This window comes from Halorubrum rarum, from assembly GCF_048380895.1.
In the GTDB taxonomy this organism is placed as follows: domain Archaea; phylum Halobacteriota; class Halobacteria; order Halobacteriales; family Haloferacaceae; genus Halorubrum.
This window is the reverse complement of record NZ_JBLWMN010000009.1, coordinates 57,672-112,520: the sequence shown is the minus strand read 5'-3', so window position 1 is coordinate 112,520 and position 54,849 is coordinate 57,672. Positions and strand designations below refer to the sequence as shown.

At 62.5% G+C, this 54,849-nt stretch carries 56 protein-coding genes and 2 pseudogenes (1 of these 58 cut by a window edge); 19 read left to right on the top strand and 39 right to left on the bottom strand.

What is annotated here, in order from left to right:
• A protein-coding gene (locus ACNSN7_RS09220; protein ID WP_418281985.1) for a DUF7289 family protein crosses the window boundary here: on the top strand, window positions 1–1,383 show its 3' portion. It extends 330 nt beyond the left edge of the window; the window shows 1,383 of its 1,713 coding nt (coding positions 331–1,713); its start codon lies beyond the left edge, outside the window; the stop codon is at window positions 1,381–1,383.
• Window positions 1,384–1,497: 114 nt separating this feature from the next.
• On the top strand, window positions 1,498–3,345 hold the full coding sequence (locus ACNSN7_RS09215) for a DUF7289 family protein (RefSeq protein WP_418281984.1): 1,848 nt from the start codon (window positions 1,498–1,500) through the stop codon (window positions 3,343–3,345).
• A gap of 45 nt (window positions 3,346–3,390) precedes the next feature.
• Here the strand turns inward: ACNSN7_RS09215 and ACNSN7_RS09210 are convergent, their stop codons facing one another.
• The 5 genes from ACNSN7_RS09210 to ACNSN7_RS09190 all read right to left on the bottom strand — a co-directional run bounded on the left by ACNSN7_RS09210 (window position 3,391) and on the right by ACNSN7_RS09190 (window position 7,150).
• Window positions 3,391–4,269, bottom strand: coding sequence for an inositol monophosphatase family protein (locus tag ACNSN7_RS09210; RefSeq protein ID WP_418281983.1), 879 nt, complete (start codon window positions 4,267–4,269; stop codon window positions 3,391–3,393).
• 9 nt (window positions 4,270–4,278) lie between these two features.
• Window positions 4,279–5,457, bottom strand: coding sequence for an NAD(P)/FAD-dependent oxidoreductase (locus ACNSN7_RS09205; protein ID WP_418281982.1), 1,179 nt, complete (start codon window positions 5,455–5,457; stop codon window positions 4,279–4,281).
• A 169-nt stretch (window positions 5,458–5,626) separates the two neighbouring features.
• Complete coding sequence (locus tag ACNSN7_RS09200; RefSeq protein ID WP_418281981.1) at window positions 5,627–6,445, bottom strand: nucleoside phosphorylase; 819 nt, start codon at window positions 6,443–6,445, stop codon at window positions 5,627–5,629.
• A gap of 196 nt (window positions 6,446–6,641) precedes the next feature.
• The gene (cutA, locus tag ACNSN7_RS09195) at window positions 6,642–6,959 is read right to left on the bottom strand and encodes a divalent-cation tolerance protein CutA (protein ID WP_418282004.1); all 318 of its coding nucleotides are present in this window, start codon (window positions 6,957–6,959) and stop codon (window positions 6,642–6,644) included.
• Window positions 6,960–6,982: 23 nt separating this feature from the next.
• Window positions 6,983–7,150: an HEWD family protein gene (locus tag ACNSN7_RS09190; RefSeq protein WP_418281980.1), complete on the bottom strand. Its 168-nt coding sequence runs from the start codon at window positions 7,148–7,150 to the stop codon at window positions 6,983–6,985.
• Window positions 7,151–7,321: 171 nt separating this feature from the next.
• Here ACNSN7_RS09190 and ACNSN7_RS09185 point away from each other — a divergent pair, with 171 nt between their 5' ends.
• A complete protein-coding gene (locus ACNSN7_RS09185) occupies window positions 7,322–7,477 on the top strand; it encodes a rubrerythrin-like domain-containing protein (RefSeq protein ID WP_418281979.1) in 156 nt (51 codons plus the stop codon).
• A 39-nt stretch (window positions 7,478–7,516) separates the two neighbouring features.
• Here ACNSN7_RS09185 and ACNSN7_RS09180 read toward each other — a convergent pair whose 3' ends face one another.
• From ACNSN7_RS09180 to ACNSN7_RS09170, 3 genes and pseudogenes are all read right to left on the bottom strand, one after another.
• Window positions 7,517–8,461: a DUF368 domain-containing protein gene (locus ACNSN7_RS09180; RefSeq protein WP_418281978.1), complete on the bottom strand. Its 945-nt coding sequence runs from the start codon at window positions 8,459–8,461 to the stop codon at window positions 7,517–7,519.
• A gap of 4 nt (window positions 8,462–8,465) precedes the next feature.
• Complete coding sequence (locus ACNSN7_RS09175; RefSeq protein ID WP_418281977.1) at window positions 8,466–11,651, bottom strand: oligosaccharyl transferase, archaeosortase A system-associated; 3,186 nt, start codon at window positions 11,649–11,651, stop codon at window positions 8,466–8,468.
• Window positions 11,652–11,836: 185 nt separating this feature from the next.
• Window positions 11,837–12,322, bottom strand: a pseudogene (locus tag ACNSN7_RS09170) (Cdc6/Cdc18 family protein); the annotation flags it as partial.
• A 201-nt stretch (window positions 12,323–12,523) separates the two neighbouring features.
• Between ACNSN7_RS09170 and aglG the strand changes: the two are divergent.
• Window positions 12,524–13,495 carry a glucosyl-dolichyl phosphate glucuronosyltransferase gene (gene aglG, locus ACNSN7_RS09165; protein WP_418281976.1) on the top strand — a complete coding sequence of 324 codons (972 nt, stop codon included), beginning with the start codon at window positions 12,524–12,526 and terminating at the stop codon, window positions 13,493–13,495.
• A 674-nt stretch (window positions 13,496–14,169) separates the two neighbouring features.
• On the opposite strand, the gene ACNSN7_RS09160 is transcribed toward aglG, so the two are convergent.
• Window positions 14,170–15,618, bottom strand: a complete 1,449-nt coding sequence (locus tag ACNSN7_RS09160) for a flippase (protein ID WP_418281975.1) — start codon at window positions 15,616–15,618, stop codon at window positions 14,170–14,172.
• 95 nt (window positions 15,619–15,713) lie between these two features.
• On the bottom strand, window positions 15,714–16,481 hold the full coding sequence (locus tag ACNSN7_RS09155; RefSeq protein ID WP_418281974.1) for a class I SAM-dependent methyltransferase: 768 nt from the start codon (window positions 16,479–16,481) through the stop codon (window positions 15,714–15,716).
• Window positions 16,482–16,608: 127 nt separating this feature from the next.
• Here ACNSN7_RS09155 and ACNSN7_RS09150 point away from each other — a divergent pair, with 127 nt between their 5' ends.
• The 3 genes from ACNSN7_RS09150 (at window position 16,609) to ACNSN7_RS09140 (ending at window position 18,809) form a co-directional block, all read left to right on the top strand.
• The gene (locus ACNSN7_RS09150; protein WP_418281973.1) at window positions 16,609–17,295 is read left to right on the top strand and encodes a class I SAM-dependent methyltransferase; all 687 of its coding nucleotides are present in this window, start codon (window positions 16,609–16,611) and stop codon (window positions 17,293–17,295) included.
• Between the two features lie 258 nt (window positions 17,296–17,553).
• Window positions 17,554–18,072 carry a hypothetical protein gene (locus tag ACNSN7_RS09145; RefSeq protein ID WP_418281972.1) on the top strand — a complete coding sequence of 173 codons (519 nt, stop codon included), beginning with the start codon at window positions 17,554–17,556 and terminating at the stop codon, window positions 18,070–18,072.
• Window positions 18,073–18,344: 272 nt separating this feature from the next.
• Window positions 18,345–18,809, top strand: coding sequence for a hypothetical protein (locus ACNSN7_RS09140; protein WP_418281971.1), 465 nt, complete (start codon window positions 18,345–18,347; stop codon window positions 18,807–18,809).
• Window positions 18,810–18,942: 133 nt separating this feature from the next.
• Here ACNSN7_RS09140 and ACNSN7_RS09135 read toward each other — a convergent pair whose 3' ends face one another.
• On the bottom strand, window positions 18,943–19,689 hold the full coding sequence (locus ACNSN7_RS09135) for a class I SAM-dependent methyltransferase (protein ID WP_418281970.1): 747 nt from the start codon (window positions 19,687–19,689) through the stop codon (window positions 18,943–18,945).
• A 252-nt stretch (window positions 19,690–19,941) separates the two neighbouring features.
• On the opposite strand from ACNSN7_RS09135, the gene ACNSN7_RS09130 reads away from it, so the two are divergent.
• On the top strand, window positions 19,942–21,072 hold the full coding sequence (locus tag ACNSN7_RS09130) for a glycoside hydrolase family protein (RefSeq protein WP_418281969.1): 1,131 nt from the start codon (window positions 19,942–19,944) through the stop codon (window positions 21,070–21,072).
• Window positions 21,073–21,801: 729 nt separating this feature from the next.
• On the opposite strand, the gene ACNSN7_RS09125 is transcribed toward ACNSN7_RS09130, so the two are convergent.
• The 4 genes from ACNSN7_RS09125 to ACNSN7_RS09110 all read right to left on the bottom strand — a co-directional run bounded on the left by ACNSN7_RS09125 (window position 21,802) and on the right by ACNSN7_RS09110 (window position 26,249).
• The gene (locus tag ACNSN7_RS09125) at window positions 21,802–22,629 is read right to left on the bottom strand and encodes an IS5 family transposase (RefSeq protein WP_418281968.1); all 828 of its coding nucleotides are present in this window, start codon (window positions 22,627–22,629) and stop codon (window positions 21,802–21,804) included.
• An 89-nt stretch (window positions 22,630–22,718) separates the two neighbouring features.
• Window positions 22,719–23,636 carry a nitroreductase family protein gene (locus tag ACNSN7_RS09120; protein ID WP_418281967.1) on the bottom strand — a complete coding sequence of 306 codons (918 nt, stop codon included), beginning with the start codon at window positions 23,634–23,636 and terminating at the stop codon, window positions 22,719–22,721.
• The gene (locus tag ACNSN7_RS09115) at window positions 23,633–24,733 is read right to left on the bottom strand and encodes a polysaccharide pyruvyl transferase family protein (protein WP_418281966.1); all 1,101 of its coding nucleotides are present in this window, start codon (window positions 24,731–24,733) and stop codon (window positions 23,633–23,635) included. The genes ACNSN7_RS09120 and ACNSN7_RS09115 overlap by 4 nt, the downstream gene beginning before the upstream one ends.
• 352 nt (window positions 24,734–25,085) lie before the next feature.
• On the bottom strand, window positions 25,086–26,249 hold the full coding sequence (locus tag ACNSN7_RS09110) for a glycosyltransferase (RefSeq protein ID WP_418281965.1): 1,164 nt from the start codon (window positions 26,247–26,249) through the stop codon (window positions 25,086–25,088).
• A 155-nt stretch (window positions 26,250–26,404) separates the two neighbouring features.
• Here ACNSN7_RS09110 and ACNSN7_RS09105 point away from each other — a divergent pair, with 155 nt between their 5' ends.
• The 3 genes from ACNSN7_RS09105 to ACNSN7_RS09095 all read left to right on the top strand — a co-directional run bounded on the left by ACNSN7_RS09105 (window position 26,405) and on the right by ACNSN7_RS09095 (window position 28,562).
• A complete protein-coding gene (locus ACNSN7_RS09105; protein WP_418281964.1) occupies window positions 26,405–27,307 on the top strand; it encodes a glycosyltransferase family 2 protein in 903 nt (300 codons plus the stop codon).
• Between the two features lie 205 nt (window positions 27,308–27,512).
• Window positions 27,513–28,307, top strand: coding sequence for a UTP--glucose-1-phosphate uridylyltransferase AglF (gene aglF, locus ACNSN7_RS09100; protein WP_418281963.1), 795 nt, complete (start codon window positions 27,513–27,515; stop codon window positions 28,305–28,307).
• A gap of 69 nt (window positions 28,308–28,376) precedes the next feature.
• Entirely contained in the window at window positions 28,377–28,562 is a 186-nt protein-coding gene (locus tag ACNSN7_RS09095; protein WP_418281962.1) for a hypothetical protein, read from the top strand.
• 143 nt (window positions 28,563–28,705) lie between these two features.
• On the opposite strand, the pseudogene ACNSN7_RS09090 reads toward ACNSN7_RS09095, so the two are convergent.
• The 3 genes and pseudogenes from ACNSN7_RS09090 to ACNSN7_RS09080 form a co-directional block, all read right to left on the bottom strand.
• Window positions 28,706–28,819 (bottom strand): annotated as a pseudogene (locus tag ACNSN7_RS09090) (VapC toxin family PIN domain ribonuclease); the annotation flags it as partial.
• 76 nt (window positions 28,820–28,895) lie between these two features.
• The gene (locus ACNSN7_RS09085; protein ID WP_418281961.1) at window positions 28,896–29,165 is read right to left on the bottom strand and encodes an AbrB/MazE/SpoVT family DNA-binding domain-containing protein; all 270 of its coding nucleotides are present in this window, start codon (window positions 29,163–29,165) and stop codon (window positions 28,896–28,898) included.
• 37 nt (window positions 29,166–29,202) lie between these two features.
• Entirely contained in the window at window positions 29,203–30,174 is a 972-nt protein-coding gene (locus ACNSN7_RS09080; RefSeq protein ID WP_418281960.1) for a phosphoadenosine phosphosulfate reductase family protein, read from the bottom strand.
• Window positions 30,175–30,299: 125 nt separating this feature from the next.
• Between ACNSN7_RS09080 and ACNSN7_RS09075 the strand changes: the two genes are divergently transcribed.
• Window positions 30,300–31,649 (top strand): alkaline phosphatase family protein, encoded by a 1,350-nt coding sequence (locus tag ACNSN7_RS09075; RefSeq protein ID WP_418281959.1) that lies wholly within the window; start codon window positions 30,300–30,302, stop codon window positions 31,647–31,649.
• A gap of 121 nt (window positions 31,650–31,770) precedes the next feature.
• A complete protein-coding gene (locus tag ACNSN7_RS09070) occupies window positions 31,771–33,036 on the top strand; it encodes an MFS transporter (protein WP_418281958.1) in 1,266 nt (421 codons plus the stop codon).
• Between the two features lie 4 nt (window positions 33,037–33,040).
• Here the strand turns inward: ACNSN7_RS09070 and ACNSN7_RS09065 are convergent, their stop codons facing one another.
• Genes ACNSN7_RS09065 through ribH form a run of 3 tightly spaced genes read right to left on the bottom strand, consistent with a single transcriptional unit; the run spans window position 33,041 to window position 35,346 of the window.
• Window positions 33,041–33,754: a helix-turn-helix domain-containing protein gene (locus tag ACNSN7_RS09065; protein ID WP_418281957.1), complete on the bottom strand. Its 714-nt coding sequence runs from the start codon at window positions 33,752–33,754 to the stop codon at window positions 33,041–33,043.
• A 24-nt stretch (window positions 33,755–33,778) separates the two neighbouring features.
• A complete protein-coding gene (locus ACNSN7_RS09060; RefSeq protein ID WP_418281956.1) occupies window positions 33,779–34,945 on the bottom strand; it encodes a pyridoxal phosphate-dependent aminotransferase in 1,167 nt (388 codons plus the stop codon).
• Window positions 34,942–35,346 (bottom strand): 6,7-dimethyl-8-ribityllumazine synthase, encoded by a 405-nt coding sequence (gene ribH, locus ACNSN7_RS09055; RefSeq protein WP_418281955.1) that lies wholly within the window; start codon window positions 35,344–35,346, stop codon window positions 34,942–34,944. Before ribH ends, ACNSN7_RS09060 begins: the two co-directional genes overlap by 4 nt.
• Before the next feature lie 116 nt (window positions 35,347–35,462).
• On the opposite strand from ribH, the gene msrA reads away from it, so the two are divergent.
• Window positions 35,463–35,999 (top strand): peptide-methionine (S)-S-oxide reductase MsrA, encoded by a 537-nt coding sequence (msrA, locus tag ACNSN7_RS09050; RefSeq protein WP_418281954.1) that lies wholly within the window; start codon window positions 35,463–35,465, stop codon window positions 35,997–35,999.
• Between the two features lie 522 nt (window positions 36,000–36,521).
• Here msrA and ACNSN7_RS09045 read toward each other — a convergent pair.
• The 5 genes from ACNSN7_RS09045 to ACNSN7_RS09025 form a co-directional block, all read right to left on the bottom strand.
• Complete coding sequence (locus ACNSN7_RS09045) at window positions 36,522–37,328, bottom strand: nitrilase-related carbon-nitrogen hydrolase (protein ID WP_418281953.1); 807 nt, start codon at window positions 37,326–37,328, stop codon at window positions 36,522–36,524.
• Window positions 37,325–37,753: an SRPBCC family protein gene (locus ACNSN7_RS09040; RefSeq protein ID WP_418281952.1), complete on the bottom strand. Its 429-nt coding sequence runs from the start codon at window positions 37,751–37,753 to the stop codon at window positions 37,325–37,327. Before ACNSN7_RS09040 ends, ACNSN7_RS09045 begins: the two co-directional genes overlap by 4 nt.
• A 122-nt stretch (window positions 37,754–37,875) precedes the next feature.
• Window positions 37,876–38,100, bottom strand: coding sequence for a DUF7123 family protein (locus tag ACNSN7_RS09035; RefSeq protein ID WP_418281951.1), 225 nt, complete (start codon window positions 38,098–38,100; stop codon window positions 37,876–37,878).
• A 40-nt stretch (window positions 38,101–38,140) separates the two neighbouring features.
• Window positions 38,141–38,323 (bottom strand): DUF7525 family protein, encoded by a 183-nt coding sequence (locus tag ACNSN7_RS09030; RefSeq protein ID WP_418281950.1) that lies wholly within the window; start codon window positions 38,321–38,323, stop codon window positions 38,141–38,143.
• 97 nt (window positions 38,324–38,420) lie between these two features.
• Window positions 38,421–39,452: a PhoU domain-containing protein gene (locus ACNSN7_RS09025; RefSeq protein WP_418281949.1), complete on the bottom strand. Its 1,032-nt coding sequence runs from the start codon at window positions 39,450–39,452 to the stop codon at window positions 38,421–38,423.
• A gap of 269 nt (window positions 39,453–39,721) precedes the next feature.
• On the opposite strand from ACNSN7_RS09025, the gene ACNSN7_RS09020 reads away from it, so the two are divergent.
• Window positions 39,722–40,723, top strand: coding sequence for an acetamidase/formamidase family protein (locus tag ACNSN7_RS09020; protein ID WP_418281948.1), 1,002 nt, complete (start codon window positions 39,722–39,724; stop codon window positions 40,721–40,723).
• A gap of 105 nt (window positions 40,724–40,828) precedes the next feature.
• Here ACNSN7_RS09020 and ACNSN7_RS09015 read toward each other — a convergent pair whose 3' ends face one another.
• The 5 genes from ACNSN7_RS09015 to ACNSN7_RS08995 form a co-directional block, all read right to left on the bottom strand.
• A complete protein-coding gene (locus ACNSN7_RS09015; protein ID WP_418281947.1) occupies window positions 40,829–42,049 on the bottom strand; it encodes an iron-containing alcohol dehydrogenase family protein in 1,221 nt (406 codons plus the stop codon).
• 104 nt (window positions 42,050–42,153) lie between these two features.
• Window positions 42,154–42,591 carry a hypothetical protein gene (locus ACNSN7_RS09010; RefSeq protein ID WP_418281946.1) on the bottom strand — a complete coding sequence of 146 codons (438 nt, stop codon included), beginning with the start codon at window positions 42,589–42,591 and terminating at the stop codon, window positions 42,154–42,156.
• Window positions 42,592–42,694: 103 nt separating this feature from the next.
• On the bottom strand, window positions 42,695–43,669 hold the full coding sequence (locus tag ACNSN7_RS09005; protein ID WP_418281945.1) for an aldo/keto reductase: 975 nt from the start codon (window positions 43,667–43,669) through the stop codon (window positions 42,695–42,697).
• 69 nt (window positions 43,670–43,738) lie between these two features.
• Window positions 43,739–43,936 carry a hypothetical protein gene (locus ACNSN7_RS09000; RefSeq protein ID WP_418281944.1) on the bottom strand — a complete coding sequence of 66 codons (198 nt, stop codon included), beginning with the start codon at window positions 43,934–43,936 and terminating at the stop codon, window positions 43,739–43,741.
• Window positions 43,937–43,978: 42 nt separating this feature from the next.
• The gene (locus tag ACNSN7_RS08995) at window positions 43,979–44,224 is read right to left on the bottom strand and encodes a DUF8151 family protein (protein WP_418281943.1); all 246 of its coding nucleotides are present in this window, start codon (window positions 44,222–44,224) and stop codon (window positions 43,979–43,981) included.
• 191 nt (window positions 44,225–44,415) lie between these two features.
• On the opposite strand from ACNSN7_RS08995, the gene ACNSN7_RS08990 reads away from it, so the two are divergent.
• Window positions 44,416–45,102: a uracil-DNA glycosylase family protein gene (locus ACNSN7_RS08990; protein ID WP_418281942.1), complete on the top strand. Its 687-nt coding sequence runs from the start codon at window positions 44,416–44,418 to the stop codon at window positions 45,100–45,102.
• A 28-nt stretch (window positions 45,103–45,130) separates the two neighbouring features.
• On the opposite strand, the gene ACNSN7_RS08985 is transcribed toward ACNSN7_RS08990, so the two are convergent.
• Window positions 45,131–45,310 carry a DUF7470 family protein gene (locus ACNSN7_RS08985; protein WP_418281941.1) on the bottom strand — a complete coding sequence of 60 codons (180 nt, stop codon included), beginning with the start codon at window positions 45,308–45,310 and terminating at the stop codon, window positions 45,131–45,133.
• A 121-nt stretch (window positions 45,311–45,431) separates the two neighbouring features.
• On the opposite strand from ACNSN7_RS08985, the gene eif1A reads away from it, so the two are divergent.
• The gene (eif1A, locus tag ACNSN7_RS08980) at window positions 45,432–45,722 is read left to right on the top strand and encodes a translation initiation factor eIF-1A (protein ID WP_418281940.1); all 291 of its coding nucleotides are present in this window, start codon (window positions 45,432–45,434) and stop codon (window positions 45,720–45,722) included.
• Between the two features lie 24 nt (window positions 45,723–45,746).
• Here eif1A and ACNSN7_RS08975 read toward each other — a convergent pair whose 3' ends face one another.
• The 7 genes from ACNSN7_RS08975 to ACNSN7_RS08945 all read right to left on the bottom strand — a co-directional run bounded on the left by ACNSN7_RS08975 (window position 45,747) and on the right by ACNSN7_RS08945 (window position 51,253).
• On the bottom strand, window positions 45,747–46,388 hold the full coding sequence (locus ACNSN7_RS08975) for a helical membrane plugin domain-containing protein (protein ID WP_418281939.1): 642 nt from the start codon (window positions 46,386–46,388) through the stop codon (window positions 45,747–45,749).
• 2 nt (window positions 46,389–46,390) lie between these two features.
• The gene (locus ACNSN7_RS08970) at window positions 46,391–47,536 is read right to left on the bottom strand and encodes an NAD(P)/FAD-dependent oxidoreductase (protein ID WP_418281938.1); all 1,146 of its coding nucleotides are present in this window, start codon (window positions 47,534–47,536) and stop codon (window positions 46,391–46,393) included.
• Entirely contained in the window at window positions 47,533–47,775 is a 243-nt protein-coding gene (locus ACNSN7_RS08965) for a sulfurtransferase TusA family protein (RefSeq protein ID WP_418281937.1), read from the bottom strand. Before ACNSN7_RS08965 ends, ACNSN7_RS08970 begins: the two co-directional genes overlap by 4 nt.
• Window positions 47,776–48,051: 276 nt before the next feature.
• Window positions 48,052–48,747, bottom strand: a complete 696-nt coding sequence (locus ACNSN7_RS08960) for a TOBE domain-containing protein (RefSeq protein ID WP_418281936.1) — start codon at window positions 48,745–48,747, stop codon at window positions 48,052–48,054.
• Between the two features lie 50 nt (window positions 48,748–48,797).
• Window positions 48,798–49,601: an amino acid ABC transporter ATP-binding protein gene (locus ACNSN7_RS08955; protein WP_418282003.1), complete on the bottom strand. Its 804-nt coding sequence runs from the start codon at window positions 49,599–49,601 to the stop codon at window positions 48,798–48,800.
• On the bottom strand, window positions 49,601–50,329 hold the full coding sequence (locus ACNSN7_RS08950) for an ABC transporter permease (RefSeq protein WP_418281935.1): 729 nt from the start codon (window positions 50,327–50,329) through the stop codon (window positions 49,601–49,603). The genes ACNSN7_RS08955 and ACNSN7_RS08950 overlap by 1 nt, the downstream gene beginning before the upstream one ends.
• A gap of 9 nt (window positions 50,330–50,338) precedes the next feature.
• On the bottom strand, window positions 50,339–51,253 hold the full coding sequence (locus ACNSN7_RS08945) for an ABC transporter substrate-binding protein (protein ID WP_418281934.1): 915 nt from the start codon (window positions 51,251–51,253) through the stop codon (window positions 50,339–50,341).
• A gap of 279 nt (window positions 51,254–51,532) precedes the next feature.
• Here ACNSN7_RS08945 and ACNSN7_RS08940 point away from each other — a divergent pair, with 279 nt between their 5' ends.
• Complete coding sequence (locus ACNSN7_RS08940; RefSeq protein WP_418281933.1) at window positions 51,533–52,558, top strand: AI-2E family transporter; 1,026 nt, start codon at window positions 51,533–51,535, stop codon at window positions 52,556–52,558.
• Between the two features lie 794 nt (window positions 52,559–53,352).
• Complete coding sequence (locus ACNSN7_RS08935; protein ID WP_418281932.1) at window positions 53,353–54,729, top strand: ATP-binding protein; 1,377 nt, start codon at window positions 53,353–53,355, stop codon at window positions 54,727–54,729.
• Window positions 54,730–54,849 lie beyond the last annotated feature (120 nt).

Sequence of the window (54,849 nt, the reverse complement as noted above, 5' to 3'; positions counted from 1 at the left end):
GAGACGCTGATCGACCGCCCGCTCGGCGGCGTCACCTACCGACTCGGTGACTCCGCGGTCGCCTACGAGGGCGGGGGCGTCTGGCGGGCCGACGGCGACCGGAGTTGGATGGTCTCTCCGCCGCCGGTCCACTACCGCGGCACGACGTTCACGATGCCGGTTCCGCTGGTCGAGGGCGGATCGGCGACCGGCGGGAACGCCGTCGTCACTCGCGGCGGTCCGTCGGAGCTCGTGTACCCCGATCCGACCGACCCCGACCGACGGAACCCCCTGTCGGCCGCCACCGTCCACGTCACCGTCGAGAGCGACTACTACGAGGCGTGGGGGCGCTTCTTCGAGAGCCGAACGGGGGGAACGGTGCGCTACGACCACACCGCCGACCGCGTCACGCTCCTGCTCGCGACGGACGACCCGGACCGTCGGCTCGGCGACGCCGCGATCGGAACCGCGACGGGACGGTTCGAGATCAGCGGGGCCGGCGGATCCGCGTTCACGGACAGCTACAACTCTTCCGTGGGACCGTACTCGGACCCGGACGCCCGGAGCGATCGCGGCCGCGTGGTCGCGGCCGGTGACCTCCGCCTCCGCGGCGGCGCAGCGGTGTACGGCGACGCGGTGGCGGGGGGATCGATCGATATGGCCGGCTCGACCGTTCACGGGAACGCCTCCTACGGCGACTCGATCGATCTCGGCGGTAACGCGGAGGTGACGGGATGGAGCGCGCCGAACGCGAGCGTGGCGTCCGTCTCCCCGATCGATCCGCTCGTCCGAACCGAACTGTCGTCGCTCGCGGCCGCCAACGACAACGAAGCGGCCGACGCCATCGACGGGACGACGTTCGCGAGCACCGCCGAGCACCCCGACGCGATCACGCTGTCCGCCGGCGAGTACTACCTCGACGACGTCGACCTCGACGGGCGGACGCTCCGACTCGACGTGTCGGACGGCGACGTCCGACTCGGCGTGGACGGGACCCTCGACCTCTCCGGCGAGACGGTGGAGGTGGTCGGCGAGGGCGGACGCGTTCGGGCGTTCGTCGCGCGCGACGTCGCGATCGGTAGCGGCGAGGTGACCGTCGAGGGCGACGTCGCCTCCCGAATGTGGGTGTACGGGACCCGCGACGCCGACATCGCCGTCAACGGCGGGTCGTTCACGGGCGTCCTGTACGCGCCGTCGGGGACGACCGGCTCGGGGACCGTCGACGTCCGGTCCGGCGGCGCGGTGTACGGGGCAGTCGTCGGTGGGCAGACGACGCTCCAGTCCGGGGGGACGATCCACTTCGACACCGCACTGGGTGGGATGGACCCGGTGTTCGGCGCGGACGTCCCGCGGGTGACGTACCTCCACGTCACGGGTACGCCGGTCGTCGTCGACGGGAACTAACGCCTGGCTGCCGTCGACTACACCCTCGGTTTCGTCGTTCGCGAGCGCGCACGCGATATCGGTCGTGAGAATCGAGTCTCAACGACTAAGCGGGTCCGGATCGAACCCCCCAGCATGTTCGGAGCGTCGCGCGGCCAAAGCGAAGTGATCGGGGTCGTGCTCCTGTTGGGGATGACGGTCCTTGTCGTCGGCTCCACGGTCGCGATCGGGTCGGTCGCGCTCGAGGACTCGCAGTCGGCGGCGGAGCTTCGGAAGGCCGAGGCCGCGATGACGCAGGTCGACTCGAAGGCGAGCCTCGTCGCACACGGTGACTCGACGAGCCAGCAGGTGCGGCTCGGGACCGACGGCGGCGTCTCCGTCACCGACGACGGGACCATGCGGATCGAGATCGAGTTCGACGACGCCGACGATCCCGAGCCCATCGAGGCGAACCTGAACACGGTCGTGTACGAACACGACGGCACGACCGTCGCGTACCAGGGCGGCGGGGTGTGGCGCAGTGACGGCGAGCGGTCCGAGATGGTGTCGCCACCCGAGTTCCACTACCGCGGCGAGACGCTGACGCTCCCGCTCGTCACCGTGGCCGGCGACGGGCACGTCGGCGAGAACCTCCTGTTGACGGCCGCGGGCGAGCCGGAACGTTCGTTCCCGACCGCCGAATCGGGGAACCCGCTCGTCGGCGGCAACGTCACGATCACGGTCGAAAGCGAGTACCACGAGGCGTGGGGGCGGTTCTTCGAGGACCGAACCGACGCCGACGTCGAACGACTCGACGGCGACAGGGTGGAGGTCTCGCTCCCGACGCGGATCGACGGCTCGGAGGTGAGCGACTCGGTGGTCGGGATGAACACCCGGAGCACGTTCGTGATCGGCGAGGTGAACCGACTGTTCGCGGAGTCGTACGACTCCAGTGTGGGTCCACCTGCCGAAAGCGCACACGAGGGGATCCAGGTGCACACGGTGGAAGACATCGACGGGACGCAAACCGGACAGCTCGAGGAGATCGTCATCCGCGGCGATCTCCTGACGAGCGGGTGGCTGACGCCGAACCGGAACGCGATAGACAGCGCGGGCGACATCAACGTGACCGGCGAGATCATCGAGGAGGCGACGATCACCCCCATCCGTGACCTGAGCGCGGAGATCGCCGACCGAAACGCCGCGTTCGACGAGGACAGCCCCTCGAACCCGGACGCGTACGACGTCTCCCTGACGGGCGACGACACGAAGACGATCACCGGGGACGCGTTCGTCGACGGCGACGCCACCGTCGACGGCGGGACGCTCCGTCTGGTCGCCAACGAGGAGACGTACGTCGAGATCGACGGCGACCTCCTGATCAACGGGACGGACGGTCCCGCAGAGCTGGTTCTCGACACCAACGACGGGCCCGACGAACTGCATCTCATGGTTCGCGGCGACGTCGACGTGACGGGCGGCGACGCGCCCGCGAACGTCACGGTCGAAGGAGACGGGAAGCTGTTCGTGTACGGCGACGGTGACGTTCGCTTCGACGCGACGGACGCGCCGGCGCGGATGACGGTGACCGACGGTGACGCACACGTTCAGTGGTTCCACGACGGGAGCGCGATAACGTTCGACTCCGGCGTGACGGACGGCAGTGCGGCCGAAGTCGTCGTCGAGAACGACAGGGCGGCCGGGCGGTTCTGGCTGGTGACTGCGGCGGACGACGTCCGCTTGGCGGGCGGCGGCGAGCCAGCGTCCTTCAACGGCGTGTTGTACGCCGCCAACGGCGGCGACGGAACCGTGACCGTCGACGGGGAGGCGACGATAGACGGGGCGCTCGTCGCGGACGACTCCGATCTCACGAACGCGGACCTCACGCTTCGCCACGACCAGGCGATAGCCGAGACGAACGACCCGTTCGAGGGTCGACAGATATCGACGATCAACCACCTCCACGTGTCGACACAGGAGGTCACAGTCGAGGAGAACGGCTGAGGACCGGGGAGGATCGGGACCGGGGACGATCAGGAGCGGGGACGATCAGGACCGCCGCTCGGCGGCGAGATCGTGGAGTCGCTCGGCGACGTCGGCGTCCGCGGCGGCGACGTAGACGCCCTCGGACTCCCGGACGGCCGCCCCGGCCTCCTCGGCCAGTAGCGATCCCGCGTACTGTTCGTACGGGTCCGGTCGGAAACACACCACGGCTTCGGTCCCGCCGCGCGCGAGGAGTCCCCAGTCGACGCAGGGCGACCACGACTGGAGCACGCGCTTGCAGGTCGAGCCGATCGCGTCCGCGATGCGGTCCGACCGGGCCCGCAGCTCCGGGTCCCGGATCGCCGGGAGCCCGACGACGTACGAGACCGTTCCGTGTTCGAGCGGGGTGTCGCTGTCGGCGGCGAGCGCGCGGCCCGCCGGGTCGGCGTCAGCGAGGCCGACGGCGAGCGTCTCTCTATGGGTCGTGTCGGGACGGACGGACGCAACGAGCTCGTCGAGCTCGTCGCCCTCGACGACGTGTGTGCCCGCGTCGCGGGCGGCGACGTATAGCGATCCGGGGAGCGGCTCGTACACCGCGGTCGCGACCGGTTCGTCGTCGTGGAGACAACACGTCGCCGTCGCGAACGACGGGAAGCCGGCGACGAAGTTGTTGGTGCCGTCGAGCGGGTCGATAACCCACGTGTACGCGCCGTCGCCGCGTGTTCCGGTCTCCTCGCCGTGGGTGGCGTGCGAAGGAACGCGGTCGTCGAGCACGTCGAGCACCAGTCGCTCCGCGCGGTCGTCGACGTCCGTCTTCACGTCGTTCGGGCCGTACTCGCCGGTGACGTGGCCGGTTCGGAACTCGTCGATGAGCAGCTCGCCAGCCGGAATCGTCGCCGTCGCTGCGACGTCGGCGAGCGACGGAGGGGATCGCTCGTCGGTCATCCGCCCGCGTTACATGTCGCCGAACGCGCTGAGACCGCGTCCGGTCGAGGAGACCTTCGCGATCCACCGCGTGGCGATGGCCTTCTTGAGCAGCTTCGCGGGGGTCCCCCCGAACGTGGCGATCGGCATCCCCATCACGTCGTGGGCGACGGCCTCCTCGCCGACGGAGATCACCGTCCCCTTGTTCTCGTAACGCCAGGACTGCAGCGGTGCGCCGCGGGCGGCACGCGCGAGGTTCTCGCCGGCGATCTCCGCGGCCTGCCAGGCGGCCTGCGCGGTCGGCGGTGCGACGTCGTCGTCGCCCTGGTCGATCAGGGAGGCGTCACCGATGGCGAACACGCGATCGTCGCTGGTCGTGAAGTCCGACTCCGCGTACACTCGGTTCGAGCGCTCGTCCTTCTCGACGTCGACGTCGGCGACCTCCGGCTGGCCCGTGATACCGCCGGTCCAGATCAACACGTCGTAAGGGAGCCTCTCGGCCTCCGCTTCGCCCCCGCCAAGGTACACCGCCTCCTCGTCGGCTTCGGAGATGAAATCGCCGGTGAGGATCTCGACGTCCGCCTCCTCGAGACGCTTGCGGAGCGCGCCCTGTACCTCCGGGTCCTTTCCGGGGAAGATCTCGTCCATCCCCTCGACGAGCGAGATATCGATCGGCGCGCGGTGTTTGTCGCGGTACTCGGCGATCTCGCCGGCCGTCTGGATGCCGGAGAGGCCGGCACCGCCGATGAGCACGCGTACGGGGTCCGACTGCGTCGCTTCGCCGGCCGCCGCTCGAACGTCGTCGTGGATCGCCTTGGCGTCGTCGAGCCCCTTCAGCTGGTGGGCGTTCTCCTCCAGCCCGTCGATCCCGAAGAACGCGGTCGTGGAGCCGACGCCCAAGAGGAGGTAGTCGTACTCGACGGTCGTCCCGTCGTCGGTCTCGACGACGCGGTCGTCCGTGTCGACGCCGACGACCCGGCCCTGCAGGAAGTCGGTGTCGTCCGATTTGATCTCCTCGACGGGGATCGTGATCTTCGATTCGACCGCCGGGTTGCGGATCGCACGGTGGACCTCGTGTAACACGAGATGGTAGTCGTGCTCGGCGATCCAGGTGAGCTCGGCTTCGCCCTCACCGATCTCGTTTTCGAACGCCTTCACCGTCCCGGCACCGGCGTATCCGGAGCCGACGACGACGACCTGTGTAGTCATGACTCTCGGTCAGGAGTCCGCAAATAAAGACGCTTTGAAAGCGTACTCGCTCAGGAAACAGTATTCGTCCAGTCCCGGGACGCATCTCGAGTTCGTGATGCATTTACGGCCGTTTCAGGGCCTCTCCCCACCGATCCCGGATGGACGTCCGTGATGAACTACGGCGGTCTCACAGCGAGAGGCCGGCGTGCCAGCGGTCCGCGCCCGCCTCACGTTTGACCTCGTCCATGCGCGCGAGCAGTTTCACCGCGAGGCTCGCGGTCTCGGAGGCGCGCGACTCGCCCTCGGTCCGGAACTCGCCGGTCACGCGGTTGGCGTAGACGGAACACACCGCGCCCGCACGGAGCCCGTACACGTTGGCGACGGTGAGGATCGCCGACGCCTCCATCTCGATGTTCTTCACGTTCGCCGCCTGCAGCTCCGCGACGAGCTCGTCGGAGCCGGCGGCCTCGAACCCGTTGAACCCGGGCCGTCCCTGTCCCGCATAAAAGGAGTCGGCGCTCATCGTGATCCCGGTGTGGTAGTCGTATCCGAGCCGCTCGGCGGCGGCGACGAGCGCCGAGACGACCTCGCCGTCCGCGGACGCGGGGTAGTCCTCGCGGACGTACTCCGCGCTCGTTCCCTCCTGCCGGACCGCGCCGGTCGTGATCACCAGATCGCCCACGGACATCTCCGGCTGGATCGCGCCACAGGAGCCGACCCGGATGAACGTGTCGACGCCGACGCGGGCGAGCTCCTCGACGGCGATCGCCGCCGACGGCGAGCCGATCCCGGTCGAGGTGACCGAGATCGGCTCGCCGTCGTACGTTCCCGTCGCGGTCCGGTACTCACGGTGGGAGGCGATCGCCTCGTGGTCGTCCCACAGCGCGGTCACCGTGTCGACGCGCTCGGGGTTGCCGGGGAGGAGCACGGCGTCGGCGACGTCGCCGGGACCGACCTCGACGTGATACTGGACCTCGGCGTTCGGGTCCTCGCTGTCTCCGGTCATGTCATCGCGGTTCGGAGCGGCCGCTCAAAGTCGTTCCGTCTCGCCGAGGTGACCGGCGACATCGCTACGGCGACCATCGGTGCACCGTTCGCGGAGGACGGGGACGACGGGGACGACGTGGACGACGCGGATCCGAACGGACACGGGACGCACGTCGCGGGGACGGTCGCGGACGGGAACGCTCCAGTGAGCGCCGCTACGACTCCCGGTCGGGGTCGACGCTCTCGGATCGCCACGCCGCGAACGGCTCGGCGACGTCGCGCTCGTCGAACCGTTCGATACATGGGACGTCGTAGGGGTGAAGCTCGTCCACCGTGCTCGCGAGGGCGTCGTAGGCGTCGGCGGTCGTCTTGGCGATGAGGATCGCCTCCGCGTCGGAGACGACCGCTCCCTCCCACCGGTAGACGGACTCACAGTCGACGACGTTGACGCAGGCGGCGAGCCGGCGCTCGACGAGCGCCTCGGCGATCCCCTCGGCCGCCTCGCGCGGCGCGGTGACGTATGCGGTCGGCATCGCTTGGATGCGGTGACCGTCGATCACTCCTCGAACGGGAGGAACGTGCCGTTCACGTCCCACTCGTGGATGCAGTACGTGTCGCCGGCGGTGTCGTCGATCTGCCACGCTTCGAGGTCCTCGTCCCAGCGCTCCTCGCGGCCGCACAGTTCACACGTTCGCTCGGTCGGCGGGGTGATCGTGACGTTCATGCGCGAACACACGGCGAGCATCCACAAAAAGGGTGAGGCCTGCGAGGGATCGAGACGAAACGTTCGATCAGTAATATATCTAACAGACCACATTTGTAAATATAATCTCCTATATATGTCGTGTAGTGGTTTAGGGTACTGCTTAAAAGGGATCGTATGCTCCGATATACCGTGACACACAATCTGAGTTCGATCGACCCGTACAGTCCGTCGACCGGGTACTTCGAGTGCCTCGACTGCCCCTACCGCGAATCGTCCGGAGCGCGGATCACGGCCTGCCCGAACTGCGGGGGCGACGTCCGGAACATCGCCGTGTCGCGGGAGTGACGTCGGCACCGGTGACGACTGTTCGTCGGGGCTCTCCCGTCAGTACTCGATCGCGCTCGCGTATCGGTCGAGCACGAGCACCGCGAGCGCCCCGCCGACCGCCGCGACCGCGAACTCCGGGGCGGCGTGCCCCCACGTCTCGCCGCGCTCCGCGAGCCTGGCCGACACCTCGACTATCGGCGCTCGCAGCGCGCCGACGATGAGGCTCACCAGGAACGCGAGCGTCGCGGCGCGATAGGCGGCGAGCGCGCGCCGAACCGCGTGGGCGACCGTGAACAGTCCGACGACCGCGCCCGCGATGAAGACGACGACCGGCGGCCCCGCCTCGACGAGCGCGCCGACGCCCCCTCCCGACAGCGTCGTGATGACCGCGTCGACGAACGTCCGCAGCGCACCGGACATGTAGTCGTACTGTCCGAGGATGACCAGCAATAGCGATCCCGAGATCCCCGGGAGGATCATGGCGCTGACGGCGATCGCGCCCGCGACGAACAGCACCGGGAGCTCGTTGCCCAGCGCCGTCGACGCGTACCCCGAGGTGAGAAACGCGGCGAGAAACCCGGCAACTGCGGCCGCCTTCCGGCCGGGTGTCGACAGGTCGACCACGCCGAACAGCACGACCGCCGACGCGGCGATCAGCCCGAAGAAGAACCCGAACGTCGCGATCGGCACCCTTGTCAGCAGGACGTCGACCGCGCTCAACACGACGACGATGGCCGTCGCGATTCCGGCCCCGAGAACGAGCAGGAACGGGCCGTCCGCCTCGAGGAACGCCGCGCGCGCGTCCGGTACGTTCGCCGGGCGAACCCCGGAGCACACCCGACGGATCCGGCCCGGATCGATCGCGGTCAGCGCGGCGATCAGTCGCTCGTAGATCCCGACGATCAACGCGATCGTCCCGCCCGAGACGCCGGGCACCGCGTCCGCGGTCCCCATCGCGATCCCCTTCAGATACACCGCGATCCACGCTCGGGCGTCGACCATCGGGTTACGCCGCCGGCTCCGCGAGCGCGCTCGCAGCCGTGGTCAGCGATGCCTCATCGTCGCTCTCCTCCCCGTCCGCGTCGGTCTCCGCTCCGTCCGTGTCGCTCTCCTCCCCGTCCGCGTCATCATCCGTCGACCCGTCGTCCGCGTCGTCGTTCGCGTCGCCGATCGGACAGGCGGGGTCGCCGCTCGGACAGTCGATGACCTCCTCGTCGAGCTCGACCGTCGGCGTCGTCTCGTCCTCGCCGATCACCTGTCCCTCGGTCACGTCGACCGCGCCGACGCGGGCCGTGGTGTACAGGTCGTCGTCGGTCGTCGGCTCGGTCGTGATCTCGTAGGCACCCGTCGCGCGAACGCTCGTGTTCGTGTACCCCTCCTCGGGACCGTACTCGTCGTAGCCGGTCGTCGAGTACGGGAGGTGGAACTCGAAGGTCCCGTCCGCGTCCGCCTCGGCGTACTGCGTGTACTCGAACGTCTCGCCCGACGGCTTCGCCATCTCCACCGTCGCTTCGACCTCCTCGCCCGGCTCCGCGCCGGAGCCCTCGACGGTCGTTCCGGGCACGCGCTCGAACGTCTTCACCCAGTCGTCGCTGAACCCTTCGAGCAGGCCGGTACCGACCGTCTCGGCCGGGTCGATACCGAGCGACTGGAGCACCTGGTAGTGTCGGGCCGCCGGTGCCTGTCCCTGCGACTCCGTCGCGTGGACGAGCCGATAGTGCTCGAGGGCGTCGACGCGCTCCTCGGGGAGCCCCGCGACCCCGCCGATCCGCGCGGTGCCCTCCTCCTCGACGTACGCCTCGGCGCTCTCCATGTCGTCGAAGCGCTGGACGAACGCCGTCGGGTCCGCCGGCAGGGTCCGGATCTCGAACTCCTCGCCGGTCTGCGGGTTCGTCCCGCGCTCGACGTCGTAGTCGAGGACGACCGGCTCGGGCTCCATGGCGCTGCCGTACCCCTCGTAGAGCCGGACCATCTGGCTCTCGTAGTAGCGCTGGGTCTGCGTCCGCATCACGGGCTGGAGCGCGCCCTCCTCGGTCTGCTGGTACACCACCTCGTTGAAGTCGTCCTGTGTGACGTCGTCGTCGTCGTAGAACGTCACCGGCGCGCCGAACTTCGAGGTCGGCGACACCATCTGCCAGTCGACCATCACGTAGCGGGTGTCCCCGCCCTCGTCGCTCTGGGCGTCCAGGACCGCCGCCGCGCGCTCCTCGCTCGGCGCGAGCAGGTAGTTGGCGGCCTCCGTCGCGCCCTGCTGGAACGGGTTGGCGTTCGGGATCCGCTCGGCCCTGGTGGTGATCCAGTGACCGTAGTCCCACCACGACTGCACGCCGTAGGCTCCCTCCGGGTAGTCGAAGTCGCCGTCAGCGGGGCGCTCGTAGGTGCCGTAATACTCCATGGGGTTGTCCGCGCCCCCCAGTTCGCCGGGGTGCGGCGTCTCCTCGTTCATCCACTGGAGCCCCTCGTCCCACTCGGTCACCGCGCCGGGGCCGTTTCCTGCGCCCGCGGCCCAGACGGGGGTCGCGACCGCCACGAGCGGGATGAGGAGGACGGCTATCACCGCTGCGACCGTCATCACCTGCCATCCCTCGACGTCGCGGACGTCGTCGAGCGAGGGGAGCGAGAGCGCGTCGATCGCGAGCTGGAGGAAGTACGCCGCGCCGATCGCGACGATGACGGCGAGGTAGTAGTTGAACCGAGTCTGTGTGAACGCCGCGCTCCCGATGAACGCCGCCCACACGACGAAGTAGAGCTCCTCGGTGTCGTACTGTGCGAGGAACGTCGCACCGACGAGGAAGGCGGTGGCGAGGAGGAGACCGACGACCTGCCAGTTCACGCCGACGAATCCACCGAGGAACTCGTAGAGGTTCGGGGCCGCGTAGACGGAGCCGACGACGGCGAGCGCGGCGACGGGATAGAGGGTGTGGTTCGTCTCCTCGGACCGCCAGAGCGGGCGCACGAGAATGTAGAGGACAGCGAGCAGCGCGAGGAAGAAGGCGAGCCCGTACTGTGAGAGGACGAAGTCCGCGAACGCGGTGTTCTGGAGCGGCGGCTGCGCCTCGCCGATGGTGCGGGTCCCGGCACCGGAACTGAACCCGACCGTCCCGAGGAGGCTTCCGGTGAGCGTCGACCACAGCGAGGGGATCGCGAGCCAGACCACGCCCGCGGACGCGAGGACCATCCCACCCACCGCGGCGGGATACGTGTCGGCGTCGAGGTCACGCCCCTCCCACTGGCGGGCGAGCCACGCGAGGAAGACGGCTCCGACGGCGACCCCGAGCGGGAGGACGACCTGCGTGAGCGAGTAGTCCGTGACGCCGAAGCTGAACTGGTCGAGCGGAACGATCTGCATCAGGCCTGCGACGGCCATCGACACCGCGCCCGCGAACGCGATCGGTTCGGGGCTCGTGCCGTGGTACACGTCGCTCGTGATCTTGACGGCGAGGAAGATGCCGGTGAAGCCGACCATGAGGACGCCGGGTTGCCACGTCCACATGTAGAGGCCGAGCGCGACGCCCGCCGCCGCCGCGTAGGCGGTGGGCCGCTTGAGGGCCGCCCAGTCCCGGTCGACGAGGAGCTCCCAGACCGGTTTTTCGCGCTCCGCGACGGCGAAGGCGACGAGGAACCCGAGGACCGCGATCGTCTGGAAGAGGATCTCACCGGCGTGGTGGTCGAAGAACCCGACCAGCGTGTAGCTGAAGAAGGTGCCGGGGAGGAGCGCGAGGACGCCGACCGCGGCGACCGCGGCGAAGCGGTCGACGAAGCGGCGGGCGATGAGGTACGTCGGGATCGCGACGAGCGTCCCGAGCAGCGGCGCGATCACGAGCATCGTGCGCATCGCACCGTCCTCGCCGCCCATGATCGGACTCGCGAGGAGGACGCCGACCGCGGCGATGTAGTCGAACAGGGTGCCGAACTGGCCGACGTGTCGGCCGACGGGGAACCCCGTCCACGCCTCGAACGGCATCGTGCTCGGGAAATTCTCGAGCAGATACGTCGTCTCGCGGTAGTGATACCACGCGTCGTTCCCGCGGAAGTACACGTCGTCGTCGACGATGAAGTTGCCGTACGACTGGACTCGCGTCCACAGCATGAAAACCACGATCCCGAGGAGGGCCGGGATATGGTACCATCGTTCGAGGAGATCGAGCGCCGAGTCGCCCGATCCGTCGCTCGAATCGCGTTGCTGGCTCATTGTACGATGTGACTGCCAAAACGTCTATAAGCCTTGTTATATACTCGGCGACGGCCGGTAGCGTGCGAGCGGAGAGAGTCGGACGTCGGTCGGTTTCCGTGATTCGATCAGTAGAGTTCGTGTCCGTTCACTACGTGGGACGTACTCCACACACCCCACCGGTTCCGCTGTTAGTGGGCGATGATTCAGGCCGGTGATTCGAGAAGGTCGGTTAGTCCGCGCCGGACGCTCTCCGTCGATTGTGCAAGCTCGTGGAGCTTATACTTCCCACCGCTTTTTCCGCGGTTCTTTTCGGTCGAGGTGACGATTCCGAGCGTTTCCAGCTCGGATAGGTACTCGCGGACCGCCCGATTCGATATCGGATCCGTTCCTTCCTGTGAACACACGGATTCGTATGCGGGGCGGATCTCACGTGTCCGGGCCGGTGCCCTCTTGCGTTCCGCGAGTACGGTCAGCGCCAGTAGAACCAGCTTTCCGTGAGTCGGGTAGTTCGCAATGCCCTGTACGACCTGGTCCGTCTGTAGTCTCGCACGTGCCGCTTGGACGTGTTTTTCAGTGACCCGGTCGGCGTTTCGCTCCCTCGCGATGTCACCGCTTTCGAGCAGCAAGTCGAGTGCCTGTCTCGCGTCACCGGAGTCCTTCGCGCCGTACGCGGCGCACGCGTGAATGACCCGTACCGGCTTAACAGCGGAACCAGTGGGGTAGGTGACCCCACGAGCGAGGAACCGCCACCAACGGATATCGTCCCGCTAACAGCGGAACCGGTGGGGTGTGCGTCCCACGTCGGCGAGGCGACCTCGGACGTCGATCCGGCATCCGGCGCGGATCGGTGAAACACAATCCTTATTCGCGGTTTGCGTCAACGCTCGGGCATGCAGGTCTCCGTCGTCGTCTGCACGTACACGATGGACCGGTACGACGTGTTCACGGAGGCCGTCGAGAGCGCGCTCGCACAGACGTACGACCCGATCGAGGTCGTGTTGGTGATCGACGGGAATCCCGAGGTGTACGAGCACGCAGTCGACGACTTCGGCGACCGCGAGAACGTCGTGGTGCACGACAACGACGAGAACCGCGGGATCTCCTACAGCCGGACGAAGGGCGCGGAGCTGGCCGCCGGCGAGATCGTCGCGTTCATCGACGACGACGGGGTCGCGGAGCCGGACTGGATCGAGCGGCACGTCGAGACGTACGCGGAGACGGACGCGGTCGCGGTCGCCGGGTACGTCGCGCCGAACTGGCGGACCGAGAAACCCGACTTCTTCCCCGAGGAGTTCTACTGGCTCGTCGGCTGTACGGAGCTCGGCTTCGCCGAGGACGGCGAGGAGATCCGGAACGGGTACGGCTCGAACGTGTCGTACAGGCGGGACGTGTTCCTCGACGTCGGCGGGTACGACGTGAACACGGGCCGCAAGGGCGATCGACACATCCAGGCGCACGAGGCTCCCGTGGGGATCCGGATCCGTGAGGCGTACGGGCAGGGCGTCGTGTACGTCGAGGACGCGGTGGTGTCTCACACGCTGTTCGACTATCGCGGGGAGTTTCGCTGGCTCGTGTTCCGATCGTTCTGGCAGGGCTTCTCGAAGCGCGTGATGGAGCTGCTGTATCCGGGTGCGCAGGGGAACGAGAGCGCCTTTTTGAAGGATCTGGTGGGTAACCGGGTTCCGAGCCGCGTGAAGCGGGCGGTGCTCGGACCGTCGCTTGCGGAGGTGAAGCGGATCGTCGCGATCATCGTGTTCACGGCTGCGGTCGGGGTCGGGTACGCCTACGGGCTCACGAAGCGGGACGTGTTACGGGAGGAGGTCGAGGACACGGGTGCGGACGTCGACGAGGCGGAGGACTGAGGGCGGTCACGATACGTTTCCGTGAGAAGGACTGGGAGGGGTCGGACGGGGGCTGGCATCGAGGTGTTTCGACGCGATCGGATCCTGTCGGCGTTGTCGGTCACTGAACGGTACTTGATAATCGATCTCGGGAGTGGGTGTACCAGATTGGTGGTGTGGTTGTTTATACGTGGGACTGGGGTGTTGCTGTCGACTATTTATAAGCGATCGACAACTCTGCGATAAACGCCTGCAAAGCCCCAGCCACGACGGCTCGCGCGCCTTGCTGCGCGCCTCGCTCAGTCGCTCCTGCTCCCTCGCTGCGGTGCTTACTGCGGCGGGCTTCGCCCTCGCGGCTGCCCCTTTGAGCCCCACCCGACCGCACCGCAACCGCGCCTCACGCCTCCCCAACCTCGTCAGGGGCGGTCGCCGGAACCGCTCGGCGACCGCCCCTGACTCCCTCGCACGCGCTCCTCGCGCCCGTTGGGCGCTCGGAGGCGCGCGCCGCCGCATGCGTTCTTTATAAGTATCCATCGACGTCGCTCACGGTCGTTTAAATACTGTATCGCCACCGACGAACTGCAACACCCACTCCCCAGATCACTCACTCGCGGGCCGTCTTTGCGGGCCCGGATCGGTCTTTTGCCTCCAACGGCTCGGGGATCGATCGGAGAATCATTCTCTCGACCACGGCGTCAGCTCTCGACCAACGGCACATCGAACGGGAGGTTGTTCGCAATGGTCGTGCGGAACTCTCTCGAGATACCGAACAGCAGCGTGAAGTACACCGCAGTGCCGAGGCCGACGAGGCCGACGACGAAGACGGCGTTGTAGTCGGGGATCCACGCCCAGTGTGCCTCCCCGAACGCGCGTGTAGCGTAGATGACGAGGCCCATGCCGATCGCGGCGGTCCACTGGCGAGCGATCTCACCGTACGACACGGTCAAAGGAACGTGAGATTTGGTGTAGTGGTAGGCAAACACGAGACCAACTACGGCGGAGAGGGTAGTCGCGATTGCTGCACCGATCCAACCAATTGCATAGACGAATATTAGGTTGAATATCAAATTTGAGCCAATAAATATGGCGTTGGATCGGAACGCCAAGTCAGGACGATCGATTGCATTGAGTGTGTTCAGGAGCTGTTGGTTGTACGTATACACGAGAAGTGCCGAGATCAGAATTACGAGAACTGTCTCGCCCGCCACGAATCCATCTCCATATATCTGCAACAGACGATCACCGACAACGAACCCACCTACGAGACCGGGTATCAGGATGAGTCCCGCGTATCGCAATGCATCTTCTGTGAGCCCAGATACCGCCGATGGATCGTTCTTTGTCGCAATTTCGCTCATTTCAGGAAACAGAGTGGTGCTGATACCTCGACCGAAGATCTCGAGGAAGCGGCCGATACTCCAAGCAACTGAGTAAATTCCGATCAGGCCAGTGGGAACAAAAAATCCCAATACAATAATGTCGACCCAGTCGAACGTTTTGCCTTTCATACCACCGAGCCACGAGTACTTGGCATAATCGACCAAGCGGACGAAATGTCGGTTCTTGGGAATTTTTGGCCGGATTTTGAGGATCAAAATGGCAACAATTGCGGTGAGAAACCCACCAACTGCGTATCCGACGAGCATTCCGACGAGTCCCCAGCCAACGAATACGAGTACGATTTGTGCCGCGCTAAGAAGCCCCTGTTTGGTGGTTGATAAGACTGCGTAAACGTGTACTAGGTGAGACCCTTGCAGTAACGAAAAGACGAATCCGAGAACTAACTGTACAAACACGATCAGGATAACGAGTTCCGCAACAGGAACGCCAATATACTCGTTTACAGACCCACGAAACAGCATGATTACGAGTGCGACGATGGCAGCTAGAATGCCGATCAGCAAGCCACCAGCTGTAGCGTAAGCCCCTTGTTCCTCACCTTCGCTGATCCGTTTCTTGATCGCACCGCTGATCCCGATCTCCCCGGCTATTGTGAGCCAAGAAACTAAAGCGATGGCGACTGCATAGAATCCGAGGACTTCCTCACCTAGCAATCGGGCGAAGTAGATAGTTGCAACGAATCCGAGAACGGAACCGATAAGTCTCGAAACGAAGAAAATAATAGAGGTTTGTCCTAAGCGCATATTTGATACCTAATAATCAGATTGTATGCCCGGTATCGATGATAGAGAGGTAAACTAGGATCACGCATCAATCTATATCAATCCTCGTACAATACCTAGTATCGGTCGCTACTGGTCGATGCGATACCGGTCGTGATGACTCGCGTGTTCGGCAAGGAGTGTTCAGAGACGAAGTCAGTCCACGCAAAATTGTGCAGTACGTCGTGGCTGGCGACATACGAGTCCTGGTCCAAATACTTGTGTGCCTGAGAGAACTCCCATCGCATCCACTCATCCGAATGATTCGAGTCGTGAAGAAACAGATCCACGTCGTTTGTCTGGAGTAACTGAGGAAGTGATGTCTTGGCGTCTTCGAGATGGAGATTCCATCGGTGTCGCAAGTATTCTGGGACAGCATATCCACATTCGTAGTCTCCTCTCTCTTTCGGAAGATCGATGCTGTGTAGCTCACCGTGTCCGTTTTTTTCCAGTGCGTTGGCGATGTGAGCATCGAAGCCACCGTACCCGGCTCCGGAAACCACGACCGTTTCCGGTTCGACCGCCCGGCAGAGCGCATACAGAACTCTAGCCTCGGCTGGTGGTGTCGATCCGCGACCAGTTTCGTTTAGTTCGTCCCAGCGGCTGTGGAACACTTCGATAAATTCGTCGTCTGACTCAATCTCATCGAAGTAGCCGTCGATGTCCGATCTCGTTTTCGAGCATAGCGATGCCAGACGAGCCGGTGCTTGTTCGAGTTCTGTTTCAACCCGGAGACTCTTGAGATATTGGACGACATGAGTTGGCCGTTTGATAGCCATTACTGCATATTTCAGCTTTAGAACGCCTGAGAGGCGCGAAAGCTTACTTCGAGTTGGAACCAACATGGTCTCGAAGAGACATAGATGACTTATCACACTTGCTAAATCCCTCCCCGCGCCCACGGAGACGATAGCCTCGAAGGTCGCACCATCACAAGATAAATTACTCCTGACCGAATCTACTGATATAATTATGTCCCTCAGTGTGATGTTGCGACGGTGTGGTGAATTATATCGTGAGGGGGGGATACGAGAACTCTCTCGTGGTGTTCGGGATTATATCGAGCATGATCTCGGCTCGGACTACCAGGAACGTCGGAGTGATAACCAGGATCGATGGGAGTTCATCAGCTCACACATCGATGAGGACGCCCGATCGCTCATCGATATCGGCTGTGCCGAGGGAGAGTTTGCTGCGAGAGCGGCGGAGATGGAGCTCGACGTCACGGGATTTGATCGAAACGTCACACGGCTTCACACCGCACGGACCGAACACGCGGAGTATTCGAACCTACGGTTCGAGAGGGCGGAGTTGACTCCGGAGACGATCGACGAACTCCCGGAAGCGGACGTGATTCTGTTTCTGACCGTTCATCACCACTGGGTAAAGGCGTACGGCTGGGACGAAGCCGCGAACATGTTTCGGACGCTCCTCGAGAAGGGAGAGACGGTCATTTACGAACCACCGGGTCACATTGGAATAAAGGAGTCAACCGAGACGGGAAGTCTCAAGCCGGAAAACAGCATCAGCTATTACACCCAGATACTGGAATCGGATTTCGGAGAGTCCGCTCGTATCGTCGATGTGATGCTGGCAGAATATAAATCCGATTCCGACCGTGCGGATCCGATCTTCGTGCTTGATTCGGGAGCCAACTGAATTCGATATCGATTGTATCACGTGCTCTGGAGCTACTCGTCGAGGAATGAGGCACGTGAAGAACACTCAGTCGAATTCCGATTTCTAGTTCAATACGTCCTTCAGATCCGGATGGTCGAGATGATGCTGGATATCCGTTGGTAGTTCTGACTGGGGTGTGTTCGCGACGAGCTTTCGGATACGCTGCCATTCGGTGTGTCTCGTAGAGATTCGGACCGGAATTCCGCTGAGTCCGAGAATCCGCGCTATTGCGAGTCGATGACGGCCATCGACAAAGAGGAACTGCCCGTCACGACCGATGTCGACGACGATCTCGTCATATCTTTTGAACCCATCGCCAGTAACGTATTTATCAGGCGAGAGCTCGTTCCGCTCGACGAGTTCGCGTTGACGCAGATAGCCCTGATCCCGGATGTTCTCATACAGTTCGTCGACGCGTTCGCAGGCCTCCCACACGTCCGACTCCGTGTTACAGCCGCGCCAGATCACGTTCCCCCGCTCGACCTCCTCGAGTACGTGCTGGATGAACTCGATGTCTTCCCACTCGTCTCCGTCCTCGAATCGTCGTCGGAGGGCGTTGACCACCGGCAGATCCTCGACACGGTCGTCGCTTCGATCCCAGGTTCCACCTTGGACCCGTCCGATGTCCTGCCACTGAAACCGCCCGGGATTTGGTCCACGTTTCGTGACGTGAGCTATCTCCGTCGGATCGACGTCGATCACGGTAAACGGGTCGACGGTGTCCGCGTATGGACGAGCGTTCCACCAGACGAGTAGGCGTTGGTAGCGATCGACTCCGTAGAAACCTTTGACGCCAAGGGCATGTCGTATATACCGAGGTACGAACCGTATTGATTTCTCTATCGTCGGGACGAGCCCCTCATCGTGGTACACCTGTGTGGCCCGATGGAGGAGCGTTCGCATTGATCGCTGGATGATTCCAAGCAGGTCCGCCTATACGTTACGGAATTATATCGTGGAGTCCGATTGAACCATGACTCACTCTCTGCGAGATCAAAGCACTCGGCTACCAGACGGTGCATAACTCGGTGTACGACGAGACGGAAATGGTGTACAGCCTGTTCTGCGCTCGGGATCGGTTCCTCGAGGACGACGGCCTCTGTATGTCCTACGGGGACATCGTGTACGATCGGTCGGTCGTCGAGGCGCTTCGGAACTGTGATGCGCCGCTCTGTTTCGTGATCGATTCGGAGTGGCGACGCCTCTGGAAGCTGCGGTTCGACGATCCGCTATCCGATGCGGAAACGCTGCGCATCGAGGGCGATCACGTCGTTGAGATAGGAGCCGAGCCGAGCAAATACGACGAGATCGACGGCCAGTACATCGGACTGATCAAGGTTCGACGTGATTATGTGGATGAATTCGTTGACGCGTACGACTCCCTAGACCAATCCTCGATCCACATGACCCGGTTCATTCAGCATCTCATCGATACTGGGTGGCAGGTCGAGCCGGTCGAGATCGATGGGGTTGGCTGGAAGTCGATACGTTAGCAGATATCGAGGTGTATCGGAGTTCCAGCGGGACTAGTAGACACTCGAAGCATCTCTCCGTGTTATAAGTCCGTTCTACACAATGAATTCTATCGTTGAGTGCACACAATTAGTCGTGATAAGTAATGTTTTCTTAATCTTTTATCGCAAACCCAGTATTTTGCTCAATCGGTCCCCAGACTGATGCTCGTTCTTCACCGAACATACGGAACGCATCATTTTGGTTGATATCATCAGAAATAAGCACCCCACCAGTCCGGAGCCAAGTCCAAGCCAGTTCATATTCAAACATCATACAGGGTGCAGAATGATCCGAGTCGTGAATAAATACGTCAATCTCGTCAATCTCAAGGAAGAGTTCAGGTAGTAATTCCTGACTGTATCCTTTTCTAAAGTCCCAGCGATGACGAAACTCATCGGGCACGAGATTCCCTAGGCTATCTCCAATTATCTGATCTTGTTCTATGGTAGTTTCCTCAAAAGGGAGATCAACAGAATAGAGCGTACCATTTTCATTTCTTTCCAGAGCAGCTAAAACCGCTGCCGAGGAGTTTCCGTTCGCAACTCCTGTCTCAACAACATAATCGGGTTCTAACTCCCGGACAACACTATAGTACAGAGCCCCTTCTCTGAACGATATTCCTCCCGGAATATCACTGAACCAAAGGTCAATATCATCCGCATCTGTCTGTGATGCCACGAAATCTTCGAACTCCTTACGATACTCTTGATATTTGTGCTCAGAGTCAAAGAGGGCTTTTCGTCTTTCTTGGAGTTTCTCATCGGAAACTTGATCTGGATGAGTTAGATTGTATACTCTTCGTGCAAAGGGCCGTAGGGAGTGAGGAAGTCCCCGATAGATTCTATCTGTTAATGCCATGTAATATAAAAATCCTTAAAATATAGAATCATTTCGGTTTCACAATCACAACTGGGAACCACTCCTAGTTAACGGACAATACCGGCTGTTCATCGCTACGAAGTGTGCCGGCGAGGAGATCTTGGTACTGGTCGTCGTTCGTCACCGGGAGTACGTTGAGGATAGGTGACTCGACTGAGATTGCGAACGGGACTGGATCGCGATCACTCCCGGACAACTTATATCGGCTTCGGGGTGAGTGTCGTATAACGGATGTCGGAGCCCACATCGGAGACTGAGGGAGAGATAATCACGACCTACGAGCTGCTGGAGCGGAGCGCGCGGGCAGCGCTCGATCTCCAGCGCGGGGACGGATCGTTTCCGCCGGGGCGGAATGGTATCTACGACGAGCCGGAGACGCCCGTGCGGACGACCTCCCACTGGCTGACGACGCTCTCGAAGGTCTACGAGATCACCGGCGACGAGGAGTTCGCCGAGGCGGCCAACGATGCAGCCGATTATTTGCTTAGCGAGGAGGCACGACCACACGGGTATACGTTCCACTCGAGGAACGTGGAGGGGAAAGACAAGTGTGATGGACTCGTCGGGCAAGCAGCACCAATACGCGGATTAGCATGGGCAAGCTCTGCACTCAATCGATCAGAGTTGGGTTCTGTCGCCAAAGACGTTTTTTCAATACATCCGTTTGATGAACGTCTTGGCCTCTGGGAGCGAATCGAAATAGAAGGGAGTAACCACTCCTTCGATCGAACTCTAAACCATCAGATCCTTTTTGCTGGTGCGGCGGCACACCTTGCGCATCGGTTCCCTTCGGTTGAAAAAACCGTGTTACGGTTCGTTGATCGGTTAGCATCCAACGTTGCTCTTCGATCAGACGGGATCATCCAACACTACATTCGTCCTCCTCTCGGGCCTACGATTCAAGCCGTACGTGAGAATCCTCGTCGTTGGAAATTGTTACTGAATCTCATTCTTTCTCGTATCTACACCGTCTCATCCCAGCGAAAACGCAAAGAGATAGGATATCATCCGATCAATCTGCTCGGACTAGCACACATACAAGCAAATCTGGATACACCCTTACTCCAGCAAAATGACGAACATGACCTCATTGAACGAATCACCTCGCCCGATACGCTATCATACATCTCTGGAGGTAACTTTCGCTACGGTGGAATGACCCCCGGGATCGATGTGGGATTTGCGTTACAGGAATTTCAAGGAGCCGGACCTGATGAGATTCGTCAGTGGATCGAAATGGATCTCAAACACAAGTATGATCCTGACTCGGGTAAGTTATCTAATGGTGCAGATGATCCGATACTTCAAGCTGCTACCGTCTCGTATTTAGTTGATTTGGAGAAACAAGAATTTAACATATGAGTTATTATGGGCGTCAATCTTAGCGTGAAGGGCACGGTCGAGCAGGGTGAGTTAGTGCATCAGCAATGCTTGAGAACACCGGTGAGAAAGCCCGCCAGCAGGAAGTATTCTTCCGAGAGGCACGCTGACCGACCGGCGTGTCCTCACGGCGTTTCTGTATCATGCTGGACTCTGGTATCGACGGATCGAACCGTTCGTCGAGTGGCCGTATGAGACGATTAGACAATGGTTTTACCGGCTGAAGTACCTCTTCGATCCGGACTGCCGCGATCGCCAGAAAATGGCCGTCGATCAGACGAAAATGGAGATCGACGGCTAGGAGTACTACGTCTCGGTAGTAGCCGATTGTGAGACGCTCGAAGTGCTTGCTATCGAGGTGTCTTCCGGCCGATTATGCCTTGACTCATTCTGTTTTTCAAGAAGGTGCTTGAACGGTGCCGCGGTCACCTGTTGGTGCGGGTTGACTGCGACCCGTAGTACGACTGACCACTTGAACGCTGGGACTGCGAATACGAGTAGGAAAATCGATTGCTCATCAAAGCGTGGTTCGGAATCTTCAAATATCAAACCAGACACCTCTACCACCGATTTCCCTACCAGGGCACCACCACTTCAAATAGATCATGGCTTACAGCCTTTGCCGCTCTCCACAATGCTGTGCTCTAACCTTGACAGACTTCAATACCTTAAAACAAAGGGCTCTGGTGAATCGCCAGACTGTGTTTGATTTCACTGTTTCACGGCTCGCTTGATGTTGTAGACCGCACACATCAGAACGATCTCACGAAATTCGCGGTACCACGCTCGGGCACGCACCGCGTGGCCGAGCGTCCGCTTGATCGTCGAAAAAACGGTCTCAGATAGTGCTCGTTGGCCGTATAGAGATCCATCGATTCGCGCGTTATGCGCGCAATCGATGGGTCGGAACTCGCGGTGCTTGATCAGCGGTCTCACGCCTTCTTCGCGCAATTTCTCGCGTAATCTCTTCCAATCGTAGCCTTTGTCGGCGGCGAGGCTGGCAATCTCGCCCGCGTTGCAGAGGGCGAGTTGCCAACCGATCTGGGTGTCGTGACGTTTCTCGGTCGTACAGTGAACGTCGAGTACGGCTTGCGTTTTTGTATCGACGAGCGCGGTCGTTTTCAGCGTTTGAACGCGATAGTTCGTCCGGCGACAGTAGTGCTTGCTAGCGGTTTCACGGTCGAAGAACGTCGCGTCCATCGCAGCGTGATCGGCGGTGTCGTGCAGCTGCGCTGAGAGGCGCAGCAGCACTCGCCAGATCTTCATCTCAAACCTATCAAACGCCTTCACAAGCGTGGAGTGGTGTGGGAGATCGCCCTCTTCGAGGCCGATTTCGGCCAATATTTGTGGCATCTCGCTCAGCAGATCTAGGGTTCCACGGTACGGTTTCGCCAAGTAAATCCGGAGACAGTGGAGCGAAACGACGGCGTAGTCGGCGAAGCCCCCACCCCCTTCGGGGGCGGCGGCTTCGCCTCGGCCACCAACAGCATTTTTAGCTAACGACACCGCTTTGCTCGTGAAGCAGGAGATTTTCGACATAGGCATCGACGATTTCCCGCTTCACTTCCTTTGATTAGATGACCCACCCCGCCGCATTACAGCGATTCACCAGAGCCAAACAAAGGAATTCACATCTTAAACGCTTCCGTATCGGGACGGGATGGGATTGGTGGAATATACTCCGCTTTCCCGACCGCAACGATTGCAATCGGTGCAATATAATCTGCAATCGACATGGCTTGGGCGAATTCATCGTACGCTTCTTTATTTGCGTCTCTAGAGTTAATCAGATCATCTGCAAAATGATTCCAGCAAATACCTAGGCCCGTGCTGTGTCCCACAAGCACCATCTGCATGATTGCAGCACCAGCATCGATATATAACGACCGCTCGTTCCGACCGAGAGCACCGTATACGCGGGAGTCCATTCCGATAAAAACCAGAAGAGGTGCCTTGATCGTATGTTCCTCTTTGATTGGTCGAAGCAATTGCTTAGTCTCGTCGTCAGTAATGATTTTGAACCGCCAGGCTTGTCTATTCCCTGAATTGGGTGCCCAAGTAGCTGCTTCGACCATCTTATTCGCCATGGATTCTAGTGCTTCTTTTGAGGGTTGATCGTCAGCCCAGACGCGCACACTCCTCCGTGACTTGACTAACTGCAGGGTATCTTCCGCAGCACCCCAATCAAGTTGATCGGGCTCCCGCCGTTTCTTTTTAATAAATTCCTCATCAAGATTGTCGTATTTTTTGAGAATTTCTGTTGCCCAGGATATTACTTCCTTCTGATTGTGTTCACGGGACTCAAGAAGCTCAAGGACCTTTTCGGATCTTTTTTTCTTTTCCGCATAATATTCGCTCTTTTCCTCCTTTATTTCATTATATATGGATTTTTCTATTCGGTGGCACTCGTGTTTAAGAATACTTAGAAGCTCATCAGTGCTCAGTTGTTGAAGTCGATACTCAGTAATAGGATATTCCGTCTTGAGTAATATTCGGCCGTATAAGGGTGTGTACTCAACTATCCGTCGTAACTTATTTCGAATCATAATCGTTGCTTGACATCCTCTGCTAAAGGCTGAAAATAGCGCTCATTCCAATCGATCGTTCTTCGTTCAACTTGTCTTAATGTTTCTACGAGCTCCACTACCTCTTCAAGATCGGATGCAAGCCGGACTTGTGGCAGATCGGAGAACCACTTGATAGACTCGGGAATTTTGTGATCGACGGTTTTCAGTGCCACACAAGGTCGTCCAGTCACGACAGAAAAGATAATCCCATGGAATCGATCAGTCACAACTACTTCGCTCTCTGAGAAAAACTTCAGATTTTCTTTTAACGTCTCTTCCCGCTCGTCTTTGAGAATTGGATCAGATAGAGTTGTATCGTAGTTAAGATAGTCTACCTCATTTTCTTCGAATTGCTTCTCGATCTGTCCTTGATCCCGTTCCGAAAGTATTGATTCCTCATCCCGACGGAGACAGAGGAGAACATCCCTTTCACGATCAACATCTAAGTCGTATATAAGAGATAAGACGAAATCCGGTGCCACAAGTACATTACACTCGTGAAAATGTTCTTGAGCGAATTCATAGCTATACTCGTCACGAGCTACGATCGTTAGGTCAGGGTGAGAATTATAGATAGATTTTGATTTCTGTAACTGCTTCTGCCCCTCATTAGTGTCACTGAAATATATTGTTTGAGGAAGTGATACGATAGTGTTATTTTGAAACTTTTCGATATACTTACGCCGGGCCTGTTCGGACCACATTCCTCGGTCACCCATGTTCCCGCCACTATGGAGGAAAATCGGATCGTCAGGCGAGGTGACTGATTTCAATCCGTCTATGTATCGGTAGGAGTGATCTTTATCCATTTCATGGACCGAGTACTCTTCGAAGTGTTCGGAAATCCAGTTGTGAATAGCTACTGCTTGTGCGTGATCGCCAATGTTTCGAAGTCTTGCAGGAGGAGTAATTCCGTAAATTATCTTCTCCTTGTTCCGCAGATCACTATGATTTCTCGCATATCGTTTATTAACCGGATAATGTGTTGCGATCCGATATGCGTCCACTAATGCCTGTGCAGGTTTTTCGGCAGGTGTTCCAGCGATGATTTCACGGGCTTTGTTAAATGAAGACATGGTGAGAGACTCAGCAACGCTTGGTCACCGATACGACGATACAGATAAAAAAGCCTGTCATTATCTTTTCTACGACAGTGTAGGAGACGAATTATTTAGTCGGTATTTATCAGATCACGTCTCGCTCTTTGATTGCAAGAATGGACCAACGTTCGAAAGATAAAGTTCACATTCAGAAAATATCAAAACCAATTACCACACTATCCAGAACACGTGTTGAGAACTACTGTACTAATCAACAAATCACCGATATTAGTTAACAGACTATTTAATATGCTCCATTAATGGATCATTTTTACTAGGCTACTTTACGGTGTATTGTAAGTGTTTGCGAAAGTCAACACTCCCCATCCTAGTCGAATATCGACGTTAGTGAGGGCCCGACTGTGTCGAGATCGTGCTGTCGGATTACGGTTTCACGTGCACCATTTTCCAGTAACTGTGTTTTTTGGGATATACACTTACGCATTGCCGAACTAATTTCCTGTACGGATCGTTCAGAACATAAAAATCCGTTCTCACCGTCCTCGATCAGCTCCGGAATCCCGGACACGTACGTCGAAACGACAGGTGTCTCCATTGCCATCGCTTCCATAATCGCAACCGGGATTCCATCTCTGTCTCCGTCCTTAGCAACCACACACGGAAGTACGAACGCTCTCGCACGATCTAGCTCTTCGATCAGCGTTTCGTCGCTAACTGATCCGAGGAACGTGACGTTGTCTTCGATACCCAATCGCTCAATGAGCGTTTCGTATCGCTCCCGACGCGGACCGGAACCGATGAGCCGATAATCGAGCTCTGGATGCTCGTCTACACAGTCCGCGACGGCTAATAAGGCGTATTCGATCCCCTTCTTCTCCACGAACCGTGATATCGTCAGAAGCCGTTTTCCCGTCGTGGCCATGCTCGGATCGAACTTTTCAGTCCGGAGCCCCATCCGGACGACTTTGACTTCCGCGTCAGGGTTAACCTCCACGTTTAGGAATCGCTCGTTGTATTCCGAGATCGTGAGGATAGTGTCGAAGGAATCACACACCGTCTTCAATGTCGTCTCGTCAGGAGAGGCGTACAGATCGTAGGCGTGAGTAGTTAGACTCGAAGTGACCCCGAGATCCTTCGCAACGGTTGCGGCCGGGATCTTGTTCCACCGGAGGAAGTGCGCGTGCACGTGATCGAGATCGTATTCTAAGGTGTCGACGAAGTCCAGACATTGCTTCGTTAAAAACCGAGTCCCGAGTCGACGCTTCGGGCCGGACACCGGCGATTCGTACGACGATCTGTCATCAAAGAGGCTACCGACCAGAGTCCGTGGGACCGACGTGATCGACGGAGCATCCGCATACGCGATGTCGATATCGATATCGTCGAGCTCGTCGTGTTCGACGTTCGTATCAGGCCGATTTAAAGAGAACACAGCGACGTTGTGACCCCGCTTAGAGAGGTAATATATCTCGTTAAGGATGAAGCTCTGCGAGAGCTTCGGGAACCAATCGAGATAGTATAGGACGTTCACGTGGAGCGACTCGTCGTGTCTTAAAAAAACCGTTTCGGTGTATTGATGGTGAACTACGTGTCCGAGTGTTCGATCGATTCGGATTCCTTTTGTACCTGACCGGTAACCACGTTTCGTACGAACGAACGGAAAACGATCGACGGAATCCACTTATAATGCCACACGAATCAGTCCTCTCGATCGTCATCCCGGTGTACGAGGATCCAGAGGGGATCCGTTTGACGCTCGATTCTATACTTGACCAATCCACGGACAAAGTCTACCGAGTCCACGTCGTCGACAACGACTCCACCGATCGCACTCCCGACGTCGTTCGCTCGTACGACGACGACCGGATCACGCTCCATCACGAGACGGACGTCCAATCCTCCTACGCCGCCCGCAACACCGGCATACGCAACACGAACGCCGACCTGATCGCGTTCGTCGACGCCGACATGACCGTCCCAGAGGACTGGCTCGAAACCGCGCTTGCGGAGTTCGAGTCGATCGACGCCGACTACATGGGCTGTAGCGTCGAGCTCACGCTCCCCGACGATCCCACGCTCGCCGCGCGCTACGACCACCACACCGGGTTCCCGGTCGAGGGCTATCTCGAACGCCAGGAGTTCGCCCCCACCTGCTGTCTGTTCGTCCGCCGTGCGGTGTTCGCGGACGTCGGCCTCTTCGACCACCGCCTTGAGTCCGGCGGTGACAAGGAGTTCGGCAACCGCGTCCGTGACGCCGGCTACGACCAACACTTCGCGGAACGCGTCACGATGTACCACCCGACCCGCAACACCATCGCCGACCTCGCCGCGAAGGACCGCCGCGTCGGCCGCGGCCTCTGCCAGCTCCAGCGCTGCCACCCCGACCGCTACGGCACGCCCGGCGTCCCGCCGCGACCTTCGGGGATCAAACGCCCCGACCGCGACCTCCCCGCGAGCGATCGCGTCGCGTTCGGCACGCTCTCGACGTTCCTCACCGGCATGCGCGGACTCGGCTACTACCGGGAGTATCTGACCGGTTCGACCGGAGGCGACGACGGTTCGATCCCGCGACTCGATCCCGACGGCTGACGCTGACGGACGGGGTGGGCGGCCACCCTCGGATCGTTCCCAGCACGCTCTCGTCTCCAGCGTGACCGTCGCCCCGCTCCCGAGCCGATCCGTCTCGGACGTCTCACCGGACGGCTGTCGGTTCCGGAACGAACCGGATCGGCTCAGGAACCACTCGCCGATCCCGCGTCACAAACTATTTGCACGCCGGCCGACACCTCCTCCCATGCAAGCAGTCGTACTCGCCGCCGGCAAGGGCACGCGACTCCGTCCGCTCACCGACGACAAACCGAAGGTCCTCGTCGAGGTGAACGGCACGCCGCTCATCGAGGACGTCTTCGACAACCTCATCGACGTCGGGGCGACCGAGCTGATCGTCGTCGTCGGCTACAAGGCCGAACAGATCATCGATCGCTACGGCGACGCCTACCGCGACGTCCCGATCACCTACACCCACCAGCGCGAGCAGCTCGGTCTCGCGCACGCCATCCTCCAGGCCGAACCGCACATCGACGACGACTTCATGCTCATGCTCGGCGACAACGTCTTCCGCGGGAACCTCGGCGACGTGGCCAACCGGCAACAGGAGGAGCGCGCGGACGCCGCGTTCCTCGTCGAGGAGGTTCCCTACGAGGAGGCGAGCAGATACGGCGTCCTCGACACCAACGAGTACGGCGAGATCACCGAGGTCGTCGAGAAGCCGGACGACCCGCCGAGCAACCTCGTGATGACCGGCTTCTACACGTTCACGCCCGCGATCTTCCACGCGTGCCACCTGGTGCAGCCCTCCGACCGCGGCGAGTACGAGCTCCCCGACGCGATCGATCTCCTCATCCAGTCCGGCCGCACCATCGACGCGATCCGGCTGGACGGCTGGCGAATTGACGTCGGCTACCCCGAGGACCGCGACCGCGCCGCGGAGCGACTCGACGAGCTGGCCGGCGGTGAGGCGGACGCCGGCGACGATGATGCCGGCGACGATGATGCCGGCGACGAGGAGGAAGCGGTCGTCGAGGACTGAACCCACAGTATCAGGGGTAGCGCCGCCGTATTCACGTTCACGCCCGCGATCTTCCACGCGTGTCACCTCGTGCAGCCCTCCGACCGCGGCGAGGACGAGCTGCCGGACGCGATCGATCTCCTCATCCAGTCCGGCCGCACCATCGACGCGATCCGTCTCGACGGCTGGCGGTCCCGCGAGCGAAGCGAGGGCGACCTCAGGGAGCCCTCGATAGCGAACGGCGAAGCCGTGAGCAGCGAGCGGGACCTCGCGTGACGAAGTCACGCGGTGTATCGACGTCGGCTCCCCCGAGGACCGCGACCGCGCCGCGGACCGCCTCGACGAGTCGGCCGATGATGCGGGTGACAAACCGGAGGACGGAGACGAATCTGTCGTCGATACGTAGCCGGTCCACCGATTCAGTTGAAGGGGTCGTCTGGCGTCTCCAACCGAGTGATCCCCGGGATCGCGTCGAAGTCGTCGTCGAACGAGTAGAGGTGTTCGATTCCTTCTCGTTGCATGTATGCGGCGGTGACATCCTCGCCCGCCGTAAACGGCGGGATTCTCTCGCTGATTAAAGAACGCCTGTATCGATCACTGCGACCGCCATCAGTTGGTCTCCGAGAAGGCGGGATCGTCCTCGTGACCCGCGAGGTCGTGGGTTTCGGACCCACCGCCCCCCATCGGGACCGGTTCGAAGTCGTCGAACGCGCCGTAGCGCTGCTTGACGACCTCCACGGAGAGGTTTCCCGCTTCGTCGGTGTTCCACCGGAGTTTATCGCCGGGCTCGATGTCCAGGCGTCGGCGGAGGGCCGCCGGGATCGTGACCATCCCCCGGTCGCTGACCGTGGTTTCCTCGGGCGTACCTTCCGTCGCCATACTCGACAGTACACGCTCGCACATGATACATGTTGTGCTACATGTAGCCCAGATCCCGCAGTCGCTCCATCAGGTCCTCCTTGTCCTGGGCGCGCCCGGCGCGCTCGGTCGTCCCCTCGAGGTCTTGGAGCCACGCGGGCTCCTCGGTCGTCTTCTCCGTCGACACTTCGCTCCCGAGCGAGCGGAACCCCGCGAAGTACTTCGGTGAGATGGGGACGTCCGCCTGCTCGACGCCCTCCGGCAGGTCGTCGTCGGACTGCGGGACGTATCCATCGTCCGGGAACGCCTCGACCGTGTCGGGGACGACGACCTGCCAGAACGCGTCCCAGACGTCCCGCTCGTCGAACTGGAGGATCGGCTGGATCCGGTCGTGCGGTGGGAACAGATCCGGATCGTGGCGCGGCGAGAAGAACGTCTCGTCCGCGCGCGCCTCCTGCTCGTCCCAGCGCACGCCCGAGATCACGCCGTCGATATCGTGTTCTTCGAGGGCGTCGTTGAGCGCGACGGTTTTGAGCAGGTGGTTGCCAACGTAGGTGTCCAACAGGAACGGGAACGACCCCTCGTCGTACTCGAGGATGTTCCGGACGTGGTGCTGGTTGTGCTCGGAAAGCTCGCCGATGGGGATGTCGTCGCCGGGTTCCAGCGCGTGTTTCTCGACGTACGCGCCGACGTCGTCGTTGCGCGCGAAGACGACGTCGATCCCCCACTCGTCGGCCCAGCGCTCGACGAACTCCGTGATGTCGTCGAAGTGCTGGAAGTGGTCGATAAACACCGCCGTCGGCTTCTCGTAGCCGAACTCCTCGGCCACCTCGGTAATGAAGTAGAGGGTGAGCGTGGAGTCCTTCCCGCCCGTCCACATCACGGCCGGGTTCTCGTACTGTTCGAGGCCGTGGCGGGTCACCTCGACCGCCTTCTCGACCTTGTGCTGGAGCGACGGGTAGTCGGCCGGCTCCTCGCCCTCGCCATCCGTGTAGTCGATGTCGACGTACGCCGGGAACTCGCTCGTCATGCCGACCGATCGGCGGGACACGGGTAAAGTTACGTCCGTACTAACCCACGTGTTCGGTCGGCTCCACGTCGAGTCGGGTCGTTACCGGACGATTACTTATCCAACGTCGCCGGGATCGGAACACGATGGGACTGTTCGACCGACTCCGCGGCGGCGACGACGACCGCGTCGTCTTCCTCGGGATCGACGGCGTGCCGTACGAACTCGTGCAGGATCACCCGGACGTCTTCGCGAACCTGACGGCGATCGCCGAGGAGGGATCCGCGGGCCGCATCTCCAGTATCGTTCCGCCGGAGTCGAGCGCCTGCTGGCCCGCACTGACGACGGGTCGAAACCCCGGCGCGACGGGCGTGTACGGCTTCCAGGACCGCGAGGTCGACTCCTATGAGACGTACGTCCCGATGGGGGCGGACGTGAAAGCGACCCGGCTCTGGGACCGCGTGACCGACGCCGGCCGCGACGCGACCGTGCTCAACGTCCCCGTCACGTTCCCGCCGTCGACGCGGATACAGCGACAGGTGTCGGGGTTCCTCTCGCCGTCCCTCGCGGACGCCGCCAGCGACCCCGGCGTGCAGCGGACCCTCGAACGCTTCGGTTACCGGATCGACGTGAACGCGGAGCTCGGCCACGACGAGGACAGGACCGCGTTCATCGAGGACGCCCACGAGACGCTCGCCGCCCGCCACGACGTGTTCACGCACTACCTCGATGAGGACGACTGGGACCTCTTCGTCGGCGTGTACATGAGTACGGACCGGGTGAACCACTTCCTGTTCGGCGACTACGCCACCGACGGCGAGTACGCCGAGGAGTTCCTCGAGTTCTACCGGACGCTCGACGAGTATATCGGCGAGATCCGCGAGATGCTCGACGACGACACGACGCTCGTCGTCGCCTCGGACCACGGCTTCACGAAACTGGAGTGGGAGGTGAACTGCAACCGGTGGCTCGCCGACGAGGGGTGGCTCTCGTACGCGACCGACGACCACGACTCGCTTTCCGACGTCGACGACGACACCCGCGCCTACTCGCTCATTCCCGGCCGCTTCTATCTGAACCTCGAGGGACGAGAGCCCGACGGCGTCGTCCCCGACGCCGAGTACGAGTCGGTCCGCGAGGAACTGATCGACGACCTCGAGTCGCTGACCGGCCCGGACGGCCGGCAGGTCTGCAAGCGGATCGTGAAGGGCGAGACCGTCTTCGACGGCGACCACACGGAGATCGCCCCGGATCTGGTCGTCATCCCCGCCGACGGCTACGACCTGAAGTCGGGGTTCAAGACGAAGGACTCGGCGTTCGACACCGGCCCGCGAAACGGGATGCACACGTTCGAGAACGCGCTGTTGTACACGACCGCCGACGTCGACGTCGACGGTGCGGACCTATACGACCTGACGCCGACGATCCTCGATCGCATGGACGTCGACGTCGACGGCAGCGAACTCGACGGCGAGAGCCTCCTCGTCGAGGAGTGAGCACGCCCGCTGCCACCTCCGAGCGGCGCGCCGGGTTCGGCGAGTGCGGCGTCCACGACGCGAGCGATACCGCGCATGTGCGGGGGGTAACTATTCCCGTTCGAGGGATCATCTCTTCGCGATGAACGGAAACGACCGGGCGATCACCGGATTCGCGATGATCGCCCATCTGACGTTTCACCTATACGAACTCACGATCCCCCTATTCATCGTGGTCTGGCTCGTGGTTTTCGACGTCTCCGCCGCCGTGATCGGCACGCTCGTCGGGGTGGGACTCGCGCTCATCGGCCTCGGCGCTGTCGTCAGCGGGGTTCTCGCCGATGAGTACGGCTCGAAGGCCCTGGTCATGGCGTCGATCCTCGGAATGGGTATCTCGTTTCTCCTCATCAGTGTCTCGCCAACGATCGAAGCGCTGGCGGTCGCGCTGTTCGTGTGGGGGGCGGCGTCGAGCCTCTATCACCCCGCGGCGCTGTCGCTTCTGACTCGGGGCACTGAGGAACAGGGAACCGCGCTGGCGTACCACGGGGTGGCCGGAAACGTCGGAACCGCGCTCGGTCCCTTCGCCGCGGCCGTCCTCCTGACGTTTCTCCCGTGGCGACAGGTCGCCGCCCTCTTCGCGTTCCCCGCACTCGTCGCGGTCCTCCTGGCGGCGACCGTCGAGTTCGACGAGTCCGCGGGGATCGACGACGACGCGACGTCGGTCCCCACCGAGTCCGGCCTCACCGACTTCCTCGGCGTCCTGCGGCAGTCGCGGGTCCTCTTTACCGGCGGGTTCGTCGTCGCGTTCGTGATCATGATGGTCCACGGCGTCTACGCGCGCGGCGTGCTCTCGTTCCTGCCGGAGATCCTGGCCGGAGTCCCGCGCTTCGATCCGGTCGAACTCGTCGGCGAAACGTTCGAGCCGAGCCAGTACGTGTACGCCGGCCTCCTCCTGCTCGGTGGCGTCGGCCAGTACGTCGGAGGAAAGTGGACCGACCGCGGATCGACCGAGCGCGCACTGATCGGGACGTACCTTCTCCTCGTCGTCGCCTCGATCGCCTTCTTCCCCGCGGCCGACGCCGGACTCGCGCTGCTGCTGCTCGTCTGTGGGACGCTCGGCTTCGCGATCTACATGAGCGCCCCGATCCGACAGGCGCTGCTCGCGAAATACTCCCCGCCGGACGTTCACGGACTCGCGTTCGGCTACTTCTATCTGGGCGTCTACGGTGCCGGCGCGGTCGGCGCGGCGTTCGCCGGCGTCGTTCTGACGTACGCGACACCCGAGACGTTCTTCGTCGTGTTCGGAGGTATCGCCGCGATCGTGGTCGCTCTCGGCGTCCTACTGCGATACAACTATTCGACGGAGAACGCCGACGAGACCACGGAATCGGACCCGGCCGCACGGTGACCGATCAGTGAACGGGTGCGTTCGCGAGTAGCGTCCGTTCGGCCTTTCGGAGGTGTTCGAGGAACGTCGACTTCGTGATGCCGAGTTCGTCGGCGATCGCTTCGGCGTCGGCTTCCCGCGGATACTCGTAGTATCCCCGTTTCCGGGCCAGACGGAACGCCTCTCGCTGTCGCACCGAGATCGCGGGCGACGGCGCGGCGACCGCCGAACCGCCCGCGGCACCGACTGACGCGATGCTTCGGAGATCGAGATCGGCGTCGTGTTCGGCTTCGATCGCCGCGAGCGTCCGGGAGACGGTCTCGCGATCGCCGCGCGTGAGCAGGCTCCGCCGTTCGGAACCGTCGCGGTGATACGTCGGTCCGAGGTGGAGAAAGCCGCGGGAGCGAAACGTCTCACGCATCCCGCCGCCCGAGCCCGTATGAACCACGAGGTTACGAGTGACTGGAGCGACGTCGGGGCCGTACGCGTGTTCGACGGCATCGGCAACCCGGTCGGCCTCGCCGATCGTTTCGATGAGCTCCTCGACGGCGTCCCGCGAGTTCCCGAACGCGGTGTAATACCCGACGTACGACCCCGAGCCGGGAAGCCGCGTCGTCCCGTACCCCATGAGCCCGACGTCGCTCCCCGCGGTCGCCTCCAGCGTCCAGCAGCCCGGATGTCGGACGTCGACCGAGAGCTGTAGTAGCTCCGTCCCGTCCGGTTTCGTCTCCGCACCCATACCCGCCGAAGGGCGGTGACCCACTTATAATAGGTCGTTCGCGACGAGCCGGTCGACGGCCTCGCGGAGTCGCTCCTCGCTGGCGGCGTACGAGATCCGCGCGAAGCCGGGCGCGTTGAACGCGCTTCCGGGGACACACGCGACGGAGGCCTCCTCGATGGCGGCCTCACACCACGCCTGGTCGTCGGCTCGCTCGCCGTCACCGACCGGGAGCATCATGTAGAACGCGCCGTCGCCGACGTCGACGTCGATCCCGTGTTCGTCGAACAGGTCGACGAGCAGGTCGCGGCGGTCCGCGAACGCGTCGCGCATTTCGCTGACCGCCTCGTCCGTGTTCGCGAGCGCCTCGACGCCCGCGTGCTGAACGAAGTTGACCGCACACGACACGGAGTGCGAGTGGAGCTTCCCCGCCTGACCGACAAACTCGTCGGTCGCGTGGAGGTAGCCGAGCCGCCATCCGGTCATCGAGAACGCCTTCGAGAAGCCGTTGATCGTCACCGTGCGGTCCGCCATCCCGTCGAGGCTCGCGAGCGACGTCGGCTCGACGCCGTAGGTGATACGCTCGTAGATCTCATCGGAGATGACCGCCACGTCGTGTTCGACCGCCAGATCGCGGACGCCCTCCAGGGCCTCCTCGGAGAACACTGCGCCGGTCGGGTTCGACGGGGAGTTGACGACGAGCAGCTCGGTGTCATCGGAGACGACCGCGCCGAGCTCCTCGAGCGCGGGTTCGAGCTGGAACCCGTGCGGGGCCAGGTCGACGCGGGAGAGGTCGCCCCCTGCGAGCTTCGCCATCGCCTCGTAGGACACCCACGCGGGATCGAGGAGGACGACCTCGTCGCCGTCGTCGATCAGCGTCTGGAAGACCTCGTACAGCGCCTGTTTTCCGCCGGGCGTGACGATCACTTCGTCCGCGCTCGCGTCGATGCCGTTGCCGCGGAGCTTCGCCGCGATCGCCTCCCGCAGTTTCGGGATCCCGTTCGAGGAGGTGTAGCCGGTGTGGCCGGCGTCGAGGGCGTCCTTGCCGGCCTCGACGATGTTCGCGGGGGTGTCGAAGTCGGGCTCGCCGACCGACAGGTCGACGATGTCCGCGCCTTCCGCCTCCTTTTCGGCGGCCAGGTTCGATATCGCCAGCGTCGCACTGGGCTCTACGCGTCCGATCCGGTCTGAAAAGTCGTATGCGTCTGTCATTCGAGTTCCTCCACGAGGTCCATCGCGGCGTGTGCGGCGTCCGCTCCCTTGTCGATCCGTTCGCGGGCCTCCGCGCCGGACATCCCCGGACCGCTCACGCCGAACGTGACGGGGGTGTCCCGGTCGAGGCTGACGTCCGTCAGCTTCGTTGCGGCCGCCTCGGCGATCACGCGGTCGTGGTCGGTGTCGCCCGTGACGATCGCTCCGACGACGACGACGGCGTCGATCTCCGTCCGCCGCGCCAGCCGATCGGCCGCGAGCGGGCTGTCGTACGCGCCCGGAACCGCGACCTCGTCGGCGATCACGGCGTCCCGCTGTGCGGCCGCCTCGCGAGCCGCTTCGGCCATCGGCTCCGTCACGGAGTCGTTGAACTGCGCGACGACCAGTCCCAGCGTAACCATACGGATCGCTCGCGCGGGGGACGGCAAAGGTCTACCGTTCGCTGTCGACGTTGCCGACGCCTCTTCGTGTCGACGTTGCCGACGCCCCTTTAGGGGTTGCCCGCCTACGTGCGTGCATGACGAGGACCGAAATCGCGACGCTCGGCGGCGGCTGTTTCTGGTGTGTGGAGGCGGCCTTCGAGGCGCTTCCCGGCGTCGTCGACGTCACTTCCGGATACGCCGGCGGCCACGCCGACGACCCGACGTACGGGGAGGTCTGCTCCGGATCGACCGGCCACGCCGAGGTCGTGCAGATAGCGTACGACGGAGACGAGCTCGCGTACGCGGACGTTCTCAAGGTGTTCTTCACGGTTCACGACCCGACACAGCTGAACCGCCAGGGCCCGGACGTGGGGAGCCAGTACCGATCGATCGTACTCACACACGACGCCGAGCAGGCCGAGACGGCGGCGGCGTACGTCGAGCAGCTCGACGCCGAGGGCGTGTACGACGACGAGATCGTCACGGAGATCGAACCGCTGGAGACGTTTTACCGCGCCGAGGAGAAACATCAGAACTACTACGAGAAGAACCCCGGCGACGCGTACTGTACGTTCCACGCGGACCCGAAGATCGAGAAGGTCCGACGGGAGTTCGTCGACCGAGCACAGTGATGAATCGACGCTCGTAGTGCGCGATCGACGCTGATAGCGCGAGCGATCGCACTGTTCCCGTGAGCGCTCCACCGAGCGACACGTCTCGCGACTGTGAAACGGAGTCGGCCTCGGGAGGCGGTGTGGGAGGCGGTGTGGGAGCGGGTCGTCCCGAAGCCAGAACCCGCGGTCGACGTCGGCGAACGAGGTCCTATCGAGGCTCTGTCGAGAAACGGTCGGGAAACGAGCAGGAACGATCGAGAGCGGTGGTGTGAAACGGGAGGCGAGTGTCGGGCGGGACGGGCCGGAGCAGCGGACCCCCAACTGCGTGTAGCCCGGGCCGCCCGAACGGTCGGGACGGGCGCGGTTTGAATGCCAAACTCCGACGAGAAAAGCGTCGGACCTCGGCAGAGATCGGTATGGGCTTGACGGGTATAAAGGTAGGAGGTTCGCCACCGTCCGCCCGACGTCCTCGCGTCCCGCCACAGCCGACGTCCTCGCGCCCCGTCACAGCCGACGTCCCTTGTGTCTCGTCCCCGTCAGTCACCGACGGTCACGCAGCGCCGGGAACTCCGTTCGGACCGCCGTCACGCGCGCCGGGTCGATATCGGCGGTCACCGTCGTCGGCTCCTCGCCCGACGACGCGAGCGTCGTCCCCCACGGGTCGTACACGGACGTCCGTCCGCAGAGGGCGTCGTCGCCGAACCGACCGCTCCCGTTGACGGTCGCCACGTACGCGAGGCTCTCGATCGCGCGGGCCCGTCCGAGGGTGCGCCAGTGTTCGACCCGCGGGTACGGCCACGCGCTGGGAACGAGCACGCACTCGACGCCGTCGTCGACCATGCCCCGGTACAGCTCCGGGAACCGGAGGTCGTAACACGTCGTCACGCCGATCCGGACGCCGTCGACCTCGACGACGGGCACTCGCTCGCCGGGAACCATTCGATCGGTCTCCTCGGAGCCGTACCCGAACAGGTGGTGTTTCCGATAGACGAGTCGCCGCTCCCCGGCCGCGTCGAACAGCACCGCGGTGTTCGCCAGCCCCTCGTCCGCCGGGACGTCGACGCCGTCCGCCGCGGATGCGGCGAGGTCCTCGACGATCGTCCCCGCCAGGACGGCGACGCCCGCGTCCGCGGCGACGTCGGCGAACCGTTCCAGTCGCGGACCGCGGAGACCCTCCGCCGCACGGTCGTACGCGTCGAACGCGAAGTAGCCGACGTCGAACAGCTCCGGGAGCACCACGAGGTCCGCGCCGTTCGCTGCCGCCTCGCGGACTCGGTCGATCGCGCGGTCGACGTTGTTCGAAACCGCGCCGCCCTCGACGGCGGACTGGACGCACGCGAGGTTCATGCGTTCGCCCCCACCGACGCTCGGAGCGCGGCTTCGAGGTTGTCCAACTCCGTCTCGAAGTTCCGCTTGAAGAAGGACTCGACGCCCGGGAGCCTTCCGTCGACGACGAACTCGTTCGCGAGCCGACAGCCGGACTCCGTCTCCGTGATCGTGTGTTCGCCCGTGACGCGGAACGCCTTCGACGTACCGACGAACTTCACTCGGGTCGGCGGCTCGCGTTCGACCTCCTCGGTCTCGACCGAAATCGTCGAACGGATCATCGGGATCGGGAGTGCGACGTGCCACGTGGCTCGTCCCTCCCCGTGGACCTCGAACGTTTCGACCACGCTTATCGCGCCTGCACGCTGCTCCGCGTCCGAGATGAACGCCCACACGTCCGCCGCGGGCGCATCGAACTCGAACGTCCGGGAGACTCGGACGGTCATGTCTCTGCGTTCGCACGGGAGGAATTAAAAGGGATGGAGTCGGGGCGGGGAGACGGACGGGAGGAGGGGAGACGGACGGGAAGGTAGTCGACCGTCAGATCGTACAGCCGACAGCGCTCCGATCAGCCCTGTGTGACGCGCCACGTCGTCGACCGCGCGCGGCCCCACTTCTCGATGTCGACGTCGTCGGACTTCTCGGCGAGACGGGGAAGGCGGGAGCCGACCTGTTTTGCGGTGAGACCGATGGCGTCGGCGATCGTCTTCGAGCGGACGTACCGCTCGCCGCGGGAGACGCTGTCCGTGAGGTACGCGAGGATCCGCCGTTCCTCATCGGTGTACTCCGTCATCGTCGGAAAGTAGGTGTCAAACGGCCTTAACCGTTTCTCGTTAGTCGAACAGCTGGATGGCGATGACCGCGAGCAGCGCGAAGAGGATCGCCGCACCGAACCCCCACGCACGACCCAGCTGCGTCGGCGCTCCGTACATCGCGACCGCCCCGACGAGCGCGACCGCCGAGAACGCGATCATCACGCCCAACCCCTTGTCCGATTCGATGGATCCCTCGCTCATACCGGAAAATTTCCGGGCAGGCACTTAGTTCATACGAACCGTGGCAACGCGGAACGGGATCGGCCTCCGGTCGTCGAACGACCTCGACGTGGACCGACTAGATGATCTCGACGTGGTCCGACTCCTCGTTCAACGCGAGGTTGGCCGCGATCTCCGCGTTTCGCATGGCGTACTCGGCGGTGTGCTGAAGGCTGACGAGTACCTCCCGAGTCATCAACAGAACGTCGTTGTCGAGGTCGTCCGGGAGCTGATCGAGGATCTCCTGTTCGCGGTCCTCCAGTTTCGTGAACAGGTCGCGACACTGAACGGTGAGGTCGTAGTCGCGTTCGACGACGGCACGAACCGCGAGCGCGGTGAGCTCGTCCACCTGATCGGTGAACTCGCGGATCTGCCGCATCGTCGCGCTGTCGACGTCGAGGGTGTGGCCCTCCGCCTCCATCACGATATCGGCGATGTCCTCCGCGTTGTCCGCCGTGAGCTCGAGGTTCTTCGCGACCGAGCGGTAGCCGATGAGCGGGAACCCCTCCTCTAACCCGACCGCGCGGGCGAGATTGGGGTTCTGGTAGGCCGTGAAGATCAGGCGTAAGAGCAGGACGAAGATCTTGTTCGCCTGCCGCTCGCGGTTGAGCGCGCGCTGTGCGAGGTCGGGATTGCCGTGTGCGAGCGCCTTCACCGCCTCGCCACGCATCGTCGATCCCGTGTTCTCCAGCCGTTCGAGCAGGTTGTCGAGCGTGAAGTCCTCCGGGTCGACGGAACACCGGATCGCGATGTCCTCCGGCGTCTCCTCGATGACGCCGAGACCCATCAGCTGCGTCTCCGCCTTATAAACGGCGTTGATATGGTCGCTGTCGAGCGCGCCCTCGCTGGTGACGTGGATCACGCGCCGTCCGAGCACGTACTGTGCGACGATCGCGCGTTCGAGCGCGCCGGCGTCGAGGTTGTCGGCGCTGATGATCGCCTCCGACTCCTCGGAGCTCACCGACTCCGGAAGCACCGTCAGCGTCCCCTTCCCGCCCATCCGAAGCGACACCTCATCGCCTTTGTTCACCCCGTGTTCCTGTGCCCACTCAGCCGGCAGCGTCATCGCCAGCGTCGACGGACCGAGCCGCTGGACTTTCCGCGTTTCCATACCTATAGGGATCGCAGGATCGACCTTAACGTTATCCCTATGGTCATTATACGCACTCAAAAATATACAAGGTGTTCATGGACGTTCGTGAGAAACGAGTGCGTCTCACCGTGGGAAACGGCTACGCCCTGCAGTGTCGGGTGCGGACGAACCGAGTGACGCCTCGAGGCGACCACAGGGATCGAAGCGCGGTCACCGGAGACGAGCCGAATTCCGAGAGCGGCGTCCGCTTTTAAGTTCTCGGCCGCCGATACGTCGGGTGATTACGTATGACACACCACGATACCGGGCCGGCGGACGCCGACGCCTCGAAGCGCGACTACACGGTCGATCACCGCCTCTCGGACGCGGAGGAGAACATTCATCGGGTCTGGGACAACTCGCTCGACCCGGTCCTCACGGTCGGTGACGGCGACGTCGTCAGGTTCGAATGTCGCGACGCCGTCGACCGCCAGCTCGACGTGGATTCGACGGTCGACGACTTCGCGAACGTCAGCTTCGATCCGGTTCACCCCCTGACTGGACCCGTCGCCGTCGAGGGCGCGGAGCCGGGCGACGTGCTCCAGGTCGATCTGCTCGACTTCCAGCACAAGGGCTGGGGGTACACCGGCTATCTGCCGGGCGAGATGGGGCTCGGTCTGCTTCCGGAGGAGTTCCCGGAGGCGGGCGTCCACGTCTGGGACCTACAAGGGGACGTCGGCCACTTCGTGAACGGGATCGAGGTCCCGCTCGATCCGTTCCCCGGCGTCGTCGGCCTCGCACCCGGCGAGGACGGCGCACACGACACGCTTCCCCCGCGCTCGACCGGCGGCAACATGGACGTGAAACACCTGACTGCGGGGTCGACGCTGTACCTCCCGGTCGAGGTCGCCGGCGGCCTGTTCTCGACGGCCGACTGTCACGCCGCACAGGGCGACGGCGAGGTGTGTGTCACCGGCATCGAGGCCCCGATGTTCGTCACCGCCCGCCTCTCCGTCCGGACGGACATGGCGATCGAACAGCCGCAGTTCGAGACGACCGGCCCGTTCACGCCGACCGGCGGCGACGAGCCGATGTACGGGACGACGGGGATCTCGGACGACCTGATGGACGCGACCAAGAAGGCGACGAAACACATGATCGACCACCTCGCCGAGCACAGGGGCCTGACCCGCGGAGAGGCGTACATCCTCTGTTCGGCGGCGATGGACCTGAAGATAAGCGAGGTCGTCGACGCGCCGAACTGGACCGTCTCCGCGTACGTTCCCGAGAGCATCTTCCCCGAGGAGTAGTCGCGATGCCGGTGTGAGGTCCGGCTCAGCCGACGATGTCGGTGCGAGGCTCGGATCGGTCGATGATGCCGGTGCGAGGCCCCGATCGTGAACGCCGTTGCGCCGTCACCACGCCTCGCGAAGTACCGACTCGATCTCCTCGACGGTCGGATCGAGCCCGGACGGTGCCCGTGCCATCATCGGGTCGTCGAGGATGAACGCGGCGATCTCGGGGACGTCCTCCTCGCTGGTCTCGGGGAGGTCGCGGGCTCGATCGGGACGGTTCATTCCGTCCCGGACGGCCGCAACGGCGTCCACGACGCGGTCCGCGATCTCGTCGTCGCTGTGCCCCTCGACGTCGACGCCGAGCCCGGCCGCCAGCGCCCGACGGTTCCCGTCGACCGAGCCGAAGACGTATCGGAGGACCGGCGGGGCGAGCACCGCGTGGACGTCGCCTTGCTGGACGTCGTACCGTCGGGAGAACCCGTGCCCGAACGCGTGGATGACGGAGACCTTGCGGTCGACTTGGACGAGCAGCGCACCGAGGGCGGCCCGGTCCATCGCCGCGGGATCCGCGTCGGCAACGGCATCGTCGTCGCCTGCGACCCTCGGTAACGCCTCGCCGAAGTAGCGCAGTCCGTGGATCGCCGTCGCGTCGCTTATCGCCGACGCGTCTCTCGCGTACGGCGTCTCGATTCCCTTGTTGAACCCGTTCATCGCCGATCCGGCGAGCGCACCTCGCGGCGTCGTCTCGAACAGCGACGGGTCGACGACGTCGGCGATCGGCATCGCCGACCCGCTGATCAGAACGGGCTGGTCGGTCGGCGACTCCTCGACGGGCGTCACGACGAGCGTCCCGCCGTCGGAGAGGTCCGCGCCCGCGAACGTCGTCGGAACGACCACGACGGGAAGCTCCGGGTCGGCTCCGGACGGCTGTTCGACCCGGCCCTCGGCCGCCGCGGTGGCCCGAAGATCGGAGAGCGACCGCCCGTCAGCGGCGAGCACGCTCGCCTGGCGAGCGATGTCGAGGCTGCTTCCGCCGCCGACGCCGACGAGGACGTCCGCGTCCGTCTCCGCGACCGCGTCGAGCAGGTCGTACACCGAGTCGACGAGCTTGTCCGGCGTCGTCCCGTCGAACACGCCGACGAATCGCTCCCCGAGCCCCTCACGAACCGACCCCATGAGCGTCTCGTTCGCGCCGACGTTCGACCCGCAGACGACGAGCGCCCGCTCCAGTCCCGCCTCGCCGAGGTACGCCTCCAGATCGCCTATGCGACCGCGTCCGTACAACACGTCACAGCCGCGGTACTCGTGATCGAACGGCGTCGTCGTCAGAGCGTCTGCCATATCTCCCGGTCGCGCCGTGACTCCCTAGTAGTACCGCTCGCGGAGAAGTTCGCGCTCGCGGAGACGTTCGCGCTCGATCGCGGAGAACTCCGCGCTTGCTCCCGTCAGTCGTCCTCGAGCGCCTGCGCGATCCGCTGGAGCTGTCGGGTCGCGTCACGGACCTCGTCGCGGAGCTGGCGCACCTCGCGGACCAGCTCCTCGTTTCCGGCCTCGTCGCGTCCCTCCTCGCGCCCGCCGGGACCGCCGCCCATGCCGGGGGGCCCGCCCGCGCCGCCGGGACCGCCACCCATCATGCCGGACATCATCTGTGCGAACGGGTTGCCGCCACCGCCGCCGCCGCCCATGCCGGGCGGGCCGCCACCGCCGCCCATCATCTCCTCGGGACTCGGACGGTCGCCCTCCTCGCGTTCCTCCTCACGCCGTTCCCGGATCTCCTCGACGCGCTCGCGGAAGGACTTCTCCTCGTCGTCGCCGTTCGTTGCACCGCTCGGTTCCTCGTCAGTCGACTCGTCGTCGGCCGTCTCGGCCTCGTCGTCCGTCATGACTCACGGTTCGGGGTCCCGTCCGAAAAGGGTTGTTGCTCCGGTTACACTGGATCGGGTATCCGTGGCTGAGTTGCAGTCGCGGTCGAACGTCGGTGACGACTCACTCGTGGCCGGACACCCGGACCGGCTCGTACGGCTCTTCTAACCACTCGACGTCCGAGTCCGAGAGGTCGACGTCGAGGGCTTCGACCGCGTCCTCGAGGTGCTCGATGCTCGTCGTTCCGACGATCGGCGTCTCGACGAACTCGTTTTGGAACAGCCACGCCAGTCCGATCTGGGCCATCTTTACGCCGTTCTCGGCCGCCAGTTCCTCGACGCGCTCGTTGATCTCCCGACCGCCGCCCTCCCGGTACGGGTGGTCATATATGTGTTCTTCCGTCTCGCCGCGCAGCGTCGCGTCTATCTCCTCGTCCGGTCGCGTCAGATAGCCCCGCGCGAGCGGGCTCCACGGCATCACGCCGATTCCCTTCTCTTCACAGTACGGGAGCATCTCGCGCTCCTCCTCCCGATACACGAGGTTGTAGTGGTTCTGCATGGTGACGAACCGATCGAAGCCGTTCGCCTCCGAGGTGTGGAGCGCCTCGGCGAACTGGTGGGCCCACATCGACGACGCGCCGAGATGCCGTACCTTTCCGCGGCGAACGGCGTCGTCGAGCGCTCCCAGCGTCTCCTCGATCGACGTCTCGTCGTCCCACCGGTGGATCTGATAGAGGTCGATCGTCTCCATCCCGAGTCGGTCGAGGCTGTTCTCCAGTTCCTGCTCGATCGCCTTCCGCGAGAGCCCGCCGGAGTTGGGGTTCGCATCGTCCATTTGGAAGTACCCCTTCGTGGCGACGACGGCCTCCTCGCGGTGCCCGTCCAGGGCCTTGCCGAGGACGCGCTCCGATTCGCCGTTCGAGTACATGTTGGCGGTATCGAAGAAGTTCACACCGAGTTCGAGCGCGCGCTCGACGAGCTCGATGCCCGCCTCCTCGTCGAGTACCCACTCTCGCCACTCCGGATCCCCGAAGCTCATACAGCCGAGACAGATCTTCGAGACGGTCGTTCCGGTGCTTCCGAGGGTCGTGTACTCCATACCGACGGCTCGTTGGCAACCCTCAAAAAGGTGGGTTCGGTCGACGCCGGTGGCTCGAGAGGATCTCGGCTACTCGTCCCGGAAGGAGGCCGTGTACACGAGGAACGCGCCGGTCAGAATGACGAACGAGAGGAAGGTGAGGAGCGCGAGCACGTTCGCGATCGGATCGAGCGGGGCGAGGAACTCCTGCCCCGTCGTGTCCAACACGAGTACTGCGAGGAGGGCGGCGATCAGACCGAGCAGCCAGTCGGAGAGTACGCTGTCCATGCGGCTCACAACAGCGGGACGACCTAAAAAGACGGGGGTCCGCTACTCCGCGTCCGAAAGCGATCGGAGCCGCGGGAGAGCCTGTTCGTAGCCGAGCGCAACGATGCCGACGTACAGCGCGAGCAGTCCCATGCCGACGGCCCAGGCACCGACAACGGTGTCACCGCCGGTCACCGCGGTGAACCCGAAACGTTCGAGCGCGACGCCGGCAACCGATGCGGCTCCGGCCCCGACGACGACGATGACGAGTTCGAGCAGTTCGGCAGCGAACGCGGTCCACTTCTCCATACAGGCGAACGGCGGCCGTCAGTTATGAACGTTTCGCAGGAGCTATCGGCGGCGCGTGCCCACGAAGCGACGTGACCGCCGACGAATCGGACGAGACCACCCCCGACGATCCGACGGACGAGACCACCCCCGGCGACGCAACGAACGATCTTCGATTCCCTTCCGCTCGACGGGTCCTCGAACCCGGTTGTGTGCGTTGTCCGGCGCTCGTGGACTGCCGTACCCGTATCGCGTGGGGAAACGGTCCGCTGGATGCCGACGTCGTCGTCGTGGGCGAGGCTCCCGCCGCGGGCGATCCGAACGCCGAACGGTGGCGGGGCGGGAACCTGACGGGATTCGCGTACACGTCCCGACACTCCGGTCGTCGGGTCCGGCGGCTGCTCGCGGACTGCGGCTACGAGGGCCGGGTGTACTACACCAACGCCGTGAAGTGTTTCCCGCGCGACCCGGACGCCGACCGAGAAACGAACCGCGAGCCGACGGCGACGGAGCTCCGTCGCTGTCGCGACCACCTGCGAACGGAACTGGCGACCGTCGGTCCCGCGGTCGTCTGTCCCACCGGCAAGCACGCGACCGAGTCGGTTCTCGCGCTCGCGGGACCGTCGATCGAGGACGTCGCCGACGGCTTCCTCGATGCCGTTCTCCGTCCGCTCTCCGTGGACCTCGCCGTCGACGAGCACCGCGGAAGCGACGAGCACCGCGGGAGCGACGGGCACCGCGGAAGCGACGGTGCTGCCGCCGATGAAGTCGGGGGGCCGACCCTGATCCCGCTTTTGCATCCCTCATACCGCGACGTCTGGGCGGCACGGATCGGATACGGGAGCGGCGACGCCTATCGAGACGCGGTTCGCGAGGCGCTCGACGCCGTCGTCGAGTGAACCGGACTCGAGCCGGCGTCGAGCGCCCTCAGTTCAGCCCGAACGCGCCCATCACGGAGTCCGCGACCCCCTTCGCGATCAGTGCGAGACCGGCGAGGAGGATCATCACGCCCGCGCCGACGATCGGGTCGTGGACCGTCAACAGTGCGACCGCGAGGAAGACGACGCCGACGCCGACGAGCCCTTCGAGTCCGAGTGCGTTTCGCATATCCAGGCGTTTCCCTCACGATCGGTTAAAAGGGGCGGTCGAGTCGATCGCGTTTCGGTGCCGAACGCCGGACGAAGAGAGTGGTCCTTTTAACTTCCGAGACACGTATCGGCGCATACGCATGAGCGACGGAGACGGCGACGGTCGACGTGACCTCCGGATGCCCGACGACGACGAGGTGTTCGCCGAGGTCGTTGAGATGCTTGGAGCGAACCGCGTTAAAGTCCGCTGTGCGGACGGTAAAGAGCGAACGGCACGGATACCCGGCCGGATGCAAAAGCGGATCTGGATCCGCGAGGACGACATCGTGCTCGTGGAGCCGTGGGACTGGCAGGACGAGAAAGGCGACATCGCGTGGCGCTACGAGAAAAGCGAGGCCGAACAGCTCCGCGAGGAAGGACACCTCCAGTAAGCGCGAAACCGACGCTCGGGCCCGTCAGGCGTCGTCGGACGCCGCCTGCGTCCGCCCGATCGCCTTCGCGATCGCGAGCACGTAGCCCAGCCCGTACTGGACCTCCGGGTCCCGACTCTCGCGTAGCAGCCCGATCGGGCCGACCGGGTCCGGCTCGGCCGACTCTGCCGTCCCGACTCCTTCGAGCAGCGTCCGGACGCCGTCACGGGTGTCATCGGAAGCCGCCGTGTCCGCGATCTCCCCGAGTGCGGCACCGGTGCCGGCGAGCGAGCGGACCATCTCGTCGTCGAGCGCGGCGGTCGCCAACGATCCCACCTCGGCGATCTCCGCGAGCTCGTCCAAGGTCCCGCTCCGTTGCAGCGTGATCAGCGTCTCCATGGCTTCCCGGAGCTCCGCCCCGTTCGTTCCGACCGTTTCGGCCAGCTCGACGGTTTCCTCGCTTGCGAGACCGTCCGCGGACTCCGCGAGCGTCGCGGTCGTCCCCGCGAGTTCGACGACCATCTCGTCCGTGAGCGCACCCTCACCGAGCGCCACGACGTCCAACAGCTCGTTGACGGCGTCGAGCCGCTCGACGAACGCGGCGACCGCTTCGGGGTTCTCCGCGATCGCCGCCGCCAGCTCGTCGCGTTCGGTCGCCGATGAGTCGGACGTGGGTCCGTCGGCCATGGTCAGAGCAGCCCCCGTGCGGTGAGCCAGTAGGACTCGTTGTACGCCAGCTTCGACCAGTGGAGCTTCTCGGACGGCGGGGCCGGTGCCGGCGGGTTCTCGTAGTCGAACTCGACGAACGACGCCTCGTCCATTCCCGTCTCGATGAAACAGAGCGTCTTCCCGTCGTACCTCGCCGTCGCCGGTCGGTCGCGGAGGTCGCTGGCGATCCGCTGGCTCACGATCCCGGCCTGGTAGTGGGCGACGCTCCCGGCCTTCGGGACGCCCGTGTCGGCGGCGTCGCCGAGCGCGTAGACGTTCTCGGCCCGTTCGGCCTCCAAGGTGTGCTTGTCGACCTCGACCCATCCGTCGTCACCGAGTCCGGCCTCCGCGATGAGATCGATCCCGCTGTGCGGCGGGATCGCGGCGAGCAGGTCGTACTCGAGTTCCGACCCCTCCATCGTGTGGATCGTCTTCTCGTCCGGGTCGATCCGCTCGGCGTTGAAGAACGTCTCGACGTTGATATCGCGGTCCTCCATTATCGGCTGGGCCCACTCCGCGATGTGGGGGTTTCCGTGGACGCGCTGGATCGGATACGTGTAGGTGATCTCGACGTCCTCCCGGAGGTCGCGCTGTCGGAACCAGTCGTCCGCCATGAACACGAACTCCAGCGGTGCGGCCGGACACATGTGTGGACTCCCGATGACGCTGAGTACGAGGTGTCCCTCGGTAACGGAGAGCAGCTCCTCCCGAAGCCCGGTCGCACCGGACTCGCTGTAGTAGTCGTACCCGCCCTCGTCGAGCCCCGGGATCTCCTCGGGCGCCAGCGTCGACCCGGTCGCGATCACGAGCTCGTCGTACTCGATCGGGCGCTCGTCGGACGCCACGAGGAGTCGCTGTGCGTCGGTGTCGATGTCGGTCACGCGATCGATTCGGAGGTCCACTCGGTCGTCGACGAGGTCGGCGAGCGGCCGTCGCGCGTCGTCCAGCTCCCGCTGCCCGAACGGAACGTACAGCCACACCGGTTTGTACACGTGGTCCGGATCGTCGTTGACGAGCGTGACGCGAACGTCGCCGTCGTCCAGCTCCGCGTCGAGGCGCTCGACGAGATCGTTCGCGAGCACCGTCCCGCCCGTGCCACCGCCGACGACCACGACGTGATCGGTCATGCTTTCTCCACGTAGAACTCGTGGTGGGTCTCGAGCTCCTCGACCGCGAGAAGGTCGTTTCCGGCTTCCTCGGCCCACTCGGTCACGTCGGTAAGCGACTGGTCGTTGTCGCTCAACAGCAGGACGACGTCGCCGGACTCCACCGAGCGGATCTTCCCGATGAGATCCATCAGTGGACCGGGACAGGCGGCTCCGCGGGCATCGACCGTCTCCGTTACCTCGATGTCGGGTTCAGTCATGAATACAGGTGAACGTTCGTCTCGGCACGTATTAATATTGTGCGGTGATTCCACAATAGTGAAATACAGTATGGGCGTGGACGACGAGAGCTCTGTCGGAGTTGGCTCCCTCATGGCGAGGACGCCGCGACGGTAACACGACTGCGACACGACGACGACACGACTGCAACACGACGACGACACGACTGCAACACGACGACGACACGACGACGACACGACATCCACAGGATCGTTGACGATGTTCCTTGCCTTCCGTCATGGGCTTTGGAGCCGTCCTCAAACGCCGTGAACGAGCCGTGTCGCTGTTGCCTTCCACGTGAGTACGACCTCACGTCCCGCAGCCAACTCGAGTCGATCGACGCTGTCATCCGTCACCAGGGCTCGAAACACAGTGCCGCCGACGTCGATATCCACCGTGTACACGGTTTCACCCTGCGCTATCCCAGTAATTGTCCCGGACACGCGATTTCTCGCACTCGTTGAATCGGGGCCTCGATCAGCCGCGCTATCGAGGATCGTGATCGAGTCAGCCCCAACCCGAACGTGGACGGGATCCGCAACGGTCACGCCATCATGGAGGCCGTGTACGGTTCCGACGCTCGTCGTTACGTCCGCCAGTTCACCTGCGGTCGATGAGACCGTCCCGTCGAGAACTGTTTCAGGAACTTGTGCGGTCACTGAGAGCGCGACTTGAAGCCGTTCGTACTGATTTAGCAGTTGTTTCGCGTTGTCGGTTAACTTGCTTCCACCCCCACCGCTCCCCCCACGGTGCCGTTCAACGAGCCCGCCAAACACCGACTCGAGTTCCTCGATACGGGACAGATCGTGTGCACGTGATCGACCCAGATTGGTCGATGCCTTCGCGACGGAGCCTGTTTCGTCGATCTCGCGGAGTAAGGTGACGTCTCGTTCGGCGAGTTCTACATCGTCCCGTACGAGGGCGGCACGCCCCTGCCCACTCGTTTCATTCATTATCTATGATCTACTCGGTAGGGATTTAGAATCTTGTTCGTATTTCCGATTCAGTAGACGAGTTCTCCGTCGATGAACTTCCGTGCACGGGGATCTTCGGGATTCGTGAACACACGGTCGGCGGGACCGAACTCGATAAGTCGCCCCTCAAGCATCACTGCAACACGGTCGGCGACGCGCTCTGCTTGGTTCATGTCGTGAGTCGCGATCGCGACGCCGAGTCCTCGTGCTCGTGCCGTCTCTATTGCGTCTTCGATCACGGCAGTGTTCCGGGGATCGAGATCGGACGTGGGTTCGTCAAGGAACAGGAAGTCAGGATCGTACGCGATAGCACGAGCGAACGCCACCCGTTGTGCTTCCCCGCCCGATAGCGAGGGTGCTGCTTGTGTCTCCATGTCCGCGAGTCCGACGATATCTAACGCTTCGGCAACCGCTTCACTCGCGTCTCCGCTCCCGAGTCGCGAGATCCACTGGGTGAGCCGATCACGCCACGTTCGGCGGATGTGTTGGCCGTAACTCACGTTTCGGCGGACCGTCGTATCGAAGAGATTTGCCGCTTGGAACACCATCCCCATCCGTCGTCGAACGTCGAGCCGTTCGCGCTCGGACAGCGTCCACACGTCCCGTCCATCCATCTCGACCGTTCCCGCGTCCGGACGGTAAAAGAGTGACAAGAGCCGAAGGAGTGTCGTCTTACCCGTCCCAGAGGGACCGATGATCGCCACTGTCTCACCCCGTTCGACCGCAACCGTTACGTCGTCGATCACGTCCGTGTCGTCGAATCCGTGACTGATGCGTTTGAGCGCCAGCCCATCGGTCGTTCCCCGTTCTCGTTGCTGACGCTGTCGGCGCATCATACGCGCTCACCGCCTAATCGGAGGACGATTCCGTTGATCACCAACACGAGTGCGACGAGTATCACGCCCAGGATCATCGCCAGCTCGAAGCGTCCCTGCCGGGCTTCGAGTTGGATCGCCGTGGTGAGTGTCCGCGTAACCGACGTGCCGTCGGCACTGGCGATGTTGCCGCCAACGATGAGTACCGATCCGACTTCGCTGATCGCCCGGCCTAACCCGGCCAGAACACCGGTGAGGATCCCATAGCGAGCTTCTTTGATCGTTACGAGCGCGACGTCGAGTCGGGTTCCACCCATCGCGTACGCGGCATCACGCACGCCGTCCTCGATGCTGGTAACGGCAGCGAGGCTCACACCCGTGATGACCGGCGTGGCAAGGATAAACTGTGAGATGATCATCGCCTCTTTCGTGAACACGAGATCGAAGGGCCCGAGCGGCCCCTGATTGGAGACGGCAAACAACACGAGAAGGCCGACAACGACGCTTGGAAACCCCATCCCGGTGTTTATCACAGCAACGACGACCCCTTTCCCGGGGAACTCCGAAAACCCGACAACGATAGCAATTACGAGACTCACGAGCGTACTGAGAAGGACGGCCGTGAGACTCACGTACAACGAGACGCGGATGATGCTCTCGACATAGTTTCGCTCGAAGGGAAACTCGACGAGAAGCGGAGCGAAACCGTCTGCAACGGGAACTATTGGTGATATCAGTTCGATCATGGCTGACTATCACTCCCCGTTCGGCGTCCAGCCCTCGGGGACGTACTGCTGGAAGTTCGGCTCCTCAGCGATCGAGTCAGGGAAGAACAACTGCTCGCCTTCGACCGTGTATTCCTCGATGATTTTCTGTCCTTCTCGAGACGTGATGTATCCGATGTAGGACATCGCGAGATCGTAGGTGACGTTCCCGTGGACGTCGGGATTAACGGCGACGATGCCGTACGGATTTGCGAGGAGCTCTGGACCGCCTCCGATCGGCCCTTCAACGCGAATCGAAACGTCGAGTTCGGACCGTTGGGAGAGGTAGGTCCCTCTGTCGGCGAGCGTGTAGCCGGGGGTCTGGCTCGCCTGATTCAGAACCTCACCCATCCCGCTCCCGGCTTCGCGGTACCATTCACCGCCGGGTTCGACGCCGGCCGCGTCCCAGATGGCGAGCTCTTTCGTGTGTGTCCCGGAGTTGTCGCCACGCGAAACGAAGGTGGATTCGGTCTCCGAAACCGCCTGAAACGCCTCGGTCACCTCGTCCATGCCGTCGATACCGGCGGGATCGTCTTCGGGGCCAACGACGACGAAGTCGTTGAACATGAGATCACGGCGATTGACGCCGTACCCCTCTCGCATGAACTCGTCTTCGAGCGACCGGGCGTGAACCATCACGACGTCGGAATCGCCTGCCCGTGCGGTTTCGAGCGCCGCTCCAGTCCCCTGTGCGACGGCCTCGATTTCGACACCGTAGCGATCTTCGAACGCAGCGTTCACCTCGTCCAGTAATCCCGTGTCGTAGGTGCTCGTCGTCGTTGTCAGCGTGAGCGTTTCGTCGAGAATGCCGGCGTTTCGTTCCTCGTCATCAGCCCCTGTACATCCCGCTAGTGTTGCTGTCATCCCGCCAGCGGCCGCAGTGAGGAACTCCCGCCGTTGAATCATCTATAGTACAACGTCGCTACAAAACTTACTTAGATTTTTCGCCTTATAGGTAACTAGATCTACTTACTATATCGGACCGCGGAACGAAGCTAATAATATAAGTCGTATGTCATCCGTCACCCGTCGTTGCACACACCAGTGTTGACGCGGTTCCCGGAGCACTCGGACTGAAACCTGCCACGCCGGATTCCGCTTGCAGGGGAAGCCCCGCCGGTACCGGCGGGGAGGATGTCACGAAAAGGAGAGCATAACCATATGACTGAGTCTTTTAAAGTAGGTATGGCTGACACCAGCTGGTCGTCCGAGGATACTGCGGTAACGATCTTGGCAGCGGTGAGCGTGGGTCTCGCCGCCCTCCTCGTCGTCACGTATCTACAATACGTGTTGTTTGCGATCGTGCTCGCATACGTTCTCGCACCCGTACAACGGAAACTCGAGCGGCGGATGAGCTCGATGATAGCAGCGATCACCCTTATTCTGACCGCGATACTCGTGATTTTCATTCCGCTCGCATACATCCTCGCCATCGCAATCCAACAGGGACTAGGGCTCCTCACCGCTCTCCAGGAGGGTGATTTCAGGCCGGATATGATTCAGGATCGGCTCGAAACCATCGGATATGTCGTCGATCTCGAAGTGTTGTATGCGACGTATCAAGAGCCGATCGCGGCTGGATTGCAAAGCCTCGCCGTCGGCACACTCACCGTCGTCAGCAACCTCCCAGGTGTGCTGATCGGGCTCACGGTGACGGTGTTCGTTCTCTTTGCACTGTTACGCGACGGTGAACGGTTGATCGCATGGTTGCGATCGGTCGTTCCCGTTCCCAACCGGGTGCAGCGTGACCTGCTCGAAGAGCTCGATCACCTCATGTGGGCGTCCGTCGTCGGTAACGTTGCGGTCGCAGGCATTCAAGCGGGACTGCTCGGGATCGGGTTAGTGCTCGTTGGCATGCCCGGGGTCGTCTTTTTGGTCGTGGCGACGTTCATTCTCGCCTTGCTCCCGCTGGTTGGTGCGTTTGGCGTTTGGGTTCCAGTCTCGAGCTATCTCTTCGTGATCGGGCGACCCTTGGCAGGTGGATCGTTTGTGCTCTATGGTCTGTTAGTCAGCGTCTCGGACGTCTATCTTCGGCCGGCCCTTATCAGCCGGAGCGGGACGATCAACGTGGCGATCATCGTCTTGGGTATTTTCGGGGGGGTCGTAGTGTTCGGGGCGATCGGCCTGTTTATCGGCCCCGTCGTTCTCGGTGGCGCGAAGATCGTCATGGATCTGTTTGCCAGAGAGAGAGCCGAACCAACCACTGCGTGAACTACCCTACCCTCAAGGAGCCAACGGCCTCGACGGAGTCGACCTCGACGTCGAGAAAAGAATGGAAAAAAGTGTAGCTGTTCGTTACTCGTTCCTGAACATCCGGCGCACGAACGGTGAGATCTGTTCAGTTACTGAAAGAGCGTTGACATCCTCCCCGCGCTGAAGCGCGAGGATTCCTTCGTGGGGCGTCGGGCCGTTCCGTCAGCCCCCGAAGGCAACTTCCTCACCCCGCGTGGTGAGTACCGGGTTCGTGCGCTACACGTCGGCCCTCGAAACGAGGGTATGGCGTATTCGACGTCCGAGATGGACGCGGTATCCGCTTGTGCCGTACCCGATACCGCTTGAGCGAAGCGTCCGAATACCGGGCAACCACCCACGGTTGGAACGTGGGCGGATACGGGTCGTGCCATCGACCGTACTCCGCCGACGAGGGCGGAGTGCAACCGCGAACGGGGCGTGTGTTGGGATGCTGTCGCCCCCTCGTGTGCGCGGTCGTTACCGACCGTCTCCAGTGACGGGTAGGGTACTGTGAGGACGGCGGACGAACCTCAACCACGTACTCCCCACCGGGTTTACCGGTGGTGGGCGTGGAACCGTCCGTATCAGCGGGAAGTGGCCCCAGTTCTTCCGATTGAGAGTTTACGCGAGTTGTCTTACCACATGATACGACACTGGGACACTTGATAATGCCGGTTGCGTAGGTTTTGCCGGCTTCATCCCCGCCCTGAAGGGCGAGGCTTTCGCCTCGTACTTTCCGGAAGTATTCTTCTCGGTCAAGGTAGCGTATATGTATGACGCAGTTCGTGAATCGGGAAGACGAGCTCTCCCGGCTACGCGGATGCTACGAATCCGACGAACCCGAGATGGTCGTGATTTTCGGTCGGCGACGCCTCGGGAAGACACAGCTCGTCCAACACTCGCTCTCCGACCGTGACGACGCAGTCGTCTATCAGGCCACGGAGACCACCTCGCAGATACAGCTTGACGAGTTCGTCGACGTCGCCTCCGAAAACTTCCCCGGCATCACGCAGATCAAACAGAACTGGGAAGCGCTGCTCGGATATCTGGGGGATCAGGACGGAGTAGTTGTCCTTGATGAATTCCCCTACCTCATCGACGCCGACGAGAGTCTTCCGTCAGTTATTCAGCGACTGTGGGACCAGCGGCTCCAGAACACCTCGGGAACGCTCGTTCTGATCGGGTCATCGATCAGTATGATGGAGGAAGCGACGCTGCTCAGGAACAGTCCCTTGTACGGACGATTCACGGAACGACTCGACCTCCAGCCCCTCGATTTCGCTGCCGCACAGGAGTTCGTTCCGGACGAGTATTCGCCCGAAGAGCGGATTTTCACGTGGGGAATCTTCGGTGGCGTTCCGTACTACCTCGATGGCATCGATCTCAACCAGGACCTCAGAACCGTCCTCACCAGGGAAGTGCTCTCACAGAAGGGGTATCTCCATAACGAACCCGAGTACGTCCTCCGCACCGAGCTCACGGACCCGAATCGATACTTTGCGATCCTCACCGCCATCGCGGCCGGGAAGACGACGTCGAACGAGATCGCGCAAGCGATAGGGATCGACGGGAAGCAGATCTCGACATACACACAGAAGTTGGAGCGGCTTCGGCTCATCGAGCGAGAGGTCCCCATCACTGAAGAGAAGGCGAACTCACGCCGCGGACGCTATCGAATCCTGGATCCCCTGTTCCGGTTCTGGTTTCGTTTCGTCTACGGCAAGGATGATCGATACGAACGGCTCGGAGAGAGTGCTTACGACGCGGTCATTGAGCCGGAACTTCCAGATTTCGTGAGTCACGAATTCGAGCGGCTTTGTCAAGGCGCACTCCCGGGTCTCTACCCCGCAGAGACGTTCCTCGATCTCGGGCGATGGTGGTACAAGGACCACGAGGTCGACGTCGTCGGACTCACCACCGACGGGACGATGGTTGCGGGTGAATGCAAGTTCACGAACGCACCGCTTGACTACGGAGCTCTCGCCTCGCTCGAAGACCACGCCGCCGAGATTCGATGGACGCCGGACACCGATGAGAGAAACACCAAGTACGCCTTATTCACCCGGAAGGGTGCGACACAGTCCGTTCGAGAAGCCGTGTCCGAGCGCGATGACGTACAACTGTTCGAACTCGGAGATATTACGTCCTAGAACTGTTCTCACTCGTTGCCGAACATCTGGCGCGTCACGACGTCTCGTTATGATACTGTTAGGACGGTTTTCGCACCGATCCCGACGCGCTCTTGCGATCCACTCTCGAGCTATCTCACT

Excerpts from the sequence above, each read along its gene's own strand:
- ACNSN7_RS09060 (WP_418281956.1), bottom strand. The coding sequence starts at position 34,945 with ATGACAGACGCATACGACTTTTCAGACCGGATCGGACGCGTAGAGCCC.
- ACNSN7_RS08985 (WP_418281941.1), bottom strand. The coding sequence starts at position 45,310 with ATGCGAAACGCACTCGGACTCGAAGGGCTCGTCGGCGTCGGCGTCGTC.
- ACNSN7_RS09115 (WP_418281966.1), bottom strand. The coding sequence starts at position 24,733 with ATGTCTTCATTTAACAAAGCCCGTGAAATCATCGCTGGAACACCTGCC.
- ACNSN7_RS08995 (WP_418281943.1), bottom strand. The coding sequence starts at position 44,224 with ATGGAGAAGTGGACCGCGTTCGCTGCCGAACTGCTCGAACTCGTCATC.
- ACNSN7_RS09035 (WP_418281951.1), bottom strand. The coding sequence starts at position 38,100 with ATGACGGAGTACACCGATGAGGAACGGCGGATCCTCGCGTACCTCACG.
- ACNSN7_RS09000 (WP_418281944.1), bottom strand. The coding sequence starts at position 43,936 with ATGGACAGCGTACTCTCCGACTGGCTGCTCGGTCTGATCGCCGCCCTC.
- ACNSN7_RS09015 (WP_418281947.1), bottom strand. The coding sequence starts at position 42,049 with ATGGCAGACGCTCTGACGACGACGCCGTTCGATCACGAGTACCGCGGC.
- eif1A (WP_418281940.1), top strand. The coding sequence starts at position 45,432 with ATGAGCGACGGAGACGGCGACGGTCGACGTGACCTCCGGATGCCCGAC.
- ACNSN7_RS09175 (WP_418281977.1), bottom strand. The coding sequence starts at position 11,651 with ATGAGCCAGCAACGCGATTCGAGCGACGGATCGGGCGACTCGGCGCTC.
- ACNSN7_RS08960 (WP_418281936.1), bottom strand. The coding sequence starts at position 48,747 with ATGAATGAAACGAGTGGGCAGGGGCGTGCCGCCCTCGTACGGGACGAT.
- ACNSN7_RS09210 (WP_418281983.1), bottom strand. The coding sequence starts at position 4,269 with ATGACCGACGAGCGATCCCCTCCGTCGCTCGCCGACGTCGCAGCGACG.
- ACNSN7_RS09145 (WP_418281972.1), top strand. The coding sequence starts at position 17,554 with ATGACGGCCATCGACAAAGAGGAACTGCCCGTCACGACCGATGTCGAC.
- ACNSN7_RS08940 (WP_418281933.1), top strand. The coding sequence starts at position 51,533 with ATGGCTGACACCAGCTGGTCGTCCGAGGATACTGCGGTAACGATCTTG.
- ACNSN7_RS09040 (WP_418281952.1), bottom strand. The coding sequence starts at position 37,753 with ATGACCGTCCGAGTCTCCCGGACGTTCGAGTTCGATGCGCCCGCGGCG.
- ACNSN7_RS09180 (WP_418281978.1), bottom strand. The coding sequence starts at position 8,461 with ATGGTCGACGCCCGAGCGTGGATCGCGGTGTATCTGAAGGGGATCGCG.
- ACNSN7_RS08945 (WP_418281934.1), bottom strand. The coding sequence starts at position 51,253 with ATGATTCAACGGCGGGAGTTCCTCACTGCGGCCGCTGGCGGGATGACA.
- ACNSN7_RS09025 (WP_418281949.1), bottom strand. The coding sequence starts at position 39,452 with ATGGAAACGCGGAAAGTCCAGCGGCTCGGTCCGTCGACGCTGGCGATG.
- ACNSN7_RS08950 (WP_418281935.1), bottom strand. The coding sequence starts at position 50,329 with ATGATCGAACTGATATCACCAATAGTTCCCGTTGCAGACGGTTTCGCT.
- ACNSN7_RS09135 (WP_418281970.1), bottom strand. The coding sequence starts at position 19,689 with ATGGCATTAACAGATAGAATCTATCGGGGACTTCCTCACTCCCTACGG.
- ACNSN7_RS09190 (WP_418281980.1), bottom strand. The coding sequence starts at position 7,150 with ATGAACGTCACGATCACCCCGCCGACCGAGCGAACGTGTGAACTGTGC.
- ACNSN7_RS09070 (WP_418281958.1), top strand. The coding sequence starts at position 31,771 with ATGAACGGAAACGACCGGGCGATCACCGGATTCGCGATGATCGCCCAT.
- ACNSN7_RS09155 (WP_418281974.1), bottom strand. The coding sequence starts at position 16,481 with ATGTTGGTTCCAACTCGAAGTAAGCTTTCGCGCCTCTCAGGCGTTCTA.
- aglG (WP_418281976.1), top strand. The coding sequence starts at position 12,524 with ATGCAGGTCTCCGTCGTCGTCTGCACGTACACGATGGACCGGTACGAC.
- ACNSN7_RS09085 (WP_418281961.1), bottom strand. The coding sequence starts at position 29,165 with ATGGCGACGGAAGGTACGCCCGAGGAAACCACGGTCAGCGACCGGGGG.
- msrA (WP_418281954.1), top strand. The coding sequence starts at position 35,463 with ATGACGAGGACCGAAATCGCGACGCTCGGCGGCGGCTGTTTCTGGTGT.
- ACNSN7_RS09045 (WP_418281953.1), bottom strand. The coding sequence starts at position 37,328 with ATGAACCTCGCGTGCGTCCAGTCCGCCGTCGAGGGCGGCGCGGTTTCG.
- ACNSN7_RS09105 (WP_418281964.1), top strand. The coding sequence starts at position 26,405 with ATGCCACACGAATCAGTCCTCTCGATCGTCATCCCGGTGTACGAGGAT.
- ACNSN7_RS08975 (WP_418281939.1), bottom strand. The coding sequence starts at position 46,388 with ATGGCCGACGGACCCACGTCCGACTCATCGGCGACCGAACGCGACGAG.
- aglF (WP_418281963.1), top strand. The coding sequence starts at position 27,513 with ATGCAAGCAGTCGTACTCGCCGCCGGCAAGGGCACGCGACTCCGTCCG.
- ACNSN7_RS09080 (WP_418281960.1), bottom strand. The coding sequence starts at position 30,174 with ATGACGAGCGAGTTCCCGGCGTACGTCGACATCGACTACACGGATGGC.
- ribH (WP_418281955.1), bottom strand. The coding sequence starts at position 35,346 with ATGGTTACGCTGGGACTGGTCGTCGCGCAGTTCAACGACTCCGTGACG.
- ACNSN7_RS09200 (WP_418281981.1), bottom strand. The coding sequence starts at position 6,445 with ATGACCGGAGACAGCGAGGACCCGAACGCCGAGGTCCAGTATCACGTC.
- ACNSN7_RS09160 (WP_418281975.1), bottom strand. The coding sequence starts at position 15,618 with ATGCGCTTAGGACAAACCTCTATTATTTTCTTCGTTTCGAGACTTATC.
- ACNSN7_RS09020 (WP_418281948.1), top strand. The coding sequence starts at position 39,722 with ATGACACACCACGATACCGGGCCGGCGGACGCCGACGCCTCGAAGCGC.
- ACNSN7_RS09075 (WP_418281959.1), top strand. The coding sequence starts at position 30,300 with ATGGGACTGTTCGACCGACTCCGCGGCGGCGACGACGACCGCGTCGTC.
- ACNSN7_RS09005 (WP_418281945.1), bottom strand. The coding sequence starts at position 43,669 with ATGGAGTACACGACCCTCGGAAGCACCGGAACGACCGTCTCGAAGATC.
- ACNSN7_RS09125 (WP_418281968.1), bottom strand. The coding sequence starts at position 22,629 with ATGTCGAAAATCTCCTGCTTCACGAGCAAAGCGGTGTCGTTAGCTAAA.
- ACNSN7_RS08970 (WP_418281938.1), bottom strand. The coding sequence starts at position 47,536 with ATGACCGATCACGTCGTGGTCGTCGGCGGTGGCACGGGCGGGACGGTG.
- ACNSN7_RS09130 (WP_418281969.1), top strand. The coding sequence starts at position 19,942 with ATGTCGGAGCCCACATCGGAGACTGAGGGAGAGATAATCACGACCTAC.
- ACNSN7_RS09010 (WP_418281946.1), bottom strand. The coding sequence starts at position 42,591 with ATGACGGACGACGAGGCCGAGACGGCCGACGACGAGTCGACTGACGAG.
- ACNSN7_RS09030 (WP_418281950.1), bottom strand. The coding sequence starts at position 38,323 with ATGAGCGAGGGATCCATCGAATCGGACAAGGGGTTGGGCGTGATGATC.
- ACNSN7_RS09205 (WP_418281982.1), bottom strand. The coding sequence starts at position 5,457 with ATGACTACACAGGTCGTCGTCGTCGGCTCCGGATACGCCGGTGCCGGG.
- ACNSN7_RS08955 (WP_418282003.1), bottom strand. The coding sequence starts at position 49,601 with ATGCGCCGACAGCGTCAGCAACGAGAACGGGGAACGACCGATGGGCTG.
- ACNSN7_RS08965 (WP_418281937.1), bottom strand. The coding sequence starts at position 47,775 with ATGACTGAACCCGACATCGAGGTAACGGAGACGGTCGATGCCCGCGGA.
- ACNSN7_RS09120 (WP_418281967.1), bottom strand. The coding sequence starts at position 23,636 with ATGATTCGAAATAAGTTACGACGGATAGTTGAGTACACACCCTTATAC.
- ACNSN7_RS09065 (WP_418281957.1), bottom strand. The coding sequence starts at position 33,754 with ATGGGTGCGGAGACGAAACCGGACGGGACGGAGCTACTACAGCTCTCG.
- ACNSN7_RS08935 (WP_418281932.1), top strand. The coding sequence starts at position 53,353 with ATGACGCAGTTCGTGAATCGGGAAGACGAGCTCTCCCGGCTACGCGGA.
- ACNSN7_RS09215 (WP_418281984.1), top strand. The coding sequence starts at position 1,498 with ATGTTCGGAGCGTCGCGCGGCCAAAGCGAAGTGATCGGGGTCGTGCTC.
- ACNSN7_RS09150 (WP_418281973.1), top strand. The coding sequence starts at position 16,609 with ATGTCCCTCAGTGTGATGTTGCGACGGTGTGGTGAATTATATCGTGAG.
- cutA (WP_418282004.1), bottom strand. The coding sequence starts at position 6,959 with ATGCCGACCGCATACGTCACCGCGCCGCGCGAGGCGGCCGAGGGGATC.